A 57,671-nucleotide genomic window follows, 5' to 3' on the forward strand; every position below is an offset into this window, starting at 1 on the left:
CGGAGCGGTAGCCGGCCGACAGCGCCAGGATGCCCGCCGCCACCGCGCCCGAGGCGGCGATGGTGACGAACATGCGCAGCGGCAGCCCGCCGAACCACAGCAGCGAGGAGAGCACGATGCCGAGGGCGATGGTGGTGGACAGGTTGGGTTCGAGCACGACCAGGAAACACACCAGCAGGCCCGCGGGCACCAGCGGCATGAGAATTTCCTTGTACCCGGCCTTTTCGCTCTGCCGGGAGGCCAGCAGATGCGAGCCCCACACCACCAGGGTGATCTTCACGATCTCGGACGGCTGCACCGAGACCACGCCGAAGTCGAACCAGCGCCGTGAACCCTGCACCTCGGAGCCGATGCCGGGGATCAGCACCAGTACCAGCGCCACCACCGACAGCGCGAATACCGGGAACGACAGCCGCCGCATCACCCGCAGCGGGATCCGCAGCGCGATGTAGAACAGCACCGCGCCGAACATCGCCATCATGGCCTGCGCGAGGAACAGCGAATACGCCGATCCGCCACCGGCATACGATTCGACGCTGGAGGCGGAGAGCACCATGACCAGTCCGAGCACGGTGAGCAGCACCGCGATCGCCACCACCAAGTGGAAGGAGGCGAGCGGGCGGGCCAGCCAGGCCCCGAACCAGCTCATCCCGGTCCGGCGCGCCGGTCCGCCCGAGGCCGCTTTCACGGCACGCCGCGGCGTGGAACTCCCGGCGTGCCGTGATGCGGTCATTGCGATCTCCCGATGTCCTTCTCGTCCAGGGCCTGCACCGCCGCCGCGAAGCTGCGGCCGCGGTGCGTGTAGTCGGCGAACATGTCCAACGAGGCCGCGGCCGGAGCCAGCAGCACGGTGTCGCCGCGGGTGGCGTATCCCGCGGCCACGCGCACGGCGCGGGCCATCACCGCTTCGGGTTCGACTTCGGTGAATGGATCACCCATTCGAGCATCGTCCCCCGAATTCAGCTGAACGACGGGGACATCCGGTGCGTGTCGCGCGAGTGCGGCGGCGATCACCGCGGCGTCGACCCCGAACAGCACGGCGGCCACGAGATGTTCGCGCACCTCTTCGACGAGGTCTTCCACGCCCGCGCCCTTGAGCTGTCCGCCCGCCACCCAGATCACCGATTGGTGCGCCAGGATGGAGGAGCGGGCGGCATGCGGGTTGGTGGCCTTGGAGTCGTCGACGAATTCGACGCCGGACAGCTCGCGCACGAAGGCGGCGCGATGCGGGCCGACCTTGTGCTCTTGCAGACCTTCCTTCACGAACTGCGGTGCCACATCGATGGATCGGGTGAGCGCCGCGGCGGCCAGGGCATCGGCCACGCCGGCGGGGCCCTGCGGGCTGATATCGCTGGTCTCGGCGAGGATGGCGGCCTTGGTGAACGCACGATCGAGAAGCTTGCCGTCGACCACGCCCAGCTCACCGTCGGCGGGCACGCCGATGCGGAAGCCGACGGTGCGGCGCGCCTTGGACTTCCGGGCCAGCGCGGCGGCGACCTGATCGTCGAGGCCGACCACGCCGACGCGGCCGGTCAGCGCCCGCGCTTTGGCGGCGGCGTAGGCGTCGAGGCCGCCGTGCCAATCCAGGTGATCCTCGGCCACATTCAGCACCACGCCCGCTTCGGGACGCACCGACGGAGCCCAGTGCAGCTGGAACGAGGAGAGTTCCACGGCCAGCACCTGCGGTCCCGGGTTGCGGCGCAGCGCGTCCAGGATGGGCAGCCCGATATTGCCGCAGGCCACGCTGGGAATCCCGGCGGCCCGCAGAATCGAGTGCGTCATCTGGGTGGTGGTGGTCTTGCCGTTGGTGCCGGTGATCACCAGCCATTTGCGGACCGGCCCGTAGATGCGCGCCTGATCCACCCACCACGCGAACTCCACGTCACCCCAGACCGGGATGCCCTCGGTGACTGCCGAGACCAGCACCGGGGAGTCGGGCCGCCAGCCGGGGCTGGTGATGACCAGCGCGAAGCGTTGCAGCGCATCGGGTTCGAGGAGGTCTTGCGCGGTGGCGGTGGCCAGCCCGAGTTCGGCGGCTTCGGCGAGAGCCTTGCCGCCGCCGTCGGTGACCACCGGGCGCGCGCCGATGTCCTGGAGCGGTTCGATCAGCGAGCGTCCGGAGACGCCCCAGCCCGCCACCAGAACGTCACGACCACGCAGGAATTCGAGCATGGGTCCCGGCGAACGCAGGACCCGCGGAGCATGTTCGACCATCGTCCTATCACCCGACCGCTGAGAGGTATTCGCTGTAGAACAGGCCCAGGCCGATCGCCGATGCCATACCGGCCAGCAACCAGAACCTGATGATCACCGTGGTTTCCGCCCAGCCACTTAATTCGAAGTGGTGATGGAAGGGGGCCATCTTGAACAATCGATTCCGGGTGGTGCGGAAGACCGCTACCTGGAGGATCACCGACGCGGCCTCGGCCACGAACAGCGCGCCGATCACGATCATGAGCAGTTCGGTGCGGGTGGTGATGGACAGGCCGGCAAGGAGACCGCCCAGCGCCAGCGAACCGGTATCGCCCATGAAGATCTTGGCGGGGGCGGCGTTCCACCATAGGAAGCCGATACACGCGGCGCCGCCCGCGGCGCACACCAGCGCCAGGTCCAGGGGATCGCGCACGTTGTAGCAGCCGCCGGCCACGTGGGTCGAGCAGGCGTTACGCCACTGCCAGAACGTGATGATCATGTACGCGCCGAGCACCAGGCTCATGGAACCGGCTGCGAGACCGTCCAATCCGTCGGTGAGGTTGACGGCGTTGGACCAGGCCACCACCACCAGCGACACGAACAGCAGGAAGATGATCACGCCCATGGACAGGGTGGTGATATCGCGGGCGTAGGACAGCTTGCGGCTGGCGGGGGTGAGCCCGTCGGCATTGCGGAACTGCAAGGCCAGCACACCGAAGATGATCGCCGAACCCAGCTGGCCGATGTACTTACCGGCGGCGGTCAGGCCCAGATTGCGCTGCTTGCGCAGCTTGATCATGTCGTCCAGGAAGCCGACGCCGCCCAGCGCGGTGGCCAGGCCCATCACCAGCAGACCCGAGGCCGAGGGGCCGGGTTCGCCGTAGCTCATCGAGATCAGGTGCGAGCCCAGGTAACCCGCCCACATACCGGCCAGGATGGCGACGCCGCCCATGGTCGGGGTGCCGCGCTTGGCCTTGTGGCTCTCCGGGCCGTCGACCCGGATCTCCTGGCCGAAGCCCTGTTTGGCGAAGTAGCTGATGACGGCGGGCGTCAAGAGAATCGAGACGGCCAGCGCGATCGCGGCCGAGAGCAGAATCTGGGTCATCGGGCGGCCTCCTGCTCCGCACCGGTCAGATGTTCGGCAACCGCCCACAGTCCAACGGACTTGGAGGCTTTCACCAGCACCACGTCACCGGGTTCGAGTTCTTCGTCGAGCAGTTCGATGGCGGACGCGATATCCGGCACGTGGACGGCTTCGTCACCCCACGAGCCTTCCTGCACGGTGCCTTGGAAGAGGGCGCGCACGGGGCGGCCGGCGCCGACCACGACCACGCGATCGACATCCAGGCGGACCGCCAGGCGGCCGATCTTGTCGTGTTCGATGACGGATTCGTCGCCCAGCTCACCCATTTCGCCGAGCACGGCCCAGCTGCGGCGCGGTTCGGCGCCGGCCTTGGACATGGTGACCAGGGCCTTGAGGGCGGCGCGGACGGAGTCCGGGTTGGCGTTGTAGGAGTCGTTGACGACGGTGACGCCGTCGGCGCGGGTCCGCACGTCCATGCGGCGGGCCGAGACCGGCTTGGCACCGGCCAGCGCCGCGGCGACGGTGGCGAGGCTCGCACCCTGGTCGATGGCGACCGCGGCGGCGGAGAGCGCATTGCCGACCTGGTGTTCGCCGTGCACGGCCAGTTCGACGGCGATGGATTCGCCGTTGGCGTGCAGGGTGAATCGCGCGCGGGCCTGCTCGTCGAGGACCACATCGGTGGCGTGGATGTCGGCGCCGGAGTTCAGGCCGACGGTGACCACGCGGGCCTTCGTGCGCTCGGCCATCTTCGCGACCAGGTGATCGTCGAGGTTCAGCACCGCCAGGCCAGCGGCCGGAAGGGCTTCCACCAGTTCACCTTTGGTCTGCGCGATGACCTGCTGGCTGCCGAACTCGCCCAGGTGCGCGGTGCCCACGTTCAGCACCACGCCCGCCTGCGGGGGTGCGATCTCGGTGAGCGCCTTGATGTTTCCGGGCGCGCGGGCCGACAGTTCGAGGACCAGGAACTTGGTCTCGGCATCGGCGCGCAATGCGGTCCACGGATGGCCCAGCTCGTTGTTGAACGAGCCCGGCGGGGCCACCACGGGTCCCAGCGGGGCCAGTACAGCCGCGAGCAGGTCCTTGGTGGAGGTCTTACCGGAGGAACCGGTCACGCCGACCACGGTCAGGCCGTTCGCCACCAGGCGGTCCACGCTGGCGCGGGCCAGTTTGGCGAGGGCTTCCAGGACCGCGGCCCCGGAACCATCGGTATCGGCCGCCAATGCGATGGCGCGGCTCGCGTGCGGGCGCGGCGTCACCACGACGGCGGGCACACCCACCGGGCGCGCCGCGAGCACCGCCACCGCACCCTGTTCGATCGCCTGGGCCGCGAATTCGTGGCCGTCGACGCGTTCACCCGGCAAAGCCAGGAACAGGTCACCGGAACCCACACGGCGCGAATCGAATTCGGCCTGGCCGGTGACCTTCGCCTCGGGGTCGGGGACGTCGTGCAGCGTGCCGCCCACGACCTCCGCGAGCTCCCGCAGAGTCATCTCGATCATGAATGCGTCAGGTCCCTCGTCTTTCGCGACAGGGCTGCCACGAGCACCTCGCGGTCGTCGAACGGATACTTCACGCCTGAAATCTCCTGCCCTGTCTCATGTCCCTTGCCCGCGACCAGCACCACGTCACCGGGGCGCGCCCAGTCGACGGCGGTGTCGATCGCGGCGGCCCGGTCCCCGACTTCCCGGACCTCGCCGCGCTCGCCCTCCGGGAGCTCCACTGCCCCGGAGCGGACCGCGGCGCGAATGCTCGCCGGATCCTCGCTGCGCGGATTGTCGTCGGTGATGATCAGCAGGTCCGCTCCGCGCGCCGCGGCCGCGCCCATCAAAGGACGCTTCCCGGCATCGCGGTCGCCGCCCGCGCCGACCACCACCGCCAACCTTCCCTCCCCTTTTTCCGTCAGCAACGCACGCAGCGTGGCCACGACCGATTCGATCGCCGCCGGCTTGTGCGCGTAATCCACCACGGCCAGAAAATCCTGTCCCTGGTCCACCCGCTGCATGCGGCCGGGCACGTCCACCGCGCCCAGCGCCGCCGCAGCGGAAGTCTCGTCCACGCCCGCGGCGGCGCACACAGCGACCGCCAGCAGGCCGTTGGCGATGTTGTACGCCCCCGGAAGCCGCAGCCGCACATCCACATTGCCGTCCGGACCCGCCGCGGTGAACTCCTGCGTACCCGCCGGGCCCTCCGACGACGCCGTGACGGTCCAATCCGCTTGCGCGCCAGCACGAGTCGCGACGGTCACGATACGCGCCTGTGCGTCGCCGTCAGCACCCCCGGCCGCCGTCGTGGCATCGCCGCCACTCGTCATCCCGGCGTGCTGTTGGCCGGGATCCACTGCCGCCGTGTGGATTCCGGCCAACAGCACGCCGGAATGACGGGGGCGGGTGGCGAGGCCGTCGGCGATCTCATCGGCGAGGCGGCGGCCCCACTGATCGTCGACGCAGATGACCGAGGTGCGCGCGGCCACCGACGGGCGGGGCGTCGCGGCGCTGTCCGGGCCATCGGGGATGAACAGGCGGCGCTTGGCGGCGAAGTAGTCCTCGAAATCGGAGTGGAAGTCGAGGTGATCCTGGGAGAGGTTGGTGAACGCACCGACCGCGAAGCGCACGCCGTCGACCCGGCCCAGCGCGAGGGCGTGGCTGGAGACCTCCATGACCACGGCGTCCACGCCCTGCTCGACCATGAGCGCGAACATGGCGTGCAGTTGCGGGGCTTCGGGGGTGGTCAGCGCCGAGGGCACCCGCACCCCGCCGATGCGGGTTTCGATGGTGCCGATCAAGGCGGTGCGCAGGCCGGCGGCGGCCAGCCCGGCCTCCACCAGATACGAGGTGGTGGTCTTGCCCGAGGTGCCGGTGATGCCCACGATGCGCAGTTTGCGAGAGGGATCACCGTAAAGCGCCGAAGACAACTCGCCGAGCACCGCGCGCGGAGCATCGTGCACCAGCACCGGCACCGCGATCTCGCCGATCAGCTCGGCCCCGGCCGGATCGGTGAACACCGCGACCGCGCCGCGCGCCACCGCATCGTGCGCGAACCGAGCGCCGTGCGCCTTCGCCCCCGCCAATCCGGCGAACAGGTCACCGGCGCGGACCGCGTTGGAGCGCTGCTCGATCCCGCTGACCCGCACCTCCTGCCAAGCGGTCACCTGCGGCGATACGAGACGGGCTCCGGTCAGCTCGGCCACCGTACGCAAGCCGGTCAGCTGCGGGGTGGCGGGCCGGAGCACCTGCGGCTCGCTCGAGTTTCCGCGGGGCGACTCTGCCGAATCTCCGCGGGGCGGCGACTGCGCGGGCACGAAGCTCCTCTCCGGGATGGTGGTCTTATGCCGATTCCGAGTATTGGGACTCGGATCGACGAGTCAGGTTACCTGTGTTCGATCGCCGCGCAGACGGCACGGCGCAGTTCGGTCACCCGCCCCTTCCCACGGCGGTCGCGGCGGGGGTCACATTCATCGCCTACCTGCTCTAACTCGCCTGGAGAACCAGCTGTTTCGCGGGCGGCGACGGCGGCACCCGGTCCCGCTGCAAGGCCCAGGAGGCGATGCTGTGGAACAGGGGCGCGGCCGACCCGCCACCGCTGCCGTCGGAGCTGCGCACCGGCGCGTCCAGCATCATGCCGACCACGTAGCGCGGATTGTCGGCGGGCGCCATCCCGGCGAAGGTGATCCAATAGCGATCGCTGGAGTAGCAACGGCATTTCGGGTCGATCTGCTGCGCCGTACCGGTCTTTCCAGCCACCTGGTACCCCTCGATGGCCGCCGAACCGCCGGTGCCCTGCTGCACGCCGCGCGGATCCTTCTGCACCACCGACTGGAACATCTGCCGCAGCGTGGCCGCGGTCTGCGCGCTGACCACCTTCACGCCCTCGGGCTGCTCCTCCTCGGTGCGGGTGCCGTCCGGGGCGACCTTGGCCTTGACGATGCGCGGCGGAATCCGCACCCCGTCGTTGGCGATGGCCTGATACATGGCGGTCATCTGGAGCGTGGTCATCGAAAGACCCTGGCCGATGGGCAGGTTCGCGAAGGTGGAGCCCGACCACTGGTCCCGCGAGGGCACCACGCCCGCGCTCTCGCCGGGCAGGCCGACACCGGTGCGCTGGCCCAGTCCGAACTTCTTGAGCATGTCGAAGTAGCGGTCCTCACCGACCCGCTGGGCCAGCATCAGGGTGCCCACATTGGAGGACTTACCGAAGACGCCGGTGGTGGTGTACGGCGCGACACCGTGCTCCCAGGCGTCGTGCACGGTGACGCCGCCGAGCGAGATGGCGCCCGGAACCTGAAGCACCTCATCGGGATTGGTGAGCCCGTACTCGATCGCGGCGGCCGCGGTGACGATCTTGTTCACCGAACCGGGCTCGTACACCTCCTGCACCGACGGGTTGCCCAGATCCGATTGCGACCAATACTGCGGCCCCAGTTGCGGATTGAAGGTGGAGTCGTTGGCCATGGCCAGCACCTGACCGGTGTGCGCGTCCAGCACCACCGCCGAGGCGGCCTGCGCGCCGGAGAGCTCCTTGGCCTGCTGTACCTGCTGCTGCACGTAGTACTGCAAATCCGAGTCGATGGTCAGCTCGACGCCGTTGCCGTTCACCGCCGGCTGCCGGTCCCGCCAGGAACCCGGGATGACCGCGCCGTCGGAGCCGCGGTCGTAGGTCATGGAACCGTCGGAACCGGCCAGGATGGCGTCCATCGAGGATTCCAGGCCGATCTGCCCGTGCCCGTCCCAGCCGGTCGCGCCGATCATATTGGCGGCCAGCGAACCACCGGGATACTCGCGCAATTCCTGTGGGTCCGAACCGACCTCCGGGAATTGCAGGCTGATATCGGAGGCCACCCGCGGATCCACGTTCCGTACCAGGTAGACGAAGGGCTCGTCGCTGCGCAGCTTGCCCAGGACATCCTTCTCGGGTGCGGCGGTGCCCAGCTTCTCGTGAATGTACTTGGCGATGGCCTGCAATCGCGCGTCCGGTTCCGGTGCGGCGGGGCGCTTGTCGTGCGCGTCGGCCAGATCCTTGCGCACCTTCACCGGCTGGAAGGTCAGCGCCTTCGCGGAGATGGTGTAGGCCAGCGATTTACCGTTGCGGTCGGTGATGGTGCCGCGCGCCGCCGGATCCGGCAGGCGCACGGTGCGCTGGCTGGCCGCCTCCGCCGACAGCTTCGGCGCGGAAAAGCTCTGCACCCACAGCAATTGGATGGCCGCCACCAGCAGGGCGACCAGCATGACCACCCGGCCCACCCCGAACCGGAACCGCGTCGAACCGTCCATCCCCGGAGTGGGCCGTGGTCTGGACTGCCGGCCCGGCCCCGAACTCGCCCGGCCGGTCGCGGCCCGGCTACGCCCGGCGGCGGCCCGCACCCGGCCGGAATCCGTTCGGCCGGAGTCACGCCCGCGCGCGGCGCGGGAAGGGCTCACCGAGCCGCCCCCGGCGCGGCCTGAACCGCGGGATTCTGCGCCCCCGCGTTCTGCCCACCGGTGTTCTGGCCGGGGTTCTGACCGGCCGCGTTCTGCTGCCCAGCGTTCTGGCCGCCGGGGTTCTGCTGACCGGCGTTCTGTTGCGCGGCGGGCTGAGTGCCCGGGTTCTGGCCGCCGGGGTTCTGCGCGGCGGGATTCTGCTGGCCGCCCAGATTCTGCGGGGCCGGGTTCTGCGGCGCGGCGAGGTTCTGCGGCGCGGCCGGATTCGACTGGGTGGCAGGCGCGTTCGGGATGGTGGTCACCGGCACCAGGCGTTCACCCTGCGCCTGCACCAGCTTCGGCGGCTGCGCCGAAGGCGCGGAGGGGGTGGTGTTCAACGGCGCGGCCGGGGAGCCCTGTGCGGGAGTCGGATTGCCGACCACGGTGACCTGGCCGTCCGGGCCGATCACCAGGCGGGCGGGATCCTTGGCCGGGATCATCCCCAATTCCGCGGCGCGCTGGGCCAATTCGGGCGCCGAGTCGGCGGCCTCGACCTCGCGCTGGAGCGCGGCCTTCTCATCGGAGAGCTGGGTATTGTGCCGGCGCGCGGCGCCCAGCTGATAGCTGTCCTCGGTGGCGCGGGTGGTGAGCAGCAGCGTGGTGGCCAGGCCGCAGCCCAGCAGCGCGATAATGGTGGCCACGAAGTACATGCGCCCGCGCGGCAGCGGATCCCCGGACCGCCGCAGCACGGTCGGCAGTTCGGTCCGGCCCGCCCGGTTCTTGCGCTTGGCGTAAGCCCGCTGCGCCGCACCGGATTTCACCCGGTCCGCCGCCTGCACCCGGCGAGCCCCCCGGCCCGCCGCCTGCTTCTGCATAGTCATAGGGCGGCCCCGATCCTCGTGTGGGCTACGCCCCCACTCCCCCTGGCATGGACGGTTCCGGCCCGCACTGCACCGGAACGACGGGGGGATATGCCCTCCCGCAAACGAATTCGCGTCCGCAACCTCACTGCGCGTCCTCCCCTGCGATTCGTTCGGCGGCCCGCATGCGCACCGGAGCGGCCCGCGGGTTCTCCTCGATCTCCTGTTCGGTGGCCTTCTCGGCGCCCCGGGTCAGGATCTTGAATTCCGGTCCCATGCCGGGCAATTCGACGGGCAGGTCCAGCGGGGTGCGCGAGACCGAACGCTTGGCCAGCTCCGTCTTGACCACCCGGTCCTCGAGGGACTGATAGCTCATGATCACGATGCGGCCGCCGGGCGCGAGCGCGTCCAGCGCCGCCGGCATGGCCGCCTCGAGCGATTCCAGCTCCCGGTTCACCTCGACCCGCAGCGCCTGGAAGGTGCGCTTGGCCGGGTGACCGCCGGTACGGCGGGCGGCGGCCGGGATGGTGTCGTAGAGCAGCTCCACCAACTGCGCGCTGGTGGTGAAGGGCGTGCGCTGGCGGCGGCGCAGCACCTCGGAGGCGATCTTGCCCGCGAAGCGTTCCTCGCCATAGATTTTCAGCACCCGGGCGAGGTCACCGTGGCTGTAGGTATTGAGGACATCGGCGGCGGTGGGACCGGTGGTGGCGTCCATGCGCATGTCCAGGGGCGCGTCGATGGAGTAGGCGAAACCGCGATCGGCCTCGTCGAGCTGCATGGAGGAGACGCCGAGATCCATCAGAATGCCGCGCACCGAACCCTTGGCGGAGAGCCCGGCCTGTTCCAGCGCGCCGGCGATGCCGTCATAGGTGGTGTGCACCAGGGTGATCCGGTCCGCGAACGGTTGTAGTCGCTCACCCGCCAGCTTCAGCGCATTGGTGTCGCGATCGAGTCCGACCAGACGGATGTTGGGATAGGTCCGCAAGAAATACTCGGCATGCCCGCCGAGCCCGAGCGTGCAGTCCACATAGACCGCGCCGTCGACGGATTCCAGTGCGGGACCGAGGATTTCGTCGGCGCGATGGAGGAGAACCGGAACATGGCGGGGACCGTCACTGCTTCGGTGCACCTCGACCTCCCGGATTTCCTGCCTCACGTACGTCGCACGGCCGCTGTAGCGGGTCGCTTGCGATTCTGACTCTGCGGTTGCGAATGCCCCGTGGTCTCTGACCGAAGCACCGCACCTGGCGTTGGGGAAGTACGTCAGGGTCGGTGTCGGGCAGAGGCCGCAGGGCACTCGCCTCGCTGCGGGCTAGAAGATCCCGCCCAGCGACTCGTCTCTGGCTTGCGAGTAGTCCTCCTCGTGCTCGGCGAGGTAGGAATCCCACGCCGTCTTGTCCCATATTTCGAGGAAGTCGACCGAGCCGATGACCACGCAATCCTTGGTGAGGTTGGCGTAGCGGCGGTGCTCGATCGACAACGTGATACGGCCTTGAGCATCGGGACGCTGCTCGTCGGTGGAGGCCGCTAAGTTCCGGACGAACGCGCGGGCCTGCGGATTACTTCTCGACGCCGCGGCCGCTCGCCGCGCCAAGGCGGTGAACTCGTCCTTCGGGTAAACGGCAAGGCTATGGTCCTGTCCCTTCGTGACCATCAACCCTCCCGCCAGCTCGTCGCGAAACTTCGCAGGCAACGTCAGTCGCCCTTTGTCGTCCAACCGAGGGGTATAGGTACCGAGAAACAAGCCTCGCCACCTCCTACCGGATCACCCTCTCGACTGTTCGGCCTCCTGTAGTGCGCGCTCCACATTACCCCACTTTCCCCCACTTTCAATCGAAAGCGGCGGTGATCTCGGTCCCCGCTTGGCGAACTTCGCAGGTCACACCAGCTATCACAAGGGTGGGGAACTTTCGCCGCAGTTCCCCCGACACGCGCGACGCGCGTCGGCGGGGTTCGGGGAACCGCCAGCAAACCCGCAGATAGCGCGCATATCCGGCGGCCGTGGGGCGCGGTGGGGGACGGCAGTGGGGGGTGGTGGGGAGGCGTGGAAGATCGCGACACGCCGCCGGCCGACCTACTAGAAACGCCGTAACGCCACACCCGAAATCGGTGTGGCGTCACGGCGTGTCGCGATGTATTCAGTTAGTGGAGCAACCCTGGCCCGTGCGACGCCCCGAAAAGGGCTGCACGACCGACCGGTTCAGTTGTCTTGTTCGAATCTGCGGCGGAAACGATCCTCCATACGGGAGGAGAAGCCGCCCTGCTTCTTCGGCTTGGAACGCGGAGCGCCGGGACCGCCGCTCGCGCCCGAAGCGGCGTCCGTGCCGCGGCCGCCACCGGAAGACATCCGGGGGCCACCGATCAGCAACAGCACTCCCGCGCCGAACATGACAACGAAACCGATCAAACTGATGATCGGGAAACCGCCCGGCTTGAACGGAGCGGCAATGCCCGCCACCAACAGGAACAGCCCGAGGGCGAACAAAGCCGCCGCTTGGAGTCTGCGCCGACCGGTGGCAGAACGTAACCGTCCACCCCGAACGGTCGAGGCGAACTTCGGATCCTCAGCATAGAGCGCGCTCTCGATCTGTTCGAGCATGCGCTGCTCGTGCTCGGAGAGTGGCACGGTACCTCCCCCGGCACTAGGTAGTGGCTGTCGCCTCCGGGTAGGCGACGGATAGCCGACCTTGGCGGCTGTCTGTCACCAATAATACGAGTTCGATCAGAGCGCTACCACCTACTCGCCGATACTCAGGCCAGCATTCCGGCAACCCAGCCGGTGCTGGGACGTTGCCGGGCCGCCGTAGCCAGCAGATCTTCGACGTCATGCAGGAATGCTCCTACCCGCGAAGCGAACTCGTCGGCGCGTCGATCATCGATCGGCCTGGGCAAACCCGCCTCCAGTGCGGCACGGGTCTCGGACTGCCCGGTGAAGTAATCCGCCCACATGGTGAATTCCGGTGCGGCACGCTGCATCAGCACCCAGGCGTTGCGGGATCGAGCCCGGGGCGCGCGATCCGCACCGGTCAGGGCGAGCACCGCGCCCGCGCCGCGCAGCGCGGCCAGATACGTGGTGCGGAAGCGTTCGGCCGGATCCTTCTCCCCCGCCGACTGCATGAGCAGGTTGTCGGCCTTGCGCAACAGCTCTCCGGCCCGGCCGGTATGCGCCGGGCGTTCAGTTTTGCCGGTCATCGGGTACCTCCCCGCTCGTCTACCGATCCGGCCCTCGTCCGTATTCCGGTGGATTCCGGGAACCTGGTCCCGTTTCCGCATTTCCGGCGACGAAGATCGAACAAGCATTCGAAGGTTTCACTTGGGATTGAATATAGAGAGACCCACCGACAAGTTCCACGGTCCGCATCCGGGCTACTGTCGGATCCATCCGCCCGCCGCGAACGAGAGCCGCGCCCAACCGATGACCGCAGTCACTCCGAACACCACGCCCGCACCCGTCGTCGTCGATCTCTCGGCCGCGACCCTGCGCGCCCGGCTGCATGACGCCCTGTCGGTCTACGTCGCGGCCATGGATTACCCGCGCGGCACCGAACACCAGCGCGCACCCATGTGGACCGAGCACACCACCCGCCCCGGCTGGCAGGCCGTGGCCGCGCTGCTCCCCGACGACGACGGCCGCCTCGACCTGCGCACCGCCCCCATCGTGGCGATCGCGTACGGGTACCACGGCGCCGCGCACCAGTGGTGGCATCAGCAGGTCTACAGCGGCATGCGGCGCACCGGATGGCCGGAACACGCTGCGCGCGACCTGCTTTCGAATTACTTCGAGCTCACCGAACTGCACGTGCACCCCAGCGCCCAGGGCCGCGGCATCGGCGAGATCCTGCTCACCCGGCTGCTCCAGAACCGCCCCGAACGCATGGTGCTGCTCTCCACCCCCGAGGTGGACCAGGAGGCCAATCGCGCCTGGAAGTTGTACCGCCGCCAGGGCTTCGGCGATATCGTGCGCCATTTCATCTTCTCCGGAGATACCCGCCGCTTCGCGGTGCTGGGCCGGCAATTGCCGCTGTGAACGAAAGGGACTGCGGGTGGCGCTGATCGGGCGTGGCGGGGTCGCCGCGTGAGCGTGGTGATCATCGGATCGGGGCACAATGCGCTGGTCGCGGCTTGTTATCTCGCGCGCGCGGGGCATCGGGTCGAGGTGCTGGAGCGGGATACGGTGCTCGGCGGGGCGGTGTCGACCGTCGAGCGGTTTCCGGGGCATCGGGTGGATCGCGGGTCGTCGGCGCACATCATGGTGCGGCATACCGGGATCATCGAGGAGCTGGAGCTCGCGCGGTTCGGGCTGCGTTATATCGATTGTGATCCTTGGGCGTTCGCACCCGCGCCGCCCGGTACGGATGCGCCGCCGATCGTGTTCCACCGGGACCTGGACCGGACCTGTGCGTCCATCGCCGCTGCCTGCGGGGAGCGGGATGCCGCGGCGTACCGGCGTTTCGTACGGGTCTGGGGTGAGCGGAGCGCACGGGTCATGCGGGCGTTCGGGGCCGCGCCGACCGGCGGGAACCTGCTGAAGTCGTTCTGGGGGATGGATGCTCGCGAAGCCGCCGGGGCGACCGGGCGGGCCGACGGGAACGCGCTCTCGCGGGAGATGATGCAGACCGGGGATGCGCTGCTGGACAGCCTTTTCGACAGTGAGCGGTTGAAGGCGGCGCTGGCCTGGTTCGGCGCGCAATCCGGGCCACCCATGTCGGAGCCGGGTTCCGCGCCCATGGTCGGGTTCGCCGCGCTCATGCACACCCTGCCGCCGGGGCGGGCCGTGGGCGGAAGTGGCGCGTTGAGCGAAGCGCTGGTGGCGCGGTTGCGGAGTGATGGCGGGATCGTAAGCCCCGGTGACGCGGTTACTTCCGTCACGCGGGATGGAGACGGCTGGCTGGTCCGCACCGCGGGCGGCCGGAACCTGCGGGCGGACACCGTGATCGCGGGCAGTCACATTCTCACCACGCTGGAACTGCTGGAGCAGGGCGGATTCGACGCGGGAACGATCGCGGACTGGCGGCGGCGGATCCGGGTCGGGCCCGGGATCGGGATGGTGGTGCGGGCGGCGACCAGTGCGCTGCCGGAGTACCCGGGCGCGAAAGCCGAGGAGTCGGCGCACGGATTACAGCTGCTGGTGACCGACCGCCGGCAGTTGCGGCGAGCGCACGGTGCTGCCATGGCGGGTGATCTGCCGCCGCGCCCGGTGGTGCTGGCGATGAGTTTCAGTGCGCTGGATCCGAGTATCGCGCCCGCCGGACAGCACCAGCTCTCGCTGTGGGCGCAGTGGCATCCGTACCAGCTGGCGGACGGTAGCTCATGGGTTGCCCATGCCGAGCGAGAAGGTGATCGAATCGTTGCCGAAGTCGACGCGCACGCACCGGGATTCGCCGATTCCGTGCTCGAACGCTTCGTGCAGACACCGGCCGATCTGGAGCGGGAGATGGGATTGATCGGCGGCAACGTCATGCACGTCGAGATGTCCATCGACCAGATGTTCATGTGGCGGCCGCTGCCGGAAATGGCCGGGCACCGGGTCCCGGGCGCACCCGGGCTGTATCTGACCGGGGCGTCCACGCATCCGGGCGGCGGCGTGTCGGGTGCGAGCGGGCGCAGCGTCGCCCGGTTGGTCGAGCGCGACCTGCGCCCGCGGCGGCTCTCGTTCCCATGGCGATGAGCGGAGCGGGCCCACGCGAGCGCGCGCCGGGGGCTGCCGCCGGTCAGTCCGCCACGGCGCCGGACCGCACCGCGAACCGCGCTGCCGGTCGCCGCGCCGCAACATGGTGAACAGGCAAACGGCGGTTGCGGCGCTGCCTGCGGTGCTGCTCGTCTTGGTGCAGATCACCTATCCGCTCATGCACGGGGTCGCGCGCGACCGGGTGACGGTGGCGGTGGTGTTGCTCTCGGCCGCTACGGCTTTGACGCATGCGGCGATCACGCGTGGGGTGCGCTGGGCGGCCGGGTTCCTGGTGATCGTGTCCGGGGTCGGGTTCATTGCCGAGGTGATCGGGACGGCGACCGGCGTGCCTTTCGGTTGCTATGACTATGCGAGCGGGCGCATCGGGCCGGAGCCGGCGGGGGTTCCGCTGATCGTGCCGCTGGCTTGGACCGGTGGGCTGTATCCCGTGTGGTTCGTTGCGAAGTCGCTGTATTCCCGTGCTTGGCAGCGGATTTCGATGACGGCGATCGGTGCGGTGGGGTGGGATCTGTTCCTGGATCCGCAGATGGTGGCGGACGATCAGTGGACGTGGTGCTCGCCGATCGCCGGGTTGCCAGGGTTGGCGGATATCCCGGTCACGAATTATCTGGGTTGGCTCGGAGTCGCCTTGGTGATGGCCGGGCTGCTGGAGGCGTGGGATCGGAGTGCGGCCGACAACCGGGAGGCGCGGATCGTTCCGATCGCGGTGTTCGGGTGGACCTGGCTCGGGTCGGCGCTCGCGCACGCGGTGTTCCTCGGACTGCCGGTGTCGGCGATCTACGGCTTTCTCGGGCTCGGCGTGCTCGGGTTTCCGCTGGTTCGGGCGTTACGCGCCCGTCGAATCACGCTGTGGCCGCAGGGTCATGGCACGATGTGAGCCGTGCAGCCGAGTCCGATCATCGCCATCGTTGAGGAAACGCTCGAATCCGCGCCGGTTGCGCGGCGACCGCGCCGCTGGGTGCGCGTCGCGGCGGCCGTACTTTTCGCGGCTCTGGCGGTCATGCTGACCGGCTGCCTGCGCGTGCAGGTGTCGATGGGCGTCTCCTCCAACGACCGGGTCTCCGGGCGCATCATCGCGGCGGCCGTGCCGCAGAACAATCAGGACAAGGGCCCGCAGCTGAAAGCGCCCGACGCGCTCTCGTCCAAGGTGCGCGTGGACACCTACTCGCAGGACGGGTACGTCGGCAGCCAGGTCTACTTCGACGATCTGACCTTCGGCGAGGTGCAGCAGCTGGGCAGCCTCTCGGACCAGACCCAGGGCATGTTCACCCTCCAGTTCAGCCGCTCCGGCGACCTGGTCACGCTGACCGGCCGCGTCGACCTGAAGAGCCTGCCGCCGCGCGGCTCCGACGTCCAGTTCACCGTGGCCTTCCCGGCGCGCGTCGCCACCACCAACGGCACCCGCGAAGGCGATTCCGTGGTGACCTGGAAGCTGCCCGCCGGCGAGGTCTCCAACCTGAACGCCGAAGTCGGCTACTCCGACCCCAATACCCGCTCCTTCGCGGGCTGGGCGGGCATCGTCGGCGGCATCACGCTGGCGGTCGCCGCCGTGGTCGCGGTGCTGGCCTACATGAGCCGCAACCCCGATCCGCCGGCCTACGTGCGCGCCGCCCGCTGGATCCGCCCCGACAAGACCTTCAGCGACCGGGATTGATCGCGACCCGCCTGGTGCGGGCCGGAACCACCATCGCCGTCGCCGGAGCCGTTGCCGCCCTGGGCAATCGGCTCACCCTGCGCCAGCTCCGCGATCGCCCCGAGACGGTGACCGAACCGGTCACCGTCTGCGTCCCGGCCCGCGACGAGGCCGACCGCCTCCCCGCCCTGATCGCGGATCTCCGCGCCCAGCAGGGCATTCCACATCTGCGCATCGTCATCCTCGACGACGCCTCAACCGATGAGACCTACGCGGCAGCGGCGGCGGCGATCACCGACGATGCCCGATTCACCCTGGTGCGCAACCAGAACGAGCCACGCCCCGGCTGGACCGGAAAAACCGCGGCCTGCGCCCGGCTCGCGGACCTGGCCGGTGACACAGGTGTGCTCGTATTCCTGGACGCGGACGTACGTTTGACGCCGGGGGCGGTGGCGGCGGCGGTCACCGAGTTGCGGCAATCCGGGACGGCCCTGGTCTGCCCGTGGCCGCGCCAGCTGGCCGAGACCGCGGCCGAGCGGCTGGTGCAGCCGCTGCTGGCCTGGTCGTGGGCCTCGACTTTGCCGGTGGCGGTGGGGAATCGGAGTCTGCGCCCGTCGATGGCGGTGGCGTGCGGCCAGTTTCTGGTGTTCGACGCCGAGGCGTATCACGCGATCGGCGGGCACGCGGCAGTCGCGGATCGAGTCACCGAGGATCTGGCGATCGCACGAGAGCTGCGGCGGGCAGGGCGGCGGACCGCACTGGTCGGCGGCGGACAGGTCGCCTCCACCCGGATGTACCGGGGTGCAAGCGAAGTCGAGGCGGGCTACACCCGGTGGTTGTGGTCGGCCTACGGCGGATCAGCGGGCAGCCTGGCCGTCGGGCTGGTCGCGGCGCTCGCCTATTGGCTACCACCGCTGGCCGCCCTCTTCGGGCGTGGAGCGGTCCGCCGCACCGGGCTGCTGGGCTACGCGGCGGGAGTGACCGGGCGGATACTCGCCCGCTCCACCGAGCGCGGCGGGACGGTTCCACTCGCCGATATCGTTGCGTCGCTGGCACATCCGCTATCCGTGGCCGCGTATGCACGACTGTCGACGCGTTCACATCGCGCGCACCGGACACACGCACTGGCATGGAAGGGACGGCCCCTCACCTCGGATCGGTGAGCCAGGCCGCAGCTCCTGCGGCGGGTGTGGCTACAGAACGCAGAACATAGAACGCCACAAGCGCGTATCCACCGCCCGGCAGGGCGACACCGCGCGCCGATACCCGTTGCGTCGCTGGCACAACCGGCGTCGGTGGCCGCGTACGCACGACTGTCGGCACGTTCACATCGCGCGCACCGGACACACGCACTGGCACGGAAGAGTCGGCCACTGACCCCGGATCAGTGAGCTGGGAATCAGCCCTCGCGGCGGGCGCGTCTACCGAGCGCGGAACTAGAACGCCACAAGCGCGTATCCACCGCCCGGCGACGCGTTACAGCCGCCGACATCGAAGCCGCGGAGCCTATCCGTCGCGGCCGATCCGATTTCGTTGCCGTTAGATCAGTTCTGCTGCCACCGACCTGGTTTCATTGCCGACGGGCCAGCTCTGTTGCGGCCGAGCTGGTTTCACTGTCGACGGGCGAGTTTCAGGGGACGGGGGTGATTCCGACGGTCGGGAAGAAGAAGCAGGAGTTCTGGCCGTTGCGGACGACGCCGAACATGGCGGCCAGGACGGTGCCCGAGCCGGTGTCGACCGGGACGGCGCGGACGCCGCCGCGGGGCAGGGCGCTGGTGAAGAAGTCGCTGACGGCTTGTTCGACCACGGGGCGGAGTTCGACCGGGACTTGCGGCGGGATCATGTTGTTGACGACCTGGGCCATCGAACCCATCGGGGCCGCGCCGCCGCGGCCGGTGGTGAGGTTGAGCCAGATGACCTGCATGCCCGAGGTATCGGCGCCGTCGGCGTTGAGACCGTAGGGGACGAAGGCGAACATGGTCTGGCCCGCTTTGACGGCCGAGAGGTCGAGGCCGGGGATGGAGACCGCGTAGCGGGGCCAAGGGCCGGGGATCGCGCCCGCTACGGCGGGGGCGAGGCCGAGCGCGGTGCCGTTCAGGCAGAACGGGGAGGCGGTCGGGTAGAGGAACGGCTCGACGCCCAAAGCCTGTAGGCCGTCGAGGGTTTGGCCGTAGACGGAGAACCAGTCGGCTGGGGCGGCGGCCTGACCGGCGCGGTTGATGGCGGCCAGCATGGCGGCGGCCTGGGCGGTGCCCGTTGCGGGAGCGGCGAACTGGTCGGCTCCGGCCGCGGGGGCGATGACTTGCGGTTCGCCGGATGGCGCGGCGGTTGCCGGGCCGGTGGCGGTGAGCACGGCGCAGGCCCCGAGCACGCCCGCGATACGGATGAGATCGGTCATCACAGGCATTCGCTCGCTCCCCTCGAAATCATGGTCCGAAGGGGGACGGTACTCCGCCTACCAGCGAAGTCCTGGTATTTCACTCGGCACGCCGGGCGTTGTGACCCGGCGTGCGTGAGCGGATATCAGGCGGGCGCGGGAGCCGCCGACACCGTGTAGCCGAGGTTCGCCAGCACTTCGCTGGTGGCCTTGGCGAAATTCAGGGTGATGAAGTGCAGGCAGGGCGCGCCCTCGTCGATGAGCCGCTGCGCCATCTCGGTGGCGATCTCGATACCGGCGGCGCGCACCGCGGCGCGATCCTCCTCCGGGCCGTCGCCGGCCGCCTTGCGCAGGCGTTCCAGCACGGCGGTGGGCAGTTCCCGGCCCGACAGTTCGACCGCGCGCTGCACGGTGCGCAGCGAGGTGATCGGCATCAGCTCGGGAATGATCGGCTTGTCGCCCTCGACCGGATCATGCTTTGCCACGCGGTCGCGCAGGCGCAGATAGTGATCGACGTCGAAGAACATCTGGGTGATCGAATACTCCGCGCCCGCACGCAGTTTCGCGGCCAGGTGCGCGGTGTCCTGCTCGAGGCTGGTGGAGCGCGGATGCCCCTGCGGGAACGAGGCCACGCCGACATGGAAGTCGCCGAGGTCGCGCACCATGCGCACCAGCTCGTCGGCGTATTCGACGCCTTCGGGATGCTGCACCCACTCCCCCAGCGGGTCGCCCGGCGGATCACCGCGCAGCACCAGGAGATTCCGGATCCCCGAATCCGCGTAGGCGCCGACGATCGAACGCAATTCGGCGACACTGTGATCCACGGCGGTCAGATGCGCCACCGTCAGCAGCGTGGTCTCGCGCGCCAGCTGACCGGTCACCCGGATGGTGCGATCACGGGTCGAACCGCCCGCACCGTAAGTCATCGACACGAACGCCGGATGCAGCCGCTCGAACTCCCGCGCCGCCCGCCACAACCGAGCCTCACCGGCCGCGTCACGCGGCGGATTGAACTCGACCGAGAACGGAATCGACCCATCGGGCCGCGGGCCCAGCTGCTGCACCACCGAGCGAGTTCCGGACACTTGCGGTGTGCGGGAAACTCGGCCAGGGGTCGAATATCCCCGTACATTGTCGAAACTCACCCGGCCATTTTAAGGGTCGGCCGACACGCTCGACGGGGGCCCCGGCACTCGAGGCCGGGCGACAGCCTCGATGCGCTGCGACTTCGCCCGCAGGCCGGGCCGCGCCGACCCGCGCCGGGCATTCGGCAGCATCCAACTCGCCGACCGGGTCCAGCCTGCACGACGGCGAGCGCTCGGTGCTCGGCACCGCGCTGCCCGGCTACCGAGATGCGCAGACCTCCCGCGACCACCGAGATGCGCAGGCCCCACGACAACCGAGATCCGCAGCCCCCGCGACCACCGAGATCCGCAGCCCCACGACAACCGAGATCCGCAGCCCCCGCGACCACCGAGATGCGCAGACCCTCGCAGCCACTGAGATTGCGCGGACGGAGAGCCACGTCGCGGCTCGTCGCGTCATGCACCCGGCCGCCCCGCGGAACGCGCCCGCAGGGCGGCGGTGCTGTTGTGCGACCGATGCGGTGCGGGGACCGGGCGCTCGGTACAGTCGGCGGCGGGGATTCGTCGGCGTCGCGCGGGGAGCGCGGCCACAGCTCAGGAGGTTCCTCTGTCCGCCGGACCTGGTACTCCGACCCGCACTCCGGTCGGCGCGGGATCAGTCGTCGCCGCCGTGGAGGAACGGCTCACGGGGTTCTTCGTCTCCCGCAAGGAGATCGTGGAGCCGCTCGGGCCGGTGTTCGTGGACGCCGCGCAAGCCCTGGAGGATTTCGTGCTGCGCGGCGGGAAGCGGACGCGGCCCGCCTTCGCGTGGACCGGCTGGCTGGGCGCGGGGCGCGATGCGGAGGAGGCCGAGGCCGATGCGGTGCTGACCGCCTGTTCGGCCCTCGAACTGGTGCAGGCGTGCGCGCTGATCCACGACGACATCATCGATTCCTCGCGCACCCGGCGCGGATTCCCGACCGTGCACGTGGATTACGAAGGGCGGCACCGCGATCAGGGCTGGGCGGGTGATTCCGCTCACTACGGCGAGAGCGTCGCCGTGCTGATCGGCGACCTGGCGCTGGCCTGGGCCGACGATATGGTGCGCGACGCGGGGCTGCCCGCCGCCGCGGCCGCGCGCTTCGCCCCGGTGTGGGCGGGCATGCGCACCGAGGTGCTCGGCGGCCAGCTGCTGGACATCTACGGCGAGGTCAGCGGCGACGAGACGGTGGCGGCGGCGCTGCGCATCAACCGCTACAAAACCGCCGCGTACACCATCGAACGGCCGCTGCACATGGGCGCCGCGCTGGCCGGAGCCGACGCCGACCTGATCGCCGCCTACCGCGAATTCGGCACCGATATCGGTATCGCCTTCCAGCTCCGCGACGACCTGCTCGGCGTCTTCGGCGACCCCGCCATCACCGGCAAACCCTCCGGCGACGACCTGCGCGAAGGCAAGCGCACCGTCCTCATCGCCGAAGCCCTGCACCGCGCCGACCAGGTGAATCCGGCGGCCGCCACCCTCATCCGCACCAGCCTCGGCACCGACGTGACCCCGGACCGGGTCACCGAATTGCGTGGCGTCCTCACCGAATTGGGCGCCGTCGACGCCGTCGAACAACGCATCACCAGCCTCACCGAACAGGCCCTCACCGCCCTGGACGCCAGCACCGCCACCGGCGACGCCAAACGACAACTCCGTGCGATGGCGCTGGCCGCCACCGCACGCGCCTACTGATACCGTCCAGCCGCCCCGGCGCGTGTCCGCCGCAGCCGGATCGGCGCACCGGCGCACGACAGAGACCGCGGACAGCGGCAGGAAGGCTGACACGGCATGAAAACGGTTGCGGGAGCGACGGATCGGGTCGTGGTGGTCGGGGCCGGGTTGTCCGGGCTGGCGGCCGCACTGCATCTGGTGGGCGCGGGGCGGCAGGTGACCGTGCTCGAGCGCGACGATCGACCGGGCGGCCGGGTCGGGTCCTATCGCGGGCCTGACTATGAGATCGATTCCGGGGCAACGATTCTGACCATACCCGGCCTGATCGACGAGGCGCTGGCCGCTGTCGGGCAGACGCGCGAAGGCGTCGGGCTGCGGATCATCGAGATGGAGCCCGCGTATCGGGCGCGGTTCGCCGACGGCGGCGAGGTGGGGGTCTACTCGGATCCGAAGGCCATGGCGGACGAGGTGGCGCGGGTGCGGGATGCCGGTGCGGCGCAACGGTATCGGCGACTGCGGGGGTGGCTGAGCGGAGTGTACGAGGCCGAGTTCGGGCAGTTCATGGACACCAATTTCGATTCGCCCCTCGACATGGTGCGCTACCCGGCCAAGCGGCGGGCGCTGCTGAAGCTGGTGCGACTGCGGGCTTTCGGGCGGCTCGGACCGCGGGTGCGCAAGATCATGGGCGATGAGCAGTTGGCTCGGCTGTTCAGTTTCCAGGCGCTGTTCGCGGGAACCTCGCCGGATCAGGCCTTGGCGGTCTACGGGGCGATTCCCTATATGGATACCTGCCTGGGCGTTTCGTACCCGGAGGGCGGGATGCGGGCGATCGCCACGGCCATGGCGAAGGCGTTCACGGATGCGGGCGGCACGCTCGAACTGGGGACCGAGGTCACCGGGATCGAGTACGACGGCGCGCGGGCGACCGCCGTGCACACCGCCGACGGGCGGGCGCTGCGGTGCGATGCACTGGTGGTGACGGCCGATATCGGCTCGCTGCGCCGCTTCGGGCTGCGTCGCCGCCGCCGGTTGCGCGCATCCCCCTCGGCAGTGGTCGCGCACGGCACGGTGCCCGCGGATGTGGCGGCGAACTGGCCGGTGCAGGCCCATCACACCATCGACTTCGGGCACGAGTGGACCCGGACTTTCGCCGAGATCGCGGCCCGGCGCGGCCGCGGGAAGCTGATGAGCGATCCGTCGCTGTTGCTGACCCGGCCGGCGCTGACCGACCCGAACCTGTACATCGACCGCACCGAACCGCATATCGACGCGACCGGTCGGTTGGGCGAGACGCGCAGATACGAACCGTTCTCCCTGCTGGCCCCCTGCCCGAATCTGGATGCGGCGCCGCTGGACTGGGACCGGCTCACACCCCACTACCTGCGCGAACTCCTGGAAACCCTGGAAAACCGCGGCTACCAAGGCATTTCGCAAGCCTTCACCATCGACCACATCGACACCCCGCGCACCTGGGCGCGCAAGGGCATGCTCGCGGGCACGCCGTTCTCCGCCGCCCACCTGTTCCGTCAGACCGGTCCGTTCCGTACCCGGAACCTGGTGCGCGGCCGCGAAAACGTCGTGCTGGCCGGCTCCGGAACCGTCCCCGGCGTAGGCGTTCCGACGGTGCTACTCTCCGGAAAACTCGCTGCGGCGCGGATCACGGGGTGATCTCCGACATGCCCGGACCCGATCACCCCGCACCGGGGCGGTAGCACCGGCGGTGAAGCACTAGACTGACCGGCGTCCTGAATCCAACGCGCGCAGCCGCCGCCGACCTTTCCGGGGGGAACGACCGCCTTATGCCGACCCCCGATATGGACGCCGCCATCGCCCCGGACGCCACCCGCGCCCGCGAGGCCGCGGCGGCGCACCCGGACGATCACCTGGCCGCGCCGCACTGGTTGCGCAATGCCGCCGACTTCGCCCGCAGCCCGGAAGGGCACGCCGCCGCGCTCGGATTCTTCGGCGCCATGCTGATCACCTTCGGCGGCTTCGGCGCGGGCAGCCTGCGCCGCACCGATCCGCTGCTGGAGGCCGCGCACCTGTCGTGGCTGCGCTTCGGGCACGGCTACGTGCTGTCCACGGTGTTCGTCTGGATCGGCGTCATCGCCATGATCACCGCGTGGGTGCGGTTGGGGCGCATCGTCATCGGCAATCAGCCGGGCGCGACGGTCAGCCTGAACGAGCTGCGCGCCATCGTCGGCATCTGGATCTTCCCGCTGCTGTTCGCGGTCCCCATGTTCAGCCGCGACGCCTACTCGTATCTGGCGCAGGGCGCGCTGCTGCGCGACGGCTTCAACCCGTACCTGGTCGGGCCGGTGCAGAACCCCGGTGTGCTGCTGGACAATGTGAGCCCGGTCTGGACCACCACCACCGCCCCCTACGGGCCGATCTTCCTGCTCATGGCGCGCGGCATCACCACCATCACCGGTGACAACGTGGTGGCGGGGACCATAGCGCTGCGGCTGGTCATGCTGCCGGGCCTGGCGCTGATGCTCTGGGCGGTACCGCATCTGACCAAACACCTCGGCGGCAAGCCGACCGTGGCGGTGTGGCTGGCGGTGCTCAATCCGCTGGTGCTGATCCATCTCATCGGCGGCGTGCACAACGAGATGCTGATGGTCGGGCTGATGACCGCGGGCATCGCGCTGGTGCTGGAGCACCATCACGCGGCGGGCATCGTGGTGGTGGCGATCGGCGTGGCGGTGAAGGCGACCGCGGGCGTGGCGCTGCCATTCCTGGTGTGGATCTGGATGATTCACGAACGCGAACGCCGGGCCGCGCAGAACGAGGGCGAACTGCCGCATCCGGTGCGGACTTTCGCCAAGATCAGCGGGCTGGGCGTGGCGGTGTTCGTGCTGGTGTTCACCGTCGCCACCTGGCTGACCGGGCTGGGGCGCGACGGGGTCGGCTGGCTGACCGCGCTGTCGGGGTCGAAGAAGATCATCAACTGGCTGTCGCTGCCGACCGTGCTGGCGCACATGGTCACCTGGGTGACGCCGCTGCGGCTGGAATCGGTGCTGTCGGTGACCCGGACCATCTGCGCGATCGCCATGGTCGCGGTGCTGGTGTGGGCGTGGTGGCGGTTCAAGAGCACCGAACGCGAAGCGGTGATGGGCATCCTGGTCGCCTTCGTCGCGATCGTCATCCTCTCCCCCGCCGCGCTGCCCTGGTACTACTCGTGGCCGCTCGCCCTCGCCGCCGGATTCGCGCTGTCCACCGGGACATTGCAATGGCTGGTCGGCGTGTGTACCTGGCTCATGCTGGTGTTCCAGCCCGACGGGTCCATCGGCCTGTACAGCTTCCTGCACGTCGCCCTGGCCACCTTCGCGGCCGTGGTGGCGGCGCTGTCGCTCAAGAACGCGGACCCGTTGAAGCTGAGCGCCCACCACCCGCATCGCGAGGCCGCGCGGATCGACGGCGGCCACGCCACCACGACATGACCAACGCGGAATTCGGGCACCACGACCGGAATGCCGGGCTAGGGCAAGCACATCCGCATCTGCGTGCGGTGGACGGTGGCCCGGCCGCATCCGAGGACGAGGCGCGGCTGGCTCGCGCCTATCGGGACTGCCGCCGGATCGCCGCCGCGCACGGGCGGACGTATTTCCTGGCCACGCGGCTGCTGGAAGCAGAGCGAAGACCGGCAGTGCACGCGCTGTACGCGTTCGCGCGCATGGTGGACGACATCGTGGACGCCGCCGACGCGCCCACCCGTGCCGCGGAATCGGCACGGTCGCTGGACCGGATCGAATACGAGCTACGCGGGCGGCTGGCGCAGGCTCCGGTGGATACTCCGGCGACCGACGAAGACCGCATCCTGCTCGCCGTCTCCGACACCATCCGCCGCTATGGCATTGCGCCCGAACACTTCTGGGTGTTCCTCGACTCCATGCGCATGGACATCCCCGGCGGACCGCAATACCGCGACCGCTACCCGTCCATGGACGCTCTGCGCGAATACATGCGCGGTTCGGCCGCCGCCATCGGCCTGCAATTGCTTCCGGTGCTCGGCACCGTGGTCCCCCGCGCCGAAGCCGAACCCGCGGCCGCCGCGCTCGGTGAAGCCTTCCAGCTCACCAATTTCCTGCGCGATATCGCCGAAGACCTGGACCGCGGCCGCGTCTACCTGCCCGCGGACGAACTGGCCGCCTTCGACGTGGACGCCGGACTCCTGCTGCACTGCCGCGAAACCGGCCGCACCGACCAGCGCGTGCGCCGGGCCCTCGCCCACCTGATCGCCGTCAACCGCGGCGTCTACCGCCGCGCCACCCCCGGCATCGATCTGCTGTCCGCGCGAGTCCGCCCCGGCATCCGCACCGCCGCCACCCTCTACAGCGGCATCCTCGACGAAATCGAACGCACCGACTACGCCGTCTTCACCCGCCGCGCCGTGGTCCCCCGCCACCGCCGAATCCGGGTCGCCGCAAAGGAATTCGCCGCCTCCCGCCCCCTGCGGCGCACATACCGATAGTTCCCCGGCACCTCAGCGCCGGGGAACGGTGAATCGTCGGCTCAGAACGGATCCGCGGCGGCGCGGCGGATGACCTCGCGCGCCAGGGGCCCGTGCAGGGCATCGATGGGGCGACCCGGCAGCGAGTCGTCCTCCTTGTAGATCCATTCCAGGATCTCTTCGTCGGTGTATTTACCGTCACGCATGACGGTGATCAGCGGGGTCACATGCTTGGCGACCGCCCCGGTGGAGTCGAAGAACTCCTTGGGGACGCCGGCGATGCCGTCGCGGCGGACCGCGAGGATCTGGTGGTCACGCAGCATCTGGTGCACCCGGGTGACCACCATGCCCAGCTGTTCTGCCACGTCGGGCAGCGGGATCAGGGTCACCGAAGCCGGCAGGACGTCTTCGCTGCAAGGAAAGGCACTCACCCCGATAACGGTAGTCGGTCGCGTCGCCACGGCCGCATCACACCCCGACGCGACTACCATCGGGTGAGCCGCACCGGGCGGCAGGCAACGTGGAAGGGCAATAGTCAGTTGATCGGCGAGATGCTGGAAGGGCGCTACCGCATCGACGCGCCGATCGCGCGTGGCGGTATGTCCATGGTGTTCCGAGGGGTCGACACCCGCTTGGACCGACCGGTCGCTATCAAGGTGATGGATCCGAAGTTCGCATCCGATCCGCAATTCCTGACGCGATTCGAGCTCGAGGCGCGCGCGGTCGCCAAGCTCAAACACCCCTCGCTGGTCGCGGTGTACGACCAGGGCGTGGACGGCGACCACCCGTTCCTGATCATGGAATTGGTCGAGGGCGGCACCCTGCGCGAGCTGCTGCGCGAACGCGGGCCGATGCCGCCGCACGCGGTGCGCGCGGTTGCCGAACCGGTGCTGCAAGCCATCGGCGTGGCGCACGCCTCCGGGCTGGTGCATCGCGATATCAAGCCCGAGAACGTCCTCATCTCCGACTCCGGCGAAGTCAAGATCGCCGACTTCGGCCTGGTGCGCGCGGTCGCGGAGGCCAAGATCACCGCCGACAGCGTGATACTGGGCACCGCCGCCTACCTCTCGCCCGAACAGGTCACCACCGGCGATGCCGACGCGCGCAGCGACGTCTACTCGGCGGGCATTCTCATCTTCGAAATGCTCACCGGGCGTACCCCTTTCACCGGCGACAATTCGCTCTCGATCGCCTTGCAGCGGACCGAGAAGGATGTGCCCAGCCCGAGCCGGTTCATCGGCGGCGTACCGCCGGAGATCGACGAACTGGTCGCGCACGCCACCGCCCGCGAACCCTCGCATCGCTTCTCGAACGCAACCGAGATGGCGGGCGAGCTACGCCGGATCGCCCGCGACCTCCAGCTACCCGAATACCGGGTGCCCGCGCCGCAGGAATCGGCCGAACATCTCAGCTCGCGCTACCGGGTCGGCGGTCCGACTCCGCAAATGCCCGCCCGCGCCCCGCACACTCCCGGCCCGGTCCGGCATGCCCCCGCCGCCCGGCACGCGCCGGCCGGTGCGCGGCACGCCCCGGCCGGCGCGGCCGATATGACTACCAAGCTGCCGGTGGATCCGCCCACCGAATTCGTGCAGCCGCCGCATCAGCAGACCAGAGTCATGACGGCCGCACGGGAATTGGCGCCCGATTACGCGCCGTCCGCCGCGCCCCCCGATCAGCCTTCCGGCCGTGGCGATTTCATCGAGGATCGCGGCAGATCTCGGCGGCGAGTGATGATCTGGCTCGGCATCGTGATCACCCTGGCGCTGCTGCTCGGCATCGGCGGCTGGTGGCTCGGGGTGGGGCGCTACGACGCGGTGCCGTCCATCGCGGGCATGGATCAGCAGAAGGCGGTCAGCACCCTGCAATCCGCCGGCTTCGAGACCGAGATCCGCAACAAGGCTTCCGACACCGTTCCGCAGGGCAATGTGGTCGGCACCGATCCGTCCGCCGGCAGCAAGGTGCTCAAGGGCGCGACCATCGCGGTGCTGGTCTCCAGCGGTAAACCGAAGGTCCCCGATGTGCAGGCCGGGCAGTCCGTGGACGCGGTCAACAAGGCCATTCGCGAGGCCGGACTGACCCCCGTGGACGGCGGCGAGGTCGGCAGTACCGCACCCAAAGGCAGTGTGGCCAAAGTGGATCCGGGCCCCGGCACCGTACTGCCCGCCAACGCGCAGGTGAAGGTCTACAAGAGCAAGGGATCCCAGCCGGTCAAGGTGCCCAATGTGAGCGGCAAGACCGAGGAAGAAGCGCGGACCGCCCTTCAGAAGGCCGGGCTCACGGTCAGCTCCACCCGCAGCGAATACGACGGCAAGGTGAAGTCCGGCCAGGTCATCGGCACCGATCCGGCCTCCGGGGCGACCGTGGATTCCGGCAACGGCGTGGTGCTGATCGTCAACAACGCGCTGGAGATGCCCTCGGTGCTGGGCAACAGCGTCTCGACCGCGCGCTCCAAACTGGAGGGGATGGGTTTGACGGTCACGGTGCGGCAGTTGGCCGCCAACGACTCGTCGATCGTCATCTCGCAGAGCGTCGCGCCCAACGCGAGTGTGGAACCGGGGGCGACCATCACCCTCGTGGCGTTGCCTTGATCCCATAGGAACACCGGAAACGCGAACGGCCCGATCGGATTCCGATCGGGCCGTACTCGTGTGCGGAACTCAGCGCAGCATCTCGGCGACCAGGAAGGCCAGCTCCAGGGACTGCTGGGTGTTCAGGCGCGGATCGCAGGCGGTCTCGTAGCGCTCCTCGAGATTCAGATCCGAGATGTCCTGGGCGCCACCGAGGCATTCGGTGACGTTCTCACCGGTGAGCTCGATGTGCAGGCCGCCCGGGTGGGTGCCCAGCGCGTGATGCACCTCGAAGAAGCCCTGCACCTCGTCCACGATGCGATCGAAGTGCCGGGTCTTGTAACCGGTCGACGCCTCGTGCGTGTTGCCGTGCATGGGATCGCACTGCCAGATCACCTGATGACCGGTGGCCTGCACCTTCTCGATGATGGCGGGCAGCACATCGCGCACCTTGCCATTGCCCATGCGCGCGACCAGGGTCAGGCGGCCGGGCTCATTGTTCGGGTCCAGCCGCTCCACGTACTCCACCGCCATCTCCGGCGTGGTGGTGGGGCCGATCTTCAAGCCGATCGGGTTGGCGAGCAGTTCGGCGAAGGCGATGTGCGCGCCGTCGAGCCCGCGGGTGCGCTCACCGATCCACAGGAAGTGCGCCGACAGGTCGTAGAGCGACGGCTCACCGGTGACCGGATGCTCGGCCAGGCGCAGCATGGCGCGTTCGTAATCCAGCACCAGCGCTTCATGACTGGCGTACAGCCGCGCGCTGGACAGGTTCGGGTCGTTCACCCGGCAGGCGTTCATGAACGCCAGCGCGCGATCGATCTCGGTGGCCATCGCCTCGTAGCGGGCGCCGGCCGGGGACTGGGCGACGAATTCGCGATTCCAGTCGTGCACCTTGTGCAGGTCGGCCATGCCGGCGGAGGTCAGCGCGCGCACCAGGTTCATCGCGGCCGAGGCATTGGCGTAGGCGCGGACCAGGCGCGACGGATCGTGCTCGCGCAGACCGGCTTCGGCGACCAGCGAGTTCACCATGTCGCCGCGGTAGGACTTGAGGCCCAGCGCGTCAGTGTCGGCGGAGCGCGGCTTGGCGTACTGGCCGGCGATGCGCGCGACCTTGACCACCGGCAGGCTGGCGCCGTAGGTGAGCACCACGGCCATCTGCAACAGGGTGCGGATATTGCCGCGGATATGCGGTTCGGTGTTGTCGGCGAAGGTCTCCGCGCAATCGCCGCCCTGCATGAGGAAAGCCTCGCCGCGCGCGACCTCGGCCAGGCGTAGCTTGAGCTCCTCGACCTCGGCGGGCACGCAGATGGGCGGCACGGATTCCAGCACGGTGCGCATCTTGGCGGCCTGCTCGGGATCCCACGACGGCTGCTGTAAGGCCGGACGGGCCAGGGCGTCATCCAGCCGGCGACGCAGCTCGGCGGGCAACGGGGGCAGCTCGGGCAAGCGATCGATCGGTACGTCGACGGTCCAGTTCACCCGTTCAGAATACGGACCGCTCGCGGTGACTTGGACCACCCCCAGGGCTGGGATCGATCACACCATGCCGGATGGTCTGCGCCTGCCGGGCGGGGCGGCGGGGCGGTTGCCTAGGGTGGGACATCGGACGATCCGCGCAGATCGTCGGGGAGCGTCGATGACAGAGGTCAGCGGCAACGAACTGAGGAGAGACCAATCCGGTATTTTTACGACTCGGAATTCATCGAGGACGGGGTCACCATCGATCTGGTGTCGATCGCCGTCGTCTGTGAGGACGGGCGCGAATACTATGCCGTCTCCAACGAATTCGATGCGTCGAAGGCCGGACCTTTCGTTCGCCGGAACGTGCTGCCGAAGCTGCCGCCGCCCGCCTCGCCGCTGTGGAAGAGCCGGGAGAAGATCCGGGAGGAGCTGTACAAGTTCCTGGTGCCGCGGACGGGGGTGGAACCCGAACTGTGGGCCTGGGTGGGCGCTTACGACCACGTCGCCCTGTGCCAGCTGTGGGGGTCGATGGTGGATCTGCCGAATGCGTTGCCGCGCTACACCAATGAGCTGCGCCAGCATTGGGATCAGCACGGACGGCCCGCGCTGCCGCCGGTGCCGAAGGACGCGCACGACGCGCTGGCCGATGCCCGGCACAATCTCGCCAAGTTCGAGGCCATCGAGGCGCATCGGCGGATGAAGGCTTTCTGACGCTCCGCTGAAACGCGAGAACCCCGGGAATCGCTCCCGGGGTTCTTTTCGATCGTGTTCCGCCAGGCGGAGACTCAGCCGGCCATGGTCTGCGGGACGCGGTCGGCATCGGGACGCGAACCCGACGGCACGCCTTCCTTCAGGCTGGCGGCGTAGACGTCCACGTACTCCTGCCCGGCCATGGTCATGAGTTCGTACATGATCTCGTCGGTGACTGCGCGCTCGACGAAACGGTTGCCGCCCATGCCTTCGTAGCGCGAGAAGTCGATCGGCTTACCGAACTTCACGGTCACCTTGCGCGGCCGCCAGCGGAACGGTCCGGGCGGGCAGACCTGGTCGGTGCCGATCAGCGCCACCGGGATCACCGGGACGCCGGTCTCCAGAGCGAGGCGGGCCACACCGGTCTTGCCCTTGTACAGGCGGCCGTCCGGGGAGCGGGTGCCCTCCGGGTACAACCCGACCAGGCGGCCCTCCTCCAGCAGCTTGCGCGCGGTGTTCAGCGCACCCTCGGCAGCGCTCGCGCCGGAGCGGTCGATCGGGTACTGGCCGGTGCCGGAGAAGAAGAACTTCTGCAACCGCCCCTTGAGGCCGGGGGTGGTGAAGTACTCGGCCTTGGCCAGGTAGGTGATGCGCCGGGGACTGGCAAGCGGGGTGAACAGCCAGTCCGTGAAGCTCAGGTGATTACCGGCGAGAATCGCCGCACCATCGGCCGGTATGTTCTCGATGCCTTCGACCTTGGGCCGGTTCAGCAACTGGATCAGCGGTCCCACGAAGACGAACTTCAGCAGCCAGTAGAACATTGCGTCCTTTCCCCTTTTTCGATACCCGGGACCGGCCTCGTTGCGGGCACCACACTCAAAAGCCCACCCTACCGCTGAGACCGATCGGTGACCAACCTCTCCCCCGCCCAATGTGATCGGTTCATCCAGCTTTTACAGCTGGAGGAGTCCCGGAGCGGTCAACGGTGGGCGGGGACGGCGGTGTGGGGGACCTCGAGGGCGGCCCGGGCCAGTTCGGCGGCGCCGATCATGCCTGCGGCTTCGCCCAATTGGGCGGTGCGGATGCGGGCCAGGTGGCGGTGCCGGGCGCCGGTGATCGAGGCTGCGTAGTGTTCACGGGCGTCGTCCAGGAACAGCGGAGCCGAGGTGCTTACGCCGCCGGCTACGACGATCAGGTCAGGGTCGAAGATATCGCTGACGGCGGCCAGGCCGAGACCTAGCCAGCGGGCGAAGTCGGTCATCACGTCCTGGGCCACGGGGTCGCCGTCTTGGGCCGCGCCGGCGACGCGGCGGCCGGTGAGAGAGCCGGGGTCGCGGAGGGCCTCCCGGGCCAGGACTTTGGAGCGCTGCGGGTCGGTGGCCAGCATTTCCAGGGCGGTGTCGACGAGAGCTGTTCCGCTGCAATAGCGTTCCCAGCAACCGCGTTTGCCGCAGGCGCAGGCTCGGCCCTGGGGCACCACCTGGATGTGGCCGAGTTCCGGTGCCACGCCGTAGCTTCCGCGATAGAGCTGGCCGCTGATCAGCAGGGCCGCGCCGATGCCGGTGCCGATGGCCACGAGCACAACATTGCGACCACCGGCGGCCGCGCCGAAACGGTATTCGGCCCAAAGCGCCGCGTTGGCATCGTGTTCCAGGATCACCGGCAGGCCGAGGCGGTCGGTCAGGCGCTGCGCTACGGGCGCGTCCTCCCAGGGCAGGTGGGGTGCGAAACGCACGGTGGCACGGTCTTCGTCGACGAAACCGGCAACCGCGAGGCCCACCGCGCCGATGGGATGCCGGGCGCACAGCTCACGCACCGCGCGGGCGAGGGCGTCCTCGAGCGCGCGGGCGGATTGCGGGGTCGGAGCGGTGACGGTGTCGAGGACCTCCCCGGACCCGTCCACCACCGACGCGCGAATGTTCGTGCCGCCCACATCGATTCCGACTGTCAACGGCACGTTCCCACCGCCGTTCATGCCTTGATGGTGACGTTGATGGGCACGTAGCCCGGCTTCGACCGCCCTCGCTCCCCCGTTTTGCGACCCGGTGCGGGCCCGGAATCCGCAGGGGCGGCGGCATTCTCGTCGCCAGGTCGGCGGGCGGTGCCGGGGCCGCGGCCGAAGCGGCGCTTACCCTCGGCGCCGGACTCGCTCGCGGAACCGGTCTCCGGCGCCTCGGGCGGGATACCCGCCCGCGTGCCCGAATGCTGGTGCTGGGCATGGAATTCGGCGGATTCGGGGTCCAGGTCCGGCGGGATCACCGGCTCCACGGGCACCCCGGCGAGCGCTTCGCGCAGCACCGTGACGATCGCGGTCCCATGGTCGGCGATGGCCGCGACCACGTCGTGATGCTCACCGCGCACGATGGCGGCCGCCGCGCAGACCGGGCACCAGCTGCAATTGTCCCAGGTGACCCGGCCGTCGGAGGCCGTGCGCCGCAGCACCGGTTCGACGCGCTCGAGCACGGCCTCGGCGAGCAGCCGCAGCTCCTCGGCGAATTCGGCGAAGTTGACCTCGGCTTGACCGGGCCGCGCACTGTCGTGCGCGCTCGACCCGCCCGCCGCATCGTTTCGCGTTGTCGTACTCATTTCGGCCACACCTGAGGGTCGGGACGGAATCGGATGACGAGTTGATCGCCGTCGAGTTCGGCGCCATCGACCGTGCACCGCCGCAATACCGGTGCCAGGCGCAGGCGCCGCCTGACGCCGTCCGCTCCCACGATCAAATCGTCCTCCACTCGTCCCAGCTGCACGGTCGACGGATCGACCACCGGCAGATGCATGCGCATCGCGAACACCGAGTGCAGCCCGGTTCCGGATTCGAGCCGCACCACCGGCCCGGCGGAAACGGACGTCGCGGCGTCCACATCTGTGCCAAGCATAGGTACCGGACCCGTTCCCACCCAGTTACCACTCGCGTCGACCTCGTAGGACAACGCGGAGAGGGCGGCGAGACCGATCGGCTCGGACCCGGCGTGCCCGACCACCTGGACGGGTATACCGGGCATGCGCTTGCGGAGTTCGTCGACCACGTCGAGCTGCTCGCCGCGGCGGTTGAAGTACCAGCGCACCGCGGGATGCGGCTCTTCCGTACCTGCCGGAGCAGGCATTTCGGGTAATACCCGGTTGACCAGTATGGAATCCAGGCGCAGGCCGAGCAGCGCGGCGGCGGAGCGGACGCGCGCGGATTCGGCCACGGCCACCCGTTCGGGCGCGGTCACCAGGCGGGCTCCGGTGCGCTCGCGATCGGCGATCAGGTCCCGTGCGCCCGCCACCGCGGCCACGATCTGCTCGACGCTGACCGCCAGTACCGCCTTGCGGAAATCCCCGCCGGCGGCGCTCAAAGTGCGCGAATGCGCGGGCCATACCCGTTCCAGGTAACCCAGCAGCGTGTCGGGCGTGGTGACGATGCGCAGCATGTCCGCCGAGGGCGGGCAGTCCACCACGATCACATCCCAGCGGGCGCGCTCGGCGAACTGGGTGATCTCCAGCAGCGCCAGGATCTCCTGCACCCCGGGCAGCCCGGTGACTTCGGCCGGATCCAGCGCCCCGATATCGACCCCGTGATCGTGCCCCGCCCCGGAGAGCATCAAGGCCACCGACCGGAATCGATCCTCCAGCAGCGCAAGCGAATCCACTTCGATCACATCGAGCCCGGTGGCGACCGAGGCCACCCCGCCGGGTTCGCGCCGGAACCGGAACCCCAGCGCATCGCCGAGCGAATGCGCCTGATCCAGCGAGGCCAGCAGCACCCGCTGCCCGTCGCGCGCATAGGCGAGCGCGGTCGCGCAGGCCAGCGTCGTCTTCCCCACTCCGCCCTTGCCGACGAACAGCTCCACCCTGGTGGATGGCCGCGGCGGGCCCCCCTGTGTACTCGCGGTCAGCCTTCGACCCGTTTCTTGAGTTCCTTCAATGCCGTGTCGGTGATGACCTTCTCGGCTTTGCGCTTGAACATACCGATCATCGGGATGTTCAGGTCGACGGTGAGTTCGTAGACCACCTGGGTGGTGCCGTCCGGCAGCGCGATCAGCTCGTAGGTGCCGTCCTGCGCCTTCTGCAAGTCACCGCCGACCAGCGTCCAGCTGACCGCCTTGCCGTCGGGCCGCCAGGTATAGGACAGCGTGTAAGTGTCCTTGACGACGCCGGCGTCCAGCACGAAACGCGCGGTGCGGGCCCGGCCGTCGGGGTACTTCTCGAGCACCTCCACCGAGCGGGCCGCGGCGACCCATTCCGGATACGACTCCAGGTCGGCGATCACGCCCATCACCCGATCGGCGGGGGCGGCGATCACGATCGACCGTTGAGTGCGATCGGCCATGGGTGGCAACGCTTCCTTTCTGGACGCGGCGGGCGGACCGCCGCGAGGTGGGTGAATTAGCGCGCGGAGGGGGCGACGCCGGCCTTGCGACCGGCTTCCAGCCGGGCCTTCACCTCGAAGGTCATCTTCTTGCCGGCGACCCGGCGAGCCCGGTTGGCGGCCAGCAGTTCCCGCGCCGACATGCCGGTCAGCGCCTGCGGTTCGGCGTGCATGAAGTAATGCATGATCACGCCGTCCAGCATGGGTTCCAGCCAGACCTCCATGGTGCCGGTCACCGGCCCCTCGACGGTCCAGCGAATCCCCTTGTCACCCCGGTCTTCCCGGACCTGAAGGGTCAGGTCCGGCCACCACCGGCGCCACCGGCCACGATCCGCCAGTACCTCGGCCACGGCCGTGCCCGGCGCGGCGACGAAGGTCTGATCGGCAACCTGGATACTGCTCACGGCGCTGAGCCTAGCGCAGTGCCTGCCGGACATTCGGGTCGAGGAGTTCGCGTAGTCGTTCACCCATGAGATCCCACCTCCATTGCTGCTGTACCCAGGCTCGACCGGCCGAACCCATGCGGGCGGCGGCATCGCGGTCGGAGAGGATCTGGACAATTGCCTCGGTGATGGAGTCGGTGGAGCGGCCGTTGACGACCAGACCGGTCTCGCCTTCGCGCACGGTCTCCGGCGCTCCACCCGAATTGCCCGCGACCACGGGCACTCCCGCGGCGGAAGCCTCCAGGTAGACGATGCCCAGGCCCTCGACATCCAGGCCGAAGCCGCGGGTGCGGGAGGGCATGGCGAACACATCGGCGATCGTGTAGTGCGCGGCGAGCTCCTTGGACGCGACCCGGCCCGCGAACACCACATCGTCTTGGAGACCCAGGGCCTCGGCGAGTCCGCGCAGCTTCTGTTCGTACGGCCCGCCGCCCGCGATGACCAGCACCGCGCCGTCGATCCGCCGGCGAACGTCGAGCATGGCCATGATCAACATGTCCTGGCCCTTGCGCGGCATCAGTCGCGACAGGCACAGGATGGTGGGCCGGTCCCCCAGCCCGTAGCGTTGCCGCAGCTCCGCCCGCGCGGCCGGATCCGGCTTGAACACCTCGGAATCCACAGCGGGAGGCAGATATTCGAGTGCCGCCTGCGCCCCGAACGCGGGCGAGAACCGGCGGCGGGTGTATTTGCTGACATAGGTCACCACATCGGTGTGGTCGCCGATCACCCGCAGGGCTTGGCGCGCGCCCGGGATCATCGACCAGCCGACCTCGTGCCCGTGGGTGGCGGCGACGATCCGCTCGGCTCCGTATTTACGCAGGTACGGCGACATCAGGGCGAGCGGAGCGGCCGCCCCGAACCACACCCGATCGCATCCCTCGTCCCGCATGAGCTTGCGCGCCTTCCGCGCCACCAGCGGTGTCGGCAGCATCAGGGTCGTGGGATGCCGCACCACTTGAAACGGCTGATCGGCATCGAACTTCCAGTGGCTGTCGCCCTTCCACCGCGGCGCGTACACCACCAGCTCGTCCGGTGGCAGCTGCATGGCCAGCGAATGCACATAGGACTGGATACCTCCCGGTCGCGGCGGGAAATCATTGGTAACCAGCAGAGTTCGCCCCATCCCACAAACCTACTGCACCGCTCCCCGATCCCCACCCCAGCCCGAATCCTCGCGCGCGACGCGCCGACGAGGGCCGGGCCCGGGTTCATCCGAGTCCGTTCACGCGCCTTCCGCGGTGCGGGCGGTGATCCACGCGCGCCAGTCGGCGATGAAGCCGGAATACGATGTGGCCAGGGTTTTCTGGAGGATGGCGTCCACGGCGGCCCGGTCCTTGGGTCCGGTGGCCAGCTGCCGGTACAACTCCACCAGCTTCTGGTCACCGAACCGGTCGGCCGTGAAAGCGCAGGCCGCCCAGCCCTGTTCGTAGGCCAGCGCGGGCTGTCCCCCCTCGGGTGCGAAGGCCGAATCCGAGGGCAGGTCGGCGGGCAGGTCACCGGCACGCGCGCGATTGGTCAGGGCCGGCGCGGTTTCGGTGATCGGACGACGCAGCCCCCGGTAGGCGGAGTATTCGGCGAACCCTTCGAGCATCCACTGCGGCGATCCGTCCACGGTGACCGCGCGCGCCGCGACATGCGTGAGCTCGTGCCGCAGGGTCACCCGCAGGCCGTCCGCGCCCAGCCGCTGCCCGGCTTCGGACCCGAAGACCACCCGCTGCCCCTTGGGTTTACCGCCAGGAAGGAACGGATCGGCGACGGTCGCGGCCGCCACCTCGGCGGGCGGGAGCGCGGTGGCATGGGTGAGCGCGGCGAATTCGGCGGGACTCGAGGCAACCACCACGACCGGGGCCTGCGACCAATCCGCACCCCACAACCCGCTGACCGCGACGGTCGCGGCGGCCAATTCCCGTGCGAGCACATCGATATCGCTCTGCCGGGCGGGATGCCCGAGGACCACGCCGACCTTCCCGGACCCGGTGGGCACCGGTTCGGTCACCACTTTCCCGTAGGACTCCATGGTCCGGCGCACCTCACCGAGCTGCGGATCGGTAATGGTCAGCGCATCCGAAGCCGGCACCACCGCACGCAACTTCGGCAGCACCGAATTGGGCAGCATGAGCAGCGCCCCGCAGGCGGCGGTCAGCCCGCTGACCATCACCAGGGTGAGCACGAACTGGAATCGCCGCTTGGCAGACAGCCAGCCGCGCATCTGCCGGATCGCCGTCATCCCAGCTCCGCACGCGGCGGGACGCAGGCCGGACCGTGGGTGCGCAAGCTGCCTCCTCCGAGTGGGACCGCGCGGTCAGAACCGGCGCGCGGAATGGAACGGGGTGGAACCCATCGGCGCGACCGCGACCGGAACGCCGAAAGTCGAAGCGTGCAACATCAATCCGTTGCCGGCGTAGATGCCCACGTGTGAGACCTCAGAGTAGAAGAAGACCACGTCGCCGGGCTGGAGGTCCTTCTGATCGACGGGCGTGCCGAAGTTGGACTGCTGCTGGCTGGTGCGCGGCACATCCTTGCCGACCTGGTGAAAAGCCCACTGCACCAGGCCCGAGCAATCGAATTGATCGGGTCCGACCGCGCCCCAGACATAGGGCGCGCCGACGCGGGTGAGCCCGGCGGCCAGGGCGCTGGTGCCGCTGCCGGGAACCAGGCCGCGCAGCAACGAGTCCCGGTCGAAGCCGGGCGGGAACATGGATCCGGCCAGTGCGGACTTGTCACTGGCGGAGAGCTGACCCCAGGCGGCGATCACGCTGGCGATGGAGCCCTGTAGATCGGAGCGCTTGCGCTCCAGCTCGGCGCGCACGGTGTCGGCCTGATTGCTGGCGGCGCGAGCGGATTCGGCGGCGGTGCGGGCGGTGTTCTCCGCGGCCGCGGCGGCATCGCTGACCTGTTTGTATTGGCTCAGTTGCGCATTGGTGCGGGTGCCGACCAGATCCACGATGGACATCTGATCGAGCAGTTGCTGCGGGGAGCTGCTGACCAGCAGCGAGCTGAGCCGGTTGGTGCGGCCGCCGAGCAGGCTGGAAGTGGCGGCACGGTCGATGACCGGCTGATACTTGCGGATCTCGCCGCGCGCCGATTCGAGTGCGGCGGCGGCGTCGGCGGCCTTGGCGTCGGCGTCCCGGGCGATGGTGAGCTTGTTGTCCAGGTCGGTCTGCGCGTCGAGGGCCTGCTGGTTGAGTTGTTCGGACTGCCGCGACAGGTCGACCAGCTTCTGCACCGCTTCCCCCGCGGATGCCGGTGCGGCCACCGGGTCGGCTGTCGCGGGTCCGGCCCCACCGGAGGCCACCACGATGATTCCGGCGGCCAGCGCGCCTCCCACCAGTTTCGCCGTACGAGAGTCCCGCACCCGATACTGCCGTGTTCGATGCTGCTGCGCTGCCACCGTCGTCCCGTTCTCTTACCCCGAGCTGGAAAAGAAGGTCTCGATAAGATTACGAAACGGCGACCGGTTGTGTCCAGCAGGCCACGGAATCATTACGGCCGCCGCTTCGCTCGCAGGTCACGACCTGCGGTTCGAGCCTCAGACGCGACGCGCGCCCGCGAACGGCATCGACGAGATGGGGGCGACCTTCACCGGCTGGCCGGAGGTGGAGGCGTGCACCACATTGCCGTCGCCGACGTAGATGCCGGAGTGGCTGCCGCCGTAGAACGACACCACGTCGCCCGGCTCCAGCGCGTCCTCGGACACCGCGTAACCGGCGTTGAGCTGTTCGTAGCTGGTGCGCGGCAGGCTGACGCCGGCCTGCGCGTAGGACCACTGCACCAGACCGGAGCAGTCGAAGGCGTTCGGCCCGGCGGCGCCGTACACGTACGGGGAGCCGACCTTGCTCAGCGCCGCGTTCACGGCTTCCTGGCGCGGGCTGGCCTGCGGGGCGGGCGCGGGCACGCCGGGCACCTCGACGCCGGGGATGGCGGGGATGGTCACCGGAATCGATTCCGGCACACCGGGAATGCCGGCCGGGAGCTGAACCTGGTCCGGCACATCGAAGGTGCCGACGCCGGGGATGGTCACCGGCTGCGCCGAGGCGGGAGTGGCGGGCAGCAGCAGCGCGCTCAGCGTGGCAGCGCCGACGGCACCGGCCGCGACAGCACGCTGCGCGCCGCGCTGCATGCCCCGGACCCGCTTGACGGTGTTGGTCGCCATGATGAGGTACTTCCAATCTGCCCCGCAGCGTCGCACCGGGTTGGTGCGTCGGACTCCGCGAGGTCTCAGGAAGATTACGAGGACATAACGGTGGCTTGTAAAGCCGAGGCGAACGCCCGGTGATCGGAAATAGTTACGCGGCCGTATTTCGGTGCGACAGACATCACAGCAATCACGAAACGATAACGATGCCGGTTTTGCCAAGAGCTTCCCGGCGGCTACCCGCCGGTAGCCGGCACGCCGGCGAGACGCGCTCGAGCTCGACGGATTCCGCATAACACCAGCTCAGCACCGACCCCCGCGACCTGGGCTGGACGCCTGACCGCGAGCGACACGCCCGACCGCGCGGGGAGTGGGCAGCACGCGGCGAGCACCGGCACGAACCATCCGCCCGGCCCACCCGAATTCATGCGAAATATGAATCAATGTGACCCTGGCCACATTTCTGCATATTTCCGCAATTCGAAGCCCTCATCTCGAGTATCTCGATGCGATATTCAGACATTTTCGGCGTTTTCCCAGGACACGGATCTTGTCGGTCCCTCCGCCTACGCTTGCTGTCCGTGTCCCAGCAGCTGGCCTTCGATGAGCTCGAAACCCCGCTGTACGACACCACTTTCGTGGTTGTCGACCTCGAAACCACCGGTACCAGCCCCGAGGGTGACGCGATCACCGAGATCGGCGCGGTGAAGGTGCGCGGTGGCGAGGTGCTCGGCGAGTTCGCCACCCTCGTCAATCCGGGCTGCGCGATTCCGCCGCAGATCGTGCACATCACCGGCATCACCACCGCCATGGTCATGGATGCCCCGCGCATCGAAGAGGTGCTGCCCGGTTTCCTGGAGTTCGCCAAGGGCGCGGTGCTGGTCGCCCACAACGCCCGCTTCGACACCGGCTTCCTGCGTGCCGCCGCGAACCGGCTCGAAACCCCGTGGCCCGCCTTCCAAGTGGTCTGCACGGTGCAGCTGGCCCGGCGGGTACTCACCAAAGACGAAGCGCCGTCGGCGAAGCTGTGGTTCCTGGCGCAGCTGCTCGGCGCGGAGACCCGCCCCACCCACCGCGCCCTCGACGACGCCCGCGCCACCGTCGACGTCCTGCACGCCCTCATCGCCCGCGTCGGCAACCAAGGCGTGCACAGCCTCACCGAACTCCTCGACTACCTCCCTCAGGTGACCCGCCGCCAACGCGCCAAACGCGTACTGGCCACCGACCTTCCGGCCACCCCCGGCGTCTACCTCTTCCGCGGCCCCTCCGACGAAGTCCTCTATATAGGGACGGCGGTGAACCTGCGCCGCCGCGTCCGCAACTACTTCACCGGCTCCGACACCCGCCCCCGCATGCGCGAAATGGTCCAACTGGCCACCCGCGTGGATCACGTCGAGTGCGCCCACGGCCTGGAAGCCGGCGTCCGCGAACTCCGCCTCCTGCTCGCCCACACCCCGCCCTACAACCGCCGCTCCAAATTCCCGCAGCGCGCCTGGTGGCTCACCCTCACCGACGAACCCTTCCCCCGCTTCGCCGTCTCCCGCACCCCCACCCGAGACGCCCTGGGCCCCTTCAATTCCCGCACCGAAGCCCAAGAGATTTCCATCACCCTCGCCGAGAACTCCGGCCTGCGAACCTGCACCACCCGCATCCCCCGCACCGGCCGCCACGACTGCCAGCCCGCCATCGTCGGCGGCTGCCCCGCAGCCACTGAAAACAGCCCCCTATATATAAAGGAATACTCCCCGGCCCCCGAGTCCATCCGAGCCCTCTTCGCCGGAGCCGACGACGCCCTCCTCCACGCCATCGACAAAAAGCTCGAATCCCTCTCAGCCGCAGAGCATTTCGAAGCAGCCGCCCGCCTCCGAGACCGCACCGTCCCCATCATCCGAGCCCTCCGCCGCACCCAGCGCCTAGCCGCCCTGGCCCGCATCCCCGAACTGACAGCCGCCCACCCCGACGGCGCCGGCGGCTGGCAATTCGCCGTCATCCGCCACGCCCGCCTGGCCGCCGCCGGCAACGCCCCTCGCGGCGTCTCCCCCATGCTCACCGTCGACCACCTCACCGCATCCGCCGAAACCGTAATCCCCACCCCCCTCGAATCCCCCACCCCCACCGAAGATCCCGCCTATCCCCCACTCCGCGGCGCCCTCCCCGAAGAAGCCGCCCTCCTCGTCCGCTGGCTCGAACAACCCGGCACCCGCATAGTCCGCACCACCGACGGCTACCACGAACCCCGGCTGGGTGCGGGCGCCTGGCTGGCCTGGCTGGCCCGCGCCGAAGCCGCGGCCTCCGACCCCGTCACCGACTGACCGTTTGCCCGCGCTTCACATCACCGATAGCGTCGAGATCGGTGTGGAATCGGCGATGAACCGGGGGATATCGGCTGTGAGTATGGAGTTCGACCCGCTACCTCAACTACCGCGCACAGCGAACGTCTACGACGGACGCGATGACAGCGGCCGCCCCGTGGCCGTACGGGAGCCACTCGCCCCATCATTACGTGACGGAGTTCTCGCCTACCTCGACAGCGCGCCCGTAGTCCTCGCCGCCCGCAGCTACGCCGTGGACGAGTTCGCGCCGGCGGATCGCGATGTGCCGCTGACCTTCCACACCGACGGCGTATGGATCTGGTCCGGTTCGGTCGCGCACTACCTGCGCAAGCACAATCTGCCGCCGGAACCGGACCTGGTGCGGCACATCGCCGATCGGAACTTCCGGGTCGGTGAGGTCAGCGAGGGCGCACAGAACCTCGCGGTCCGGATCATCACCCGGACCTGATCACCAGCGATCGTCGGCGATGATCTGCCCGGCCGGGCGCTCCAGCTCCTCGACATCGGTGAAGACCATCCCGGAGTCATCGTGCTGTCGCCGCTCGGCGGCATTGGGCGGCGCGATGGAAGCCGGGATGAACTCCGGAATGTGCGCGGTGAGGTCGGGGACCTCCTCGAGCAGATCGGACATCTTCGGCAGCCGGTCGCGGCGTTCCTGGATGGGGGCCGTCAATTCGGCTGTCTTGCTCGCCAATTCGGTGGCCGCGGCCTGCGCCGCCTCGGTCACCGCCGCCGCGAGCTCGGACAGGTGGAGGTCGAGGTCCGGATCGAATCGGGTCTCGATGACCACGCCGTCAGCGTTCAGGACCACGGTGACACGCCGTTGCAGCGCCGTACCGGTAGCGGTCAACTGCGAACGCTTCCGGTGGTAATCGGCGAGCACCTGCATCTGGACCTGGAACTCGTCGACCATCGCCGCGAGCTCGGTCTTCAGGAACTCATTTGCCATTGATCGACCGGAAACCGTCGGCGCTCGACAGTTCCCTGTTCTGCAACAGCTTTGCCGCGTCGCCCTGGCCGCCGCCCTGCTCACCGGTGTTGGTGGTGGTGTCGGCGGTCAGTTTGGCGAGGTTCTGCCGTGACGCGACGTACCCGTTGCCGTCCTCGCCATTGGCGAACAGGTTGCCGGGTTTGTCATGCCCCCACGGTGTTCCGCGCCCGTCGACGGCCGCTTCCAGCCCGGTCAGCACCGCTTTGATCGCGTCGCTGATGGCGGTGGTCTTGGCGGCGGCCTGGCTCAGCAGCACCGGATCGGCTTCGACGTTCTGGCCCATATCGAGTGTTCCTCCCCACTAAGCGATATCGCGACCCTACGTGAACGCGCGCAGGCCCGCGAACGAGAACTGGCCGAGGGCGGCATCGGCATCGAAGCGCGAGGGGTCGAAGACAGCGGCGACGGTATCGAAGGTGACAACGCCCGCTTCGGCGGCCGAAACCAATGTCGCCACGGCGCTTCTCGGCGGCCCCGAAACGGCTTCCCCAGTGACACCGGCCAGCACGCCCTCGATGATCTCGGCGGTGACCTGCGCAGACCAGACTCCGGGAATGGCGGTGGTCAGGTTCGACGCGGACGGCGACTCACCGCGATACCAGCGGCCGTTGTCCCACCATGAACAGAACGACAGCATTCCGGAACCGGCGCGCGGGTTGAGGACCGCGTCCACTACCCAATCCGGTGCGCCCGCATAGAGTTCGGGAAGGGGCGCGCCATCGTTGTAAGCGGCGTCGAGTTCGGGGGCGTTCCAGACACCACCGGAGAGAATCGCCCGGTTTCCCGGCAATAGATACAGCGTGCTGCCACTGCGGTCGGCACTCTCGAACCAGCCGAGCGACGGCAGCACCCGCGGACCCTGTTGGGCCTCGGCGGCGACGAAGGTCGCGGCGAGCACCGCCCACCGAGCCCAAAGCGCCGGCAGCTCAGGGAGATCCGTGGCGGGCTGACCAACCACGCCGCGCGCCCGGTCCGCTCGTGCCTGTTCGGCGGCGATGCGTGGCGAGCGCTGCTGCCGCCCCGCGTGACCCACGTACGCCGCCAGCCACATCGGTAGTCTGCGGCGCGGGTATTCACGCAGGTCGGCCTGGTATGCCTCGGGCGGAAACAATTGATGGTCGGGGAAAGGCTCGTCGCCGTAGTCGTAGTCGGTGCGGATCTCACCGGCATTCGTGAGCACCAGTCGCATGCGCCACCACGGTCCTGCGGGAGTCGGCACCGTGGATTCTCTTTGCAGCTGCACCAATTCGAGCGCGTCCGTCGTGGGTTCGCCGCGAACCGAACCGCCCCCGGCCGAGTACACGATGTCCCAGGTCTGCACCGCGACGGTCCACGCGAACACGGCCTCGACGCGTTCCCAACCGGCCGGCGCGGCCATGGCGAGTTCCTGTGCGAGTTCATGGGTCAATGGCCGGGCCTGGTCGGCGATCTGTGGCTCGCCGAGGTTTCCGGTACGTGTGCTGGTCACGGTTTTCGCTCCCCTCCTCGACCGCGGGTGCCCGGTCGAAACGCCCTTGCGACCCTACCGGTCGGTTGCTGATTCCCGTTTCCTGTGACACCGTAAAGCAAGATCAGAGCCGGTCCGCCCGTGAAATCGCCTGGTGGACCGAGCGATTGCTGTCGATTCGGTTCGGGGGGCGCACGGGGGAATGCGGTAGTGATTTGGCGTCCGCCTGCCGCCGACTCGCTCGGCTGGCTGATCGGCCTGCAATGGCCCGAGGGCAATGAAGACGAGATGTGGGGGCTGGCCGACGACTGGAAAAAGGCCGCGGCCCAACTGAAAAGCATCAAGGGCGATGTCGACGGGGCGATATCGGCTGTCCGGCAGGCCTATCCGCAGGGTGGGGGCGGCGAGGAGATGATCAAGCAGCTGGAGTCGCTGAAGAAAGGCGACAACGGCGGCGACGGATCCCTCGACAGCCTTGTGAAATGGTTCGGAGAGATCGCCGGGCTGGCGGAGAACACCGGCACCGAGTTCGAATACACGAAGCTCATGTTCCACGCCACGTTGCTCATCATGGCGGTGGATATGGCCATCGCCGCCGCCTCGCTGGTGGGCGCACCCGCCGCCGAAGCCGCGGTGATCGCGGTGAACCGCGTGACGGTGCGCCAGATCATGAAGAAGCTGCTGGCCCGGCTGGCCGGGCAGGGCGTGAAATTCTCCGAGATCATCTCCGCGCAGACGGCACTCAAAGCCCTTCGAATGGCCGGGATCTCGGCCGTGCTCGGCGCGGGGCTGGGTGCGGCTCCGGACGCCATCATTCAGACCTGGCAGCACAAGCAGGGGCGCCGCCAGGACATCAACTGGGAACAGACCCGGACCATGGCGTGGGCTGGAGCCGCAGGAGGGCTGGCCGCGGCGGGGATCGGCGGCGCGATGCGTTGGCGGATAGGCACACCCGCCACGCGCGGCGGGCGGGTGCTCGCCGCCGGCGGCATCATGTTGGGCGCCGGGGCCGGAGCCGCCGGGGCCGGACTGCTGACCAGCGGATTGCTCAGCGGGCATTGGGAATTCGACCCACGCATGATCACCGCCGGCATGTTCGGCGGAGCCGCGCCGGGCATGGTCCGCGCGGTCCGGCCGCCGAAAACGAGCACGCCGAAAACCAATGTTGCCAAACTCGGCGATGGCACCGGAGCGCTGAGCCGGGGCGGTTCGGGTGGTGCACAGCCGCATTCGCAAGGTCCCGGATCGCACGCGGGCGGCTCGACCGGAGCGGGCGAGCGGTCGCCGTGGACTCCGGCTTCGAACGACGGAGCGCAGAACCTGCACGGCAGGGCGGGAACACCGGAGAGCAGCGGGATCGGCGACGGCGGCGCGTCCGGCGGGCACAGTACGCAGCCCGCCGGTTCGCACACCGCGGGCGATGCGGTGGGCGGGGCGACCTCGGCCCAACTCGCTGCGCAGGCGAGCATTCCGCACGCGTCCCCCGAGGTGGCGCCGAGCGCGCAGGGCGGCGCGCAACCCGTTGTCGCCGCACCGGCAGCGCATGCGGCGCCGATCACTCATGCCGGCGACGCCGGCGCCCCCCAAGGCGGCCAATCCGCGAATCCGGCGCACGGTCAACCGGCGAACCCGGCACACAACCAGCCCGCGAATCCCGCACCTACCGCCGGTGATTCCCGTACCCCCGTGGAGCAGCGGCCCGCCACCACCGCGCGACCCGATCCGACCGGAAACACCCCGCCCGCCGAGAGCAACCGCGCCGGAGCCGCGACGAACCGGGACGCGGCCGCCGCCGCACCCGCGCACGGCAAAACCACCGGCACCGAAGCGCCGCGCACCACCGGGCGAACCGATATCGCCCCGGGTGAACGAGCTACCGTCCCCGCCGAGCATCCGGACGGCCGCCGCGCGTCCGAACCCGTTCAGCCGGAGGGGTCGCGCCCCAGGAACGAGAATCCGCGCACCGCAGAAGAACTCGCCCGCACATCGGAAACGGAAGCACCGGCGCGCGCCCGCCCGGAAGAGTCACGTCCGGCAGCCGAGCAGAATCCGCAGAAATCGCATCCGGACGAGGGCAGTCCACGCAGGACGCCCGAGGAAACCTCCGGTCCCGAAAAGTCGTTCACTCGCCCCCACGATTCCGACCAAGCCCCGCATTCCCCGGCACGCGAAAACGGCGCGCACGAACAACCATTGGCGCGCGGCGAGCACCCGCACAGCAGCGAACCGGAGTTGACACCGGCCGAGCAAGCGGCCAAAGACGCTTGCGATGCACTGCCGCAGATCGAGCGCGAAGCGATCAACGACTACGCCGGTCCCGCCTACAACGAGATCAATCGCCATCTCCGCTACGGAGAACCGCTAGAAACGGTCTCACCGGCCACCATCGAACACATCCGCAGCGGTCTGGAGAAGCTTCCGAACCACGTCGGTCCCGTCAAGCGTTCGATCATGCTCTCGCCCGAGCAGATGGAAAAGTTCTGGCAGAACAACCGTCCCGACACGGGTGTCGAAGACCCGGGCTTCGTCTCCACCTCGAAAGACAAGTTCAAATGGAATCCGACCGTCAAACTGACCATCCTGTCGGAGACCGGTAAGGACATCTCCTTCCTGCGCCCGCCCGGCAAGCGCGGCGAAGCCGAGGTTCTCATCCCCGACGGCCGCCAATTCCGCGTGAAGTCACGCGATATGGACGCCGACGGCGTCATGCACGTGGTGTGGGAAGAGATTCCCGAAGCCCAACGCGCGCACCCCGACGACGTGGGCCCGGCCGCGGCCCCGCACGACCGCACACCCGACCAGCCCTTCCCACACGAACTCGTCAAAGACGACAGCGTGCCCTTCTCCCTGGAAGGATTCGGCGCCCGCGAAGAACCCGCCGTCCCGGCCCGGCCCCACGATGTGAATCCGTCTGCGGGACTTCCCGATCCGGTCACGGGCAAACCACGCGCAAACCTCGCCCCGGAACAAGCTCCTACCCGCCCGCACACCCCCGAGCCTGCTCCCGCACGCCCGGAGGGCCGTGAGCCTGCCGCCGTGCGCCCACACAACGCCGAACCGACCCCCGTACGAACCGAGCCCAACAGCCCCAAGACCCACGAAGAGGTCGCCCCAACCCGCCCTCACAACGAGGAACCGGCAACCAAGCCCTCGGGCCACAGCCCCGCAGACACGTCCCCGAATTCACCTGCCCGCGAACCAAACACCACCCCCGAGCCCAGCCCCGGCGCAGCTCGCCCGCACCCGGTAGACCCCGCCGTGCAGTACCCGAGAATGCGCAAGGCGGTAGCCGACATCTACACCGCCCTCCAGAACCCCGCCGAAGCCCACAACCTCCCCGCCGCCCGCGAACACTTCCGCACCCTCCTCGACGAAGCCGGCCTCCGCAACCGCGACACCGCCGACTCCGCCTGGCGCCACCTCTCCGATCACGACCCCGAACTAGCCAAATACCTCTCCGACAACCACAACCTCCTCCTCCCCCACGACCCACCCCTCACCAATTTCGCCCGCCCCACCGAAGGCGGCGTCTCCCTCCACGACCCCAACGACCCGGTAGCCGCCCTGGCCGCCAAGGTTACCCCCGACCCCCACTTCTTCGACATAGACGGCCACCTCACCAAAGACGGCAACCTCCGCATAGGCGACCGCCTCTACACGATGGACCAACTAGCCGAGGCCCTCCCCCACCTCGGCTGGGACGGCAAAACCCCCTTCCGCCTAATAGGCTGCGACGCAGCCACTTCCGGCGCCGCCCTCCACCTAGCCCGCCTGACCGGCGCAGACGTCCTAGCCGGCACCGACCTCGTCTGGACCGACCCCCAAGGCCGCGTCTACACCAGCAGCGCCGAACCCGGCCCCAACGGCACCCTCCGCCCCCGCATCCCACCCAACGGCACCTGGGAAATCTGCCGCCCCGACGGCACCAAGTTCCGAGTCACCGAAGACGGCTTCGCCCCCGGGACTCCGGAAAAGGACAGAAACGGTCTGCACCCTGACGCCGCGTGGGATCGATCAGGCGATCATGAACACGCGAAGCCGAATGAGGAAGAAGTCCAAGAAGTATCCGGGTCGTCATCACCTGCAAAACCGGAGGTGGTTCGGCAATTACTCGACGATGCACAGGCCCTCCATGACACAGTCAGCGCTCCGAAATATGGAGACAGTCCAGTCGGCGCCAAAATAGCGGATCAGGGAACGACTGTAGCTACAGGACTTTTCGATGACCAGAAAGTCTATTCAGTAAACAACAACAAGACAACCAGAGCGATGCGAAAACTGGCCGAGGAACTCGGATATGAGCGGATCTTCGGTATGGAGCATATTGATCCTGGAATTCGGACCGATGCCGAACAGATTATATTCAATGCCGTAGACGATGGAACCCTCCCACAAAAGGGTGTGGTCGCATCTTCACGCCCAGCATGCGGTCCGGAACGTCAGAACTGCGCTGGGCGCGCCGACGAGTATCCAGACGTTTCCCTCTGGGAGCGAAAACGCACTCTCCCCTGGGAACGCGATGATGGGTAGCCCAACCGAACCCAATCACGCCCGTTATGAAACAATCTGGCAGCAGCCTAGAACGGAAGGCAAGGACCGATGACCCTGTGGGATGTTGACGTTGCAGTATTCGAGGACGCACTCCTCGAATGTCCCGCTGCCGCCCTCCAGACACTGGGAATCAGGGTAATCGAGGGGACATCGCGCATCTTCGCCGTACCCTTGGAAGAACTCTTCGATGATTCCACCTCCATGCTGATTCATTCTTCGATAGATGAATTCAACTCCTTCTCCGAACCGTCGAACGAGGCAATCGAGAGATGGGCGCCAATATTTGAAAGCATAGAGAACTGGCAAGATAGTAAATCTCCGTTCACCGCCGCTTCTTTCACCGAGGCCATCGCTCAATATGCACATTTCCTCTTTGACAGAGAAGATCGCGATGCACTCATCGAATCTCTTTCCTTCTGCTACGAGTCAATACTTTCGTTCGCGCGTCTAGGCCGAACTGTCACTTTGGATATGGAACGAGGAAATCCATATTGCCGTGGCGCGATACAGCTACAGAAAGATCTGATCGCAGAAATAGTCGGCATTTCTTGACATCCCGATTTATGGCCGGAGCAGAGGCCATCCAAACGGTTCCTATCCTGCGCGTTGCCGAGGCCGACGAGTGCGTCCGGATCTGGACAGCGGCTGTAGCCACCGTCGACCGCAGCCGGTGAGCATGCCGGTTGCGAATCCGACAGAATGCAAGGATGAGCAACTCTGAGCAGACGCCCGCTGGCTGGGACCCGGACGTGTTCGCCCGGATTCGAGCCGAGTCCAAGGCCGAGCGCGGGGCAATGTCATCTGAGGAGCGCGAACGACACGACAATCTGACACGGGACAGCGCACAAAGTGCCGACAAAGCGAACGATCCATCGGACTCCCCTCACGAGCGGATCGGGGACGTCCCAGGCTTCGATGACGACCTCAATCCCTTTCCACTCACCAGGAAACCGGGCGGGGAAAAATAGCCGCTCGGCATGTCCCTCTCCGTCGGCGACCCGGTGAAAAAACAACAAGGAGTGCCGCTGCTGTGGCGAGTGAGACGAACTTCGCTGGACTTCTTGAGCATCTGGAGCAGCGCCTAGGGCCTGTTCAGGGTGTGGAATCCGCACAGTCGGATCGGGGAAATCGCGGATACGACCTGACCTTCTACGAGGTGGAGGAGCCGCGAGTCAGCACCGTGGTGACCAATGGGGTGCGGTTTCAGCGGGTTTCGGCGGTACGGCCACAGGAGCTCGTGTGCTCGCTTCGGCCCGAGCAGCGGGATATCGCGCACTATCTGGTCGATTCGATGGCGTCGATGATCATCCAGGAGGAACGTGGGATGGTTTACGGCGACATCTTCAGGAACAGTCGGCCGCTGGTCGAGGGCACCGAGATCGTGGGTCTGATCGGCTGGACCAGTCCGCTGTTCGGCGCGGACTTCGATGTCTTCTCGAACGCGGAAGCCGCCACACTACAGATCGTCTCACTGGTTCCGGTCACCGGTTATGAGATCGATTTCGTTCGAGATGAGGGCCCGGACATGCTTTTCGAGGTGTTCCACCTCAATCGCACGAACATCCTTGATATTCATCGAGAATCTGCCGTGTAGCGCAGCTACCTTGCCGCCGCCAACTGGGCGCAGAGTGCTACGAGGTCGGATGCGGGGATTCGGGGAGCGCCCAGGAAATCGGCGTTGTGCCATGGGATATCTCGGGTGGCGCCGGACGGTCGAGTGAAGATGTGCTGGTGGAGATGGACTCCCGCTGCGCTCATGCCCGCGACGAAAGTGAAGACGTGGGCGGGTTCGAGGACTCGGCGTAAGGCGGTGATCGACGAACGGACAGCGTGGGCGAATGCGATCGTCTCGGCGTCGTCGAGCAGGTCGAGGGTTGCCACGTGGCGGCGTGGCTCGACGAACAGGTAACCCGGCCGCGCCCAGTCGCCCTGGGCGGGCCGGTGGGTGATCATCACCAGGTCGTCGGCGTGGACCACCGGGCTCACCAGTGGTCCGGTGCCTTGGTGTTTGTCGCAGATCATGCACCCCCGCATGGCGGCGACATTACATTTACCCGGGCAGTGAGTCACCCACGCGTCTAATCGATCTGTTCGGCGGGTGAGGGTTACGCGGCGTCGAGGGCCTCGATGATCTTGCGCGCCATGGCGGATACCGCGGGCTGGGTCTGGCCGGCGGTGGCGGCTTCGACGGCGACCAGGATGGTGCCGCGGAAGTTATCGGCCTCGCCGGGGAACTGGGCGTCGAGCAGGCGCATGGCCGCGGTCAGGGTGGGGAGCACATGGTCGGCGAGTTCGGCGGGGGTCTTGCCCGGCAGATGGATGTCGCGGGACTTCGCCGCCAGGACGTGGCCGACCGCGCCGGTGGCGGAGGTCAGGGCGATGGTGGCGCGGCTGTTGCCCTTGTGCGGTGCACCGGCGGCGGCCAGGAGCGAGATCGCGCCGTAGGCGGCGGTGCGGACGACGCTCTTGTCTTCGGCGGTGAGAGTGATAGTGGTGACTGACATTTCGGGTGCTCCCTTCGAGCCTGCCGTACTGACACGGTGGTCGGATCAGGAGAAGGCCGCGTGATGTGCTTGGCACCAGTGTTCGAAGGTGCGTGGGGTGCGGCCGAGCAGGTGGGTGACGGTGTCGGTGCGGAAGCCGGTGGTGTCGGCCCGCATGAGGGTGAACCATTCGAGGATGGCGGCGGCTAGGGCGGGTGGGGCGCCGTTGGGGTAGCGGGAGCGCAGGGCCGCTTCGGAGGTGGTAGCGGTGCGGATCGGGATTTCTCGGCCGAGGACGCGGGCCAGGATCGCCACTTGTTCTGCGACGGTCAGGGTTTCGGTGCCGGTGAGGTTGTATTCCTGGTCTTCGTGGCCGGGTTCGGTGAGGGTTCGGGCGGCGACTGCGGCGATGTCGGCGGGGTCGATGGGGGCGTAGCGGCCGGGGCCGGTCGGATCATCCACGGGGCGGCCGGTCCGGATGGCCGGTGCCCATTCCAGGGCGTTGCTCATGTAGCCGCCGGGGCGCAGGATCGTGGCGGGGATTCCGCTGGTGCGCACCAGTTCTTCGCGATGGTGGTGCCAGTCGCCCATGGCGGGGCGGGGATTCATGGCTGCGTGGTAGGACGAGAGTTGCACGATTCGCTTCACTCCGGCCTCGCGTGCGGCGGCTACGGCGTGCCGGGCGTGGTCGAGTCCGACGCCTGGTACCAGGAGGAACAGGCACTCGATGCCGTCGAAAGCTGCTGTCAGCGTGGATGGTTCGTTCAGGTCGCCCACAGCTACCTGCGCTGTGCCGTTCAGGTGGGCAACCTTCTCCGGATCCCTTACCAGCACCCGGAATTCGGCTCCGGTCGCGGCGAGGGCCGGCACCAGCTCCCGCCCGATATTTCCAGTAGCACCGGTGAGCAGTATCATCAGATCTCCGATCGTTAGCCGTCTATCGAAAAACACTAGACGGCTAACGATCTACCGGCAATACCCGAATCACAGGAGGTTTCGTGTCGGAGTTCCTCGACCTGTTCGGCCGGACGTCGAAAGCCGTGCGGGCGCTGGCCGATCGGGATATGCGGCGGCATGGGTTGCATCTCGGGCAGAACCTGGTGCTGGCGGCGCTCTGGGAACGGGATGGGCGCACGCCCGGCGAGCTGGCCAACGCTTTGAACGTCACGACTCCCACGGTCGTCAAGATGGCAACCCGCATGGCCGCGTCCGGGCTGCTCGAACGCCGCCGCGATGATCGCGACAACCGCTTGGTCCGGCTCTGGCTCACCGATCACGGCCGGGAGCTCCGGGACCCGGTCGAGCAGGACCGGAACAGCCTGGCCGACAACGTCACCGCCACCCTCACCGACACCGAACGCCGCCACCTGATGGCAGCCTTGGCCAAGGTCAACCAAGCCGCCCTCGACCTACTCGGCGAGCCGCTCGATCCGTCGGATTCCGTGCCGGACTGAGCATCTCGGCCAGAATGGATCGCATGTACGTCCCGGACGACGAGCGCTGGAACCACAACATCCACTACCACGACCTCCTGGCGGACGCGCTGCCTCCGGGTGGGACGGTCCTCGACATTGGCTGCGGCGAAGGGATGCTGGCGCGCCGGCTACATGCCGAAGGCCATCGGGTGACCGGGATCGACCTGGACGAGCACGGGATAGAACTGGCGCGCGAACAATCGCCGGACGACGAAATCACCTATCTCCGAGGCGATTTCCTCACCTACCCCTTCGAGACCGAGTCCTTCGACGGAATCGTCTCGGTCGCAACGCTCCATCACCTGGACGCTACGGCCGCTCTCTCCCGGATCCGTGAACTCCTGCGCCCCGGCGGCACGGTCGCGATCATCGGCATGGCCCGCGCCGACCTACCCCGCGACCTCCCGATCGAAGCCGCGACCCTCGTCGTCAGCACTTGGCACCGCGTCCTGCGCACCCAGTGGGCGCACCCTTCCCCCGTCGCCTGGCCGCCTCCCGAAACCTATTCGGGAATGCGGACTCTTGCCGAGGAACTCCTCCCCGGGGTGCAGTTCCGCCGCCGCCTCCTGTGGCGTTACTCCCTGATCTGGACCAAGCCGAGCTAAGAATCCAGATGGCCACAGTTGATGAGGTGATGGACCTGGCTGAGACATGGACCGTGGCCGACGAACCTGTCGATCCGGCCGCGGCACATACGGTAGCGGTGGCGCGGCACTTGGACTGGCCGATTGTCACCACGGACCGTGCCCGCTGGGCCGAGGTTGAGCGCGCATGGCCGTTTCGCCTGCATATCGTCGAATTCACCGAAAGCGGTTGGCCTTCCGGCCAGACCAACACCCCGCAGGGCAGTGCATGAAACGGGGAAGGCCCCGAGTCGAATTCGACTCGGGGCCTTCCCTTTACCAAGAACCAGCTCAGTGGCTGCTGCCACCGCTCGGCTGCTGCGCCTCGAGGGCTTCGAGCATCTTGTGCTCTTCCTCGTGCGCCAGCTCGACGTTCTTCTCCTGCTGCGCCGGCGGGTCGGCGAAGAGGAAGGAACCGGTGCCGGGCTTGCCGGCCGAACCCAGCTTGGACATCTTCTTGGGCACCGGGGCGCCCTGGTACTCCAGCGGGATGGCGTGGCCGTGCGAGTCCACGCCGCCCAGGGGCTGGTGGATTTCGATGTACTCGCCGTGCGGGAGCCGCTTGATCACACCGGTTTCGACGCCGTGCTCGAGCACCGCGCGGTCGCTGCGCTGCAAGCCGATGCAGAAGCGGTAGGCCACGAAGTAGGCGATCGGCGGGGCGACCAGCAGGGCAATGCGGAAGAACCAGGTCGTCGCGTTCAGCGAGATCGAGAACTTCAGCGAGATGATGTCGTTGACACAGGCCAGGGTCAGCACCAGGTAGAACGCGATGGCCATGGCACCGATGGCGGTGCGGACCGGCACGTCGCGCGGACGCTGGAGCAGGTTGTGGCGGGCGGTGTCGCCGGTGAGGCGCTTCTCGATCCAGGGGTAGGCCACCAGGACGGTGAAGACCAGACCCATGATCAACGCGACCCAGAACGGCGCCGGGACCGTGTAGCGGCCCAGGTACAGCTCCCACGGCGGCATGAGACGCGCCATACCGTCGGTCCACATCATGTAGAAGTCGGGCTGCGAACCCGCGGAGACCTGAGACGGGTTGTAGGGACCCAGGTTCCAGATCGGGTTGATCTGGAGCACGCCACCCATGATGGCGACGACGCCGAGGGTGAAGGCGAAGAACGCACCCTGGTCGGCGGCGAACACCGGGACGATGCGGGCGCCGACGACGTTCTTCTCGGTGCGGCCCGGTCCGGGGAACTGGGTGTGCTTCTGGTACCAGACCAGCGCCACGTGGGCGGCGATCAGCGCCAGGATGATGCCCGGGAGCAGCAGCACGTGCGCGATGTACAGGCGCGGGATGATGATGTGGCCCGGGAAGTCACCGGCGAAGATCAGCCAGTGAATCCAGGTGCCCACCACCGGAACACCGATGGTGATGCCCGAGAAGGCCGCGCGCAGACCGGTACCCGAGAGCAGGTCGTCCGGCAGCGAGTAACCGAAGAAGCCTTCGAACATCGCCAGGATGAGCAGCAGCGAGCCGATCACCCAGTTCGCCTCACGCGGCTTGCGGAACGCGCCGGTGAAGAAGATGCGGAACAGGTGGATGATGATCGACGCCGCGAACAGCAGCGCCGCCCAGTGGTGCACCTGGCGCACGAACAGACCGCCGCGCACCTCGAAGGAGATGTCGAGCGCGGTCTCGTAGGCCCGCGACATGGTGACACCGCGCAACGGCTGGTAGGCGCCGTTGTAGACGGTCTCCGACATGGACGGGTCGAAGTACAGGGTCAGGTAGACACCCGACAGCAGCAGGATGATGAACGCGTACAACGCGATCTCACCGAGCAGGAAGGACCAGTGGGTCGGGAAGACCTTGTTGATGGAGCGCTTGGCGAACGCCGCCAGGTGGTAGCGCTCGTCCATTTCGTTCGCCTGGACGGCGGCTTTGCTCGGGCTCATGAACGACGCTCCCAGAAGGCCGGGCCGAGGGGCTCGATGAAGTCGTGTGCGGCGACCAGGTAGCCCTCGGCGTTGACGGTGATCGCCAGCTGCGGCAGCGCGCGGGCGGCGGGACCGAAGACCGGCTTACCCCATTCGGTCGCGGAGAACTGCGACTGGTGGCAGGGGCACAGAATCCGGTTGGTCTGCTGCTCGAACAGCGAGGTGGGGCAGCCGAGGTGGGTGCAGATCTTCGAGTAGGCGAAGTAGTCGCCGTAGTTGAAGCTCTCCTGGCCCTTGCGCTTGATGGCGTGCTCGGCGTCGTGGGTGCGCAGGCGAATCAGCATGACCGCGTTGCGAATTCCACGCAGCGACTCCAGGGTGGCGTGCTCGTTGCCGCGCCACTCTTCCTTCCAGGGGAAGACGGTCTCCATGGCGCCGGCGTCCAGATCCTCCGGGCGCACCAGCACGACATCCTCGGGACGGCCGGTGTCACGGCGCAGGTAGACGGTCTGGCCCTCGTAGTCGGGGGTCCAGCCGGAGACCCACAGCGGCGACTTGTCGCCCTTGGCCCACGGGTTCTTGATCATGCCGCCGGCGAAGACGAACAGCGCGCCGATACCGAACATGCCCGCGCCCAGGCCCGCGGTGCGGGTGATGAGCTTGCGGCGACCCAGGGTCGAGGTCTCGGCGGCGTCCTGCAACTGCGCGACCAGGGTGCGGCGGTTGGCCTGCGACGAAATGCCGTCGTGGCGGTCCTGCACCGAGATCTCGGCGGGGATGAAGTGCTTGCGGATGAGCACCACGGCCACACCGATGGCCAGGATGGAAATACCCAGCGTCAGACCGTACAGCGGAGTGGTCCACGTGTACGCGGCATTGCCTTCGTCGTTGCGGCCCTTGTACTCCCAGGGCCAGAACAGGTAGACGCCGATGAGCGCCGCACCCGCGAGCGCGGAGATGGCGAACCACAGCGCGACCTTGCGCTCGGCGCGCTTCTCGGCCTTGGTGCCGGGCACCGGCCAGCGCGGCGCGCGGTAGGCGACGTCGACGCCGTCCATCTCGGTACCGAGCTTGACCAGCTCGTCCCGCGACATGGCATCGAGCTGCTCATCGGTGGGTTCGGTGGGGATGGCCCCCATGGCTTTTTGCTCCTGTTCGCTCATGACCGGGAACCGATCCACATCGCGGAACCGACCAGGGCCACGATGCCGATCAGCCACATGGCCAGGCCTTCGGTCGCGGGGCCGAAACCGCCGAGACCCCAGCCGCCTTCGGACTTGGTCTCCATGCGGTCCTTGATGTACGCGACGATGTCCTTCTTCTCCTCCGGCGTCAGCTGCCGGTCGGAGAACTTCGGCATGTTCTGCGGGCCGGTCAGCATCGCGAGGTAGATCTGCTGCTCGGAGGCTTCCTCCAGCGGCGGCGCGAACTTACCGGAGGACAGCGCGCCGCCCTTGCCGGTGAAGTTGTGGCAGGAGGCGCAGTTCATGCGGAACAGCTCGCCGCCGCGGCCGAGGTCGCCGCCTTCGATGATCGATTCCTGGGCGATCTCGCCGTTGGCGTCGCGCAGCACGGTCGGGCCGCCACCGTTGGACTGGATGTAGGCACCCAGCGCGTCGGTCTGGCGGGCATCGAACTTGGCGGGCTTGCGCTCGATCTGAGCCTCGTTGCGCGCGGCCGGCATACGGCCGGAGGAAACCTGGAAGTAGACCGCGGCCTCACCGACGCCGATCAGGCTGGGGCCGCGATCCTGGACACCCTGCAAGTT

At 68.3% G+C, this 57,671-nt stretch carries 54 protein-coding genes (2 of these 54 cut by a window edge); 20 read left to right on the plus strand and 34 right to left on the minus strand.

The window, feature by feature from the left end; all coding sequences use genetic code 11:
• From ftsW to NI1_RS34800, 11 genes are all read right to left on the minus strand, one after another.
• A protein-coding gene (ftsW, locus tag NI1_RS34750) for a putative lipid II flippase FtsW (RefSeq protein ID WP_067830397.1) crosses the window boundary here: on the minus strand, positions 1 to 649 show its start. 797 nt of this gene lie to the left of the window's left edge; 649 of the gene's 1,446 nt are visible here — the first part of the coding sequence; its start codon is at positions 647 to 649; its stop codon lies off the left edge, out of view.
• Between the two features lie 80 nt (positions 650 to 729).
• A complete protein-coding gene (gene murD, locus NI1_RS34755; protein ID WP_067830050.1) occupies positions 730 to 2,172 on the minus strand; it encodes a UDP-N-acetylmuramoyl-L-alanine--D-glutamate ligase in 1,443 nt (480 codons plus the stop codon).
• Between the two features lie 49 nt (positions 2,173 to 2,221).
• Complete coding sequence (gene mraY, locus NI1_RS34760) at positions 2,222 to 3,298, minus strand: phospho-N-acetylmuramoyl-pentapeptide-transferase (protein WP_067717361.1); 1,077 nt, start codon at positions 3,296 to 3,298, stop codon at positions 2,222 to 2,224.
• Positions 3,295 to 4,776, minus strand: a complete 1,482-nt coding sequence (locus NI1_RS34765) for a UDP-N-acetylmuramoyl-tripeptide--D-alanyl-D-alanine ligase (RefSeq protein WP_067830053.1) — start codon at positions 4,774 to 4,776, stop codon at positions 3,295 to 3,297. The genes mraY and NI1_RS34765 overlap by 4 nt, the downstream gene beginning before the upstream one ends.
• Positions 4,773 to 6,575 (minus strand): Mur ligase family protein, encoded by a 1,803-nt coding sequence (locus tag NI1_RS34770; protein ID WP_067830056.1) that lies wholly within the window; start codon positions 6,573 to 6,575, stop codon positions 4,773 to 4,775. The genes NI1_RS34765 and NI1_RS34770 overlap by 4 nt, the downstream gene beginning before the upstream one ends.
• Positions 6,576 to 6,744: 169 nt before the next feature.
• Positions 6,745 to 8,544: a peptidoglycan D,D-transpeptidase FtsI family protein gene (locus tag NI1_RS34775; RefSeq protein WP_067830058.1), complete on the minus strand. Its 1,800-nt coding sequence runs from the start codon at positions 8,542 to 8,544 to the stop codon at positions 6,745 to 6,747.
• Positions 8,545 to 8,687: 143 nt separating this feature from the next.
• Positions 8,688 to 9,551: a cell division protein FtsL gene (ftsL, locus tag NI1_RS34780; RefSeq protein WP_245663558.1), complete on the minus strand. Its 864-nt coding sequence runs from the start codon at positions 9,549 to 9,551 to the stop codon at positions 8,688 to 8,690.
• Between the two features lie 124 nt (positions 9,552 to 9,675).
• Positions 9,676 to 10,674, minus strand: a complete 999-nt coding sequence (gene rsmH, locus NI1_RS34785; protein ID WP_369690164.1) for a 16S rRNA (cytosine(1402)-N(4))-methyltransferase RsmH — start codon at positions 10,672 to 10,674, stop codon at positions 9,676 to 9,678.
• 168 nt (positions 10,675 to 10,842) lie between these two features.
• The gene (gene mraZ / locus NI1_RS34790; RefSeq protein WP_067830064.1) at positions 10,843 to 11,274 is read right to left on the minus strand and encodes a division/cell wall cluster transcriptional repressor MraZ; all 432 of its coding nucleotides are present in this window, start codon (positions 11,272 to 11,274) and stop codon (positions 10,843 to 10,845) included.
• Positions 11,275 to 11,730: 456 nt separating this feature from the next.
• Complete coding sequence (locus tag NI1_RS34795; RefSeq protein WP_067830066.1) at positions 11,731 to 12,156, minus strand: SCO2097 family morphological protein; 426 nt, start codon at positions 12,154 to 12,156, stop codon at positions 11,731 to 11,733.
• Positions 12,157 to 12,281: 125 nt separating this feature from the next.
• Positions 12,282 to 12,722, minus strand: coding sequence for an SAV_6107 family HEPN domain-containing protein (locus NI1_RS34800; RefSeq protein WP_067830070.1), 441 nt, complete (start codon positions 12,720 to 12,722; stop codon positions 12,282 to 12,284).
• 223 nt (positions 12,723 to 12,945) lie between these two features.
• On the opposite strand from NI1_RS34800, the gene NI1_RS34805 reads away from it, so the two are divergent.
• From NI1_RS34805 to NI1_RS34825, 5 genes are all read left to right on the plus strand, one after another.
• Positions 12,946 to 13,557, plus strand: coding sequence for a GNAT family N-acetyltransferase (locus tag NI1_RS34805; RefSeq protein ID WP_067830403.1), 612 nt, complete (start codon positions 12,946 to 12,948; stop codon positions 13,555 to 13,557).
• 48 nt (positions 13,558 to 13,605) lie between these two features.
• Positions 13,606 to 15,198, plus strand: coding sequence for a phytoene desaturase family protein (locus NI1_RS34810; protein ID WP_067830073.1), 1,593 nt, complete (start codon positions 13,606 to 13,608; stop codon positions 15,196 to 15,198).
• Positions 15,199 to 15,301: 103 nt separating this feature from the next.
• Positions 15,302 to 16,096, plus strand: a complete 795-nt coding sequence (locus NI1_RS34815; protein WP_067830076.1) for a carotenoid biosynthesis protein — start codon at positions 15,302 to 15,304, stop codon at positions 16,094 to 16,096.
• Positions 16,097 to 16,099: 3 nt separating this feature from the next.
• Positions 16,100 to 16,873, plus strand: a complete 774-nt coding sequence (locus NI1_RS34820) for an LppM family (lipo)protein (RefSeq protein WP_067830079.1) — start codon at positions 16,100 to 16,102, stop codon at positions 16,871 to 16,873.
• The gene (locus NI1_RS34825) at positions 16,870 to 18,015 is read left to right on the plus strand and encodes a glycosyltransferase family 2 protein (protein WP_067830082.1); all 1,146 of its coding nucleotides are present in this window, start codon (positions 16,870 to 16,872) and stop codon (positions 18,013 to 18,015) included. The genes NI1_RS34820 and NI1_RS34825 overlap by 4 nt, the downstream gene beginning before the upstream one ends.
• 467 nt (positions 18,016 to 18,482) lie before the next feature.
• Here the strand turns inward: NI1_RS34825 and NI1_RS34830 are convergent, their stop codons facing one another.
• Entirely contained in the window at positions 18,483 to 19,259 is a 777-nt protein-coding gene (locus tag NI1_RS34830; RefSeq protein WP_245663559.1) for a hypothetical protein, read from the minus strand.
• A 116-nt stretch (positions 19,260 to 19,375) separates the two neighbouring features.
• Positions 19,376 to 20,374, minus strand: coding sequence for a methylenetetrahydrofolate reductase (locus NI1_RS34835; RefSeq protein WP_084524196.1), 999 nt, complete (start codon positions 20,372 to 20,374; stop codon positions 19,376 to 19,378).
• A 499-nt stretch (positions 20,375 to 20,873) separates the two neighbouring features.
• On the opposite strand from NI1_RS34835, the gene NI1_RS34840 reads away from it, so the two are divergent.
• The 4 genes from NI1_RS34840 to NI1_RS34855 all read left to right on the plus strand — a co-directional run bounded on the left by NI1_RS34840 (position 20,874) and on the right by NI1_RS34855 (position 26,484).
• On the plus strand, positions 20,874 to 22,031 hold the full coding sequence (locus NI1_RS34840; protein WP_084524221.1) for a polyprenyl synthetase family protein: 1,158 nt from the start codon (positions 20,874 to 20,876) through the stop codon (positions 22,029 to 22,031).
• A gap of 96 nt (positions 22,032 to 22,127) precedes the next feature.
• On the plus strand, positions 22,128 to 23,678 hold the full coding sequence (crtI, locus tag NI1_RS34845; RefSeq protein WP_067830088.1) for a phytoene desaturase family protein: 1,551 nt from the start codon (positions 22,128 to 22,130) through the stop codon (positions 23,676 to 23,678).
• A gap of 131 nt (positions 23,679 to 23,809) precedes the next feature.
• Positions 23,810 to 25,453, plus strand: a complete 1,644-nt coding sequence (locus NI1_RS34850; RefSeq protein ID WP_245663562.1) for an alpha-(1->6)-mannopyranosyltransferase A — start codon at positions 23,810 to 23,812, stop codon at positions 25,451 to 25,453.
• Positions 25,450 to 26,484, plus strand: a complete 1,035-nt coding sequence (locus NI1_RS34855) for a phytoene/squalene synthase family protein (protein WP_084524197.1) — start codon at positions 25,450 to 25,452, stop codon at positions 26,482 to 26,484. Before NI1_RS34850 ends, NI1_RS34855 begins: the two co-directional genes overlap by 4 nt.
• Before the next feature lie 41 nt (positions 26,485 to 26,525).
• Here the strand turns inward: NI1_RS34855 and NI1_RS34860 are convergent, their stop codons facing one another.
• Entirely contained in the window at positions 26,526 to 26,894 is a 369-nt protein-coding gene (locus NI1_RS34860) for an Rv2175c family DNA-binding protein (protein WP_067830090.1), read from the minus strand.
• Positions 26,895 to 27,014: 120 nt separating this feature from the next.
• Here NI1_RS34860 and NI1_RS34865 point away from each other — a divergent pair, with 120 nt between their 5' ends.
• Positions 27,015 to 29,051: a Stk1 family PASTA domain-containing Ser/Thr kinase gene (locus NI1_RS34865; RefSeq protein WP_084524198.1), complete on the plus strand. Its 2,037-nt coding sequence runs from the start codon at positions 27,015 to 27,017 to the stop codon at positions 29,049 to 29,051.
• Between the two features lie 69 nt (positions 29,052 to 29,120).
• Here the strand turns inward: NI1_RS34865 and NI1_RS34870 are convergent, their stop codons facing one another.
• Positions 29,121 to 30,509 carry a class II 3-deoxy-7-phosphoheptulonate synthase gene (locus NI1_RS34870; protein ID WP_067830418.1) on the minus strand — a complete coding sequence of 463 codons (1,389 nt, stop codon included), beginning with the start codon at positions 30,507 to 30,509 and terminating at the stop codon, positions 29,121 to 29,123.
• Between the two features lie 195 nt (positions 30,510 to 30,704).
• Between NI1_RS34870 and NI1_RS34875 the strand changes: the two genes are divergently transcribed.
• The gene (locus tag NI1_RS34875) at positions 30,705 to 31,202 is read left to right on the plus strand and encodes a polyadenylate-specific 3'-exoribonuclease AS (RefSeq protein ID WP_067830095.1); all 498 of its coding nucleotides are present in this window, start codon (positions 30,705 to 30,707) and stop codon (positions 31,200 to 31,202) included.
• 74 nt (positions 31,203 to 31,276) lie between these two features.
• Here the strand turns inward: NI1_RS34875 and NI1_RS34880 are convergent, their stop codons facing one another.
• The 10 genes from NI1_RS34880 to NI1_RS34925 all read right to left on the minus strand — a co-directional run bounded on the left by NI1_RS34880 (position 31,277) and on the right by NI1_RS34925 (position 40,131).
• Positions 31,277 to 32,002: a lysophospholipid acyltransferase family protein gene (locus NI1_RS34880; protein WP_067830098.1), complete on the minus strand. Its 726-nt coding sequence runs from the start codon at positions 32,000 to 32,002 to the stop codon at positions 31,277 to 31,279.
• Positions 32,003 to 32,160: 158 nt separating this feature from the next.
• The gene (locus tag NI1_RS34885) at positions 32,161 to 33,156 is read right to left on the minus strand and encodes an ROK family glucokinase (protein WP_067830101.1); all 996 of its coding nucleotides are present in this window, start codon (positions 33,154 to 33,156) and stop codon (positions 32,161 to 32,163) included.
• Complete coding sequence (locus tag NI1_RS38700; RefSeq protein ID WP_174564553.1) at positions 33,153 to 33,767, minus strand: hypothetical protein; 615 nt, start codon at positions 33,765 to 33,767, stop codon at positions 33,153 to 33,155. The genes NI1_RS34885 and NI1_RS38700 overlap by 4 nt, the downstream gene beginning before the upstream one ends.
• The gene (locus NI1_RS34895) at positions 33,764 to 35,017 is read right to left on the minus strand and encodes an ArsA family ATPase (RefSeq protein WP_369690163.1); all 1,254 of its coding nucleotides are present in this window, start codon (positions 35,015 to 35,017) and stop codon (positions 33,764 to 33,766) included. Before NI1_RS34895 ends, NI1_RS38700 begins: the two co-directional genes overlap by 4 nt.
• A gap of 41 nt (positions 35,018 to 35,058) precedes the next feature.
• Entirely contained in the window at positions 35,059 to 35,496 is a 438-nt protein-coding gene (locus NI1_RS34900; protein WP_067830103.1) for an SRPBCC family protein, read from the minus strand.
• Between the two features lie 56 nt (positions 35,497 to 35,552).
• The gene (locus NI1_RS34905; protein ID WP_084524199.1) at positions 35,553 to 35,939 is read right to left on the minus strand and encodes a polyketide cyclase / dehydrase and lipid transport; all 387 of its coding nucleotides are present in this window, start codon (positions 35,937 to 35,939) and stop codon (positions 35,553 to 35,555) included.
• Between the two features lie 10 nt (positions 35,940 to 35,949).
• Positions 35,950 to 37,101: a glycosyltransferase family 4 protein gene (locus NI1_RS34910; protein WP_067830108.1), complete on the minus strand. Its 1,152-nt coding sequence runs from the start codon at positions 37,099 to 37,101 to the stop codon at positions 35,950 to 35,952.
• 99 nt (positions 37,102 to 37,200) lie between these two features.
• Entirely contained in the window at positions 37,201 to 38,205 is a 1,005-nt protein-coding gene (locus NI1_RS34915) for a hypothetical protein (protein WP_067830110.1), read from the minus strand.
• Positions 38,206 to 38,280: 75 nt separating this feature from the next.
• Positions 38,281 to 39,333: an NlpC/P60 family protein gene (locus NI1_RS34920; protein ID WP_067830113.1), complete on the minus strand. Its 1,053-nt coding sequence runs from the start codon at positions 39,331 to 39,333 to the stop codon at positions 38,281 to 38,283.
• A 174-nt stretch (positions 39,334 to 39,507) separates the two neighbouring features.
• Positions 39,508 to 40,131: a C40 family peptidase gene (locus tag NI1_RS34925; protein ID WP_067830116.1), complete on the minus strand. Its 624-nt coding sequence runs from the start codon at positions 40,129 to 40,131 to the stop codon at positions 39,508 to 39,510.
• Between the two features lie 563 nt (positions 40,132 to 40,694).
• On the opposite strand from NI1_RS34925, the gene NI1_RS34930 reads away from it, so the two are divergent.
• Complete coding sequence (locus NI1_RS34930; RefSeq protein WP_067830424.1) at positions 40,695 to 42,425, plus strand: DEDD exonuclease domain-containing protein; 1,731 nt, start codon at positions 40,695 to 40,697, stop codon at positions 42,423 to 42,425.
• Between the two features lie 76 nt (positions 42,426 to 42,501).
• Positions 42,502 to 42,894 (plus strand): hypothetical protein, encoded by a 393-nt coding sequence (locus tag NI1_RS38315; protein ID WP_157535504.1) that lies wholly within the window; start codon positions 42,502 to 42,504, stop codon positions 42,892 to 42,894.
• Here the strand turns inward: NI1_RS38315 and NI1_RS34940 are convergent, their stop codons facing one another.
• The 3 genes from NI1_RS34940 to NI1_RS34950 are packed head-to-tail and all read right to left on the minus strand — an operon-like array spanning position 42,895 to position 44,905.
• On the minus strand, positions 42,895 to 43,395 hold the full coding sequence (locus NI1_RS34940; protein WP_067830121.1) for a YbaB/EbfC family nucleoid-associated protein: 501 nt from the start codon (positions 43,393 to 43,395) through the stop codon (positions 42,895 to 42,897).
• Positions 43,385 to 43,720: a hypothetical protein gene (locus NI1_RS34945; protein ID WP_067830124.1), complete on the minus strand. Its 336-nt coding sequence runs from the start codon at positions 43,718 to 43,720 to the stop codon at positions 43,385 to 43,387. The genes NI1_RS34940 and NI1_RS34945 overlap by 11 nt, the downstream gene beginning before the upstream one ends.
• Before the next feature lie 36 nt (positions 43,721 to 43,756).
• Positions 43,757 to 44,905, minus strand: coding sequence for a hypothetical protein (locus NI1_RS34950; protein WP_157535505.1), 1,149 nt, complete (start codon positions 44,903 to 44,905; stop codon positions 43,757 to 43,759).
• A 189-nt stretch (positions 44,906 to 45,094) separates the two neighbouring features.
• On the opposite strand from NI1_RS34950, the gene NI1_RS34955 reads away from it, so the two are divergent.
• The 4 genes from NI1_RS34955 (at position 45,095) to NI1_RS34965 (ending at position 51,029) form a co-directional block, all read left to right on the plus strand.
• Positions 45,095 to 49,414, plus strand: a complete 4,320-nt coding sequence (locus NI1_RS34955; RefSeq protein WP_067830130.1) for a WXG100-like domain-containing protein — start codon at positions 45,095 to 45,097, stop codon at positions 49,412 to 49,414.
• Positions 49,415 to 49,483: 69 nt separating this feature from the next.
• A complete protein-coding gene (locus NI1_RS38320; RefSeq protein ID WP_157535506.1) occupies positions 49,484 to 49,987 on the plus strand; it encodes a hypothetical protein in 504 nt (167 codons plus the stop codon).
• A 155-nt stretch (positions 49,988 to 50,142) separates the two neighbouring features.
• Positions 50,143 to 50,403 carry a hypothetical protein gene (locus NI1_RS38325; protein WP_157535507.1) on the plus strand — a complete coding sequence of 87 codons (261 nt, stop codon included), beginning with the start codon at positions 50,143 to 50,145 and terminating at the stop codon, positions 50,401 to 50,403.
• 62 nt (positions 50,404 to 50,465) lie between these two features.
• Complete coding sequence (locus tag NI1_RS34965) at positions 50,466 to 51,029, plus strand: suppressor of fused domain protein (protein WP_169815681.1); 564 nt, start codon at positions 50,466 to 50,468, stop codon at positions 51,027 to 51,029.
• A 5-nt stretch (positions 51,030 to 51,034) separates the two neighbouring features.
• Here the strand turns inward: NI1_RS34965 and NI1_RS34970 are convergent, their stop codons facing one another.
• From NI1_RS34970 to NI1_RS34980, 3 genes are all read right to left on the minus strand, one after another.
• Positions 51,035 to 51,469 (minus strand): HIT family protein, encoded by a 435-nt coding sequence (locus NI1_RS34970; protein WP_084524203.1) that lies wholly within the window; start codon positions 51,467 to 51,469, stop codon positions 51,035 to 51,037.
• Positions 51,470 to 51,540: 71 nt separating this feature from the next.
• A complete protein-coding gene (locus NI1_RS34975) occupies positions 51,541 to 51,939 on the minus strand; it encodes a hypothetical protein (RefSeq protein WP_067830139.1) in 399 nt (132 codons plus the stop codon).
• A 45-nt stretch (positions 51,940 to 51,984) separates the two neighbouring features.
• A complete protein-coding gene (locus NI1_RS34980) occupies positions 51,985 to 52,833 on the minus strand; it encodes an SDR family oxidoreductase (RefSeq protein ID WP_067830142.1) in 849 nt (282 codons plus the stop codon).
• A gap of 83 nt (positions 52,834 to 52,916) precedes the next feature.
• Here NI1_RS34980 and NI1_RS34985 point away from each other — a divergent pair, with 83 nt between their 5' ends.
• Genes NI1_RS34985 through NI1_RS34995 form a run of 3 tightly spaced genes read left to right on the plus strand, consistent with a single transcriptional unit; the run spans position 52,917 to position 54,249 of the window.
• Positions 52,917 to 53,372 (plus strand): MarR family winged helix-turn-helix transcriptional regulator, encoded by a 456-nt coding sequence (locus NI1_RS34985; protein ID WP_067830145.1) that lies wholly within the window; start codon positions 52,917 to 52,919, stop codon positions 53,370 to 53,372.
• 23 nt (positions 53,373 to 53,395) lie between these two features.
• On the plus strand, positions 53,396 to 53,998 hold the full coding sequence (locus NI1_RS34990) for a class I SAM-dependent methyltransferase (protein WP_067830430.1): 603 nt from the start codon (positions 53,396 to 53,398) through the stop codon (positions 53,996 to 53,998).
• An 8-nt stretch (positions 53,999 to 54,006) separates the two neighbouring features.
• The gene (locus tag NI1_RS34995; RefSeq protein WP_157535508.1) at positions 54,007 to 54,249 is read left to right on the plus strand and encodes a hypothetical protein; all 243 of its coding nucleotides are present in this window, start codon (positions 54,007 to 54,009) and stop codon (positions 54,247 to 54,249) included.
• A gap of 58 nt (positions 54,250 to 54,307) precedes the next feature.
• On the opposite strand, the gene qcrB is transcribed toward NI1_RS34995, so the two are convergent.
• The 3 genes in view from qcrB to qcrC are tightly spaced (each overlapping or abutting the next) and all read right to left on the minus strand, a layout consistent with a single transcriptional unit that may run on beyond the window.
• Positions 54,308 to 55,921, minus strand: a complete 1,614-nt coding sequence (gene qcrB, locus NI1_RS35000; RefSeq protein WP_067830149.1) for a cytochrome bc1 complex cytochrome b subunit — start codon at positions 55,919 to 55,921, stop codon at positions 54,308 to 54,310.
• Positions 55,918 to 57,066 carry a cytochrome bc1 complex Rieske iron-sulfur subunit gene (qcrA, locus tag NI1_RS35005; RefSeq protein ID WP_067830432.1) on the minus strand — a complete coding sequence of 383 codons (1,149 nt, stop codon included), beginning with the start codon at positions 57,064 to 57,066 and terminating at the stop codon, positions 55,918 to 55,920. Before qcrA ends, qcrB begins: the two co-directional genes overlap by 4 nt.
• A protein-coding gene (gene qcrC / locus NI1_RS35010) for a cytochrome bc1 complex diheme cytochrome c subunit (RefSeq protein WP_067830152.1) crosses the window boundary here: on the minus strand, positions 57,063 to 57,671 show its 3' portion. The gene runs 255 nt beyond the window's last position; the window shows 609 of its 864 coding nt (coding positions 256-864); the start codon falls outside the window, past its right edge — the gene reads right to left on this strand; its stop codon occupies positions 57,063 to 57,065. Before qcrC ends, qcrA begins: the two co-directional genes overlap by 4 nt.

This window comes from Nocardia inohanensis NBRC 100128 (assembly GCF_001612945.1).
GTDB classification, from domain to species: domain Bacteria; phylum Actinomycetota; class Actinomycetes; order Mycobacteriales; family Mycobacteriaceae; genus Nocardia; species Nocardia inohanensis.

Bases quoted from the DNA above. Each gene is read 5' to 3' on its own strand.
- NI1_RS34970 (WP_084524203.1), bottom strand. From the start codon at position 51,469: ATGCGGGGGTGCATGATCTGCGACAAACACCAAGGCACCGGACCACTG.
- mraY (WP_067717361.1), bottom strand. From the start codon at position 3,298: ATGACCCAGATTCTGCTCTCGGCCGCGATCGCGCTGGCCGTCTCGATT.
- NI1_RS34800 (WP_067830070.1), bottom strand. From the start codon at position 12,722: ATGACCGGCAAAACTGAACGCCCGGCGCATACCGGCCGGGCCGGAGAG.
- NI1_RS34805 (WP_067830403.1), top strand. From the start codon at position 12,946: ATGACCGCAGTCACTCCGAACACCACGCCCGCACCCGTCGTCGTCGAT.
- murD (WP_067830050.1), bottom strand. From the start codon at position 2,172: ATGCTCGAATTCCTGCGTGGTCGTGACGTTCTGGTGGCGGGCTGGGGC.
- NI1_RS38325 (WP_157535507.1), top strand. From the start codon at position 50,143: ATGAGCAACTCTGAGCAGACGCCCGCTGGCTGGGACCCGGACGTGTTC.
- NI1_RS34855 (WP_084524197.1), top strand. From the start codon at position 25,450: ATGACCAACGCGGAATTCGGGCACCACGACCGGAATGCCGGGCTAGGG.
- ftsL (WP_245663558.1), bottom strand. From the start codon at position 9,551: ATGACTATGCAGAAGCAGGCGGCGGGCCGGGGGGCTCGCCGGGTGCAG.
- NI1_RS34990 (WP_067830430.1), top strand. From the start codon at position 53,396: ATGTACGTCCCGGACGACGAGCGCTGGAACCACAACATCCACTACCAC.
- NI1_RS34925 (WP_067830116.1), bottom strand. From the start codon at position 40,131: ATGGCGACCAACACCGTCAAGCGGGTCCGGGGCATGCAGCGCGGCGCG.
- NI1_RS34850 (WP_245663562.1), top strand. From the start codon at position 23,810: ATGCCGACCCCCGATATGGACGCCGCCATCGCCCCGGACGCCACCCGC.
- NI1_RS34815 (WP_067830076.1), top strand. From the start codon at position 15,302: ATGGTGAACAGGCAAACGGCGGTTGCGGCGCTGCCTGCGGTGCTGCTC.
- NI1_RS34865 (WP_084524198.1), top strand. From the start codon at position 27,015: ATGCTGGAAGGGCGCTACCGCATCGACGCGCCGATCGCGCGTGGCGGT.
- NI1_RS34885 (WP_067830101.1), bottom strand. From the start codon at position 33,156: ATGAACGGCGGTGGGAACGTGCCGTTGACAGTCGGAATCGATGTGGGC.
- NI1_RS34915 (WP_067830110.1), bottom strand. From the start codon at position 38,205: ATGACGGCGATCCGGCAGATGCGCGGCTGGCTGTCTGCCAAGCGGCGA.
- NI1_RS34830 (WP_245663559.1), bottom strand. From the start codon at position 19,259: ATGCCTGTGATGACCGATCTCATCCGTATCGCGGGCGTGCTCGGGGCC.
- NI1_RS34945 (WP_067830124.1), bottom strand. From the start codon at position 43,720: ATGGGCCAGAACGTCGAAGCCGATCCGGTGCTGCTGAGCCAGGCCGCC.
- NI1_RS34880 (WP_067830098.1), bottom strand. From the start codon at position 32,002: ATGTTCTACTGGCTGCTGAAGTTCGTCTTCGTGGGACCGCTGATCCAG.
- qcrB (WP_067830149.1), bottom strand. From the start codon at position 55,921: ATGAGCCCGAGCAAAGCCGCCGTCCAGGCGAACGAAATGGACGAGCGC.
- NI1_RS34940 (WP_067830121.1), bottom strand. From the start codon at position 43,395: ATGGCAAATGAGTTCCTGAAGACCGAGCTCGCGGCGATGGTCGACGAG.
- NI1_RS34975 (WP_067830139.1), bottom strand. From the start codon at position 51,939: ATGTCAGTCACCACTATCACTCTCACCGCCGAAGACAAGAGCGTCGTC.
- NI1_RS34900 (WP_067830103.1), bottom strand. From the start codon at position 35,496: ATGGCCGATCGCACTCAACGGTCGATCGTGATCGCCGCCCCCGCCGAT.
- NI1_RS34765 (WP_067830053.1), bottom strand. From the start codon at position 4,776: ATGATCGAGATGACTCTGCGGGAGCTCGCGGAGGTCGTGGGCGGCACG.
- crtI (WP_067830088.1), top strand. From the start codon at position 22,128: ATGAAAACGGTTGCGGGAGCGACGGATCGGGTCGTGGTGGTCGGGGCC.
- NI1_RS38320 (WP_157535506.1), top strand. From the start codon at position 49,484: ATGACCCTGTGGGATGTTGACGTTGCAGTATTCGAGGACGCACTCCTC.
- qcrA (WP_067830432.1), bottom strand. From the start codon at position 57,066: ATGAGCGAACAGGAGCAAAAAGCCATGGGGGCCATCCCCACCGAACCC.
- NI1_RS34910 (WP_067830108.1), bottom strand. From the start codon at position 37,101: ATGGGGCGAACTCTGCTGGTTACCAATGATTTCCCGCCGCGACCGGGA.
- NI1_RS34775 (WP_067830058.1), bottom strand. From the start codon at position 8,544: ATGGACGGTTCGACGCGGTTCCGGTTCGGGGTGGGCCGGGTGGTCATG.
- NI1_RS34995 (WP_157535508.1), top strand. From the start codon at position 54,007: ATGGCCACAGTTGATGAGGTGATGGACCTGGCTGAGACATGGACCGTG.
- NI1_RS38700 (WP_174564553.1), bottom strand. From the start codon at position 33,767: ATGAGTACGACAACGCGAAACGATGCGGCGGGCGGGTCGAGCGCGCAC.
- NI1_RS34980 (WP_067830142.1), bottom strand. From the start codon at position 52,833: ATGATACTGCTCACCGGTGCTACTGGAAATATCGGGCGGGAGCTGGTG.